The organism is Microbulbifer sp. MKSA007, assembly GCA_032615215.1.
Lineage (GTDB): Bacteria > Pseudomonadota > Gammaproteobacteria > Pseudomonadales > Cellvibrionaceae > Microbulbifer.
The window spans coordinates 4,125,515-4,183,185 of the sequence record CP128433.1; the positions used below are offsets into that span (position 1 = coordinate 4,125,515).

A 57,671-nucleotide genomic window follows, 5' to 3' on the forward strand; every position below is an offset into this window, starting at 1 on the left:
CAGGCGCGTAACCCCCATAAGATATCCGCTACTAGGCCTGGGAATAACTCTGATTATCCTCGGCTACACCGGTACGCTAATCGGCAACCTGATCAAGGCCGCTGTCAGTCGGCAACGGGAGTTTCTTGCCGATGCCTCCGCAGTACAATTTACTCGCAACAACCTCGGTATTGCCAACGCACTGAAAAAGATCGGTGGCCGCGATTTAGGCTCAGAACTCAGCAGCCCCAACGCAGCAGAGTTTAACCATATGTTGTTCGCGGTTGGGGTAAAACACTCGCTGCTCAGCCTTTTTGCCACTCACCCTCCACTACCGGTGCGTATAAAGAGGTTAGAACCCGCCTGGAACGGCCTATTCGCCAATACGGAAGAACAGGTAAAAAGTGAAGCCCAGACTGTAAAACCCAGTGAATTGCAAAATCCTCAGTTCGCCATGGCCGCTCCTACAACGCCTTTCCAGGCTGCTCTGGATGCGGTGGACAACAGCATTGCCAAACCAGATACACACCAAGTTGAGCTTGGGCATCAACTGCTGGGTTCTATTCCACCTCTGATCCAACAGGCTGCACACGAACCTTTTACCGCCCGGGCACTGGTTTACTACCTTCTTCTGCACAAGGATAAAACCGAGCGAGACAAACAGCTAAACCTCTTGGAGAAAATTGCCCACCCCGCTGTTATCCGCGAGATGAAAAAACTCACACCACATATGGAATCACTGCCGAGCAACGCCCGCCTCGCATTGATAGACCTATGTATCCCGGCCTTGCGTGCCCTAGTCCCTCAGCAGTACCAGATCTTTAAACGAAACCTTATCAAGCTTCTACACAGCGATGGGAAAGTTGAAGTTTGGGAGTGGGCCTTATACCGGGTATTAATGCACGCGCTCGACGGCGCTCCAGATCGACAGCGCCTCTCCCACAGCAAACATGCCAACAAAGATGCTTCACGATTTATCATTGCAGCCATCGCCCATGCGGGAAACAGCCAATACCTTCCAGCAAAACGTGCTTATGAGAAGGGACTCAGTGCTCTCAGGCTTGAAATAACCCCGCTACCCGGCATCGCTGATATCACCCTGCCACGACTGGACAAGGCCATTGCAATCGCCAGCCTTATACCGCCCCTGGAGAAACCCGACTTACTGAAAGCGATTGTGATCACCTTGAATCACAATGGGGTAATTAAAGCGGAGGAGATCGAACTGTTAAGGGCCGTCGCTGACAGCCTGGACTGCCCTATGCCACCGATTATCGATAAGTCTAGGTAGCCGCACAACGCCAGCACAAATGCTGGCGTTGTGAAGCCTTAATAGGCGTGGTGCTGATAAACCGGCCCGATGCCCACACTCCATAAAATGACGGAGCCAATAAGCACCGTAACCATCATTACCAGGGCAACGGTTAATACTGCACAGGCATACAGAAAAGCTCGATCCTTATTCATATTCATCAGGATCGGAATGCCGGCAAAGACCAGGTAAATAGAATACATCCCGGCAATGCCTACCGACGCCATCGTGAGCCAGGGGTGCGGATAAAGGACGACGATACTCGCCAGGAAGATTGGCGTAGTAATAAACACCGCAAGTGCCGTCCCTTCATAATGGCGCGTGGGCTCATCGCCCTCAACCCCGTAGGATCGCGCCATCCAGTTAATAAACTCTCCGAGGCAATAGACGCCAACCAGCAATGCAAAGTAAGTAACAACCGACAGAACAGCTGCACTTTCAGGTGTCAGCTTTGCTAGATGTCCCCCAACCTGAAAGCCTACCCGGGTAACCCCAAAGTAACCGGCCACAGTAGGAATCAACGCCAGAAGCGGCACATGAGTTACAAACACCTCAAAAAAGAATGGCGATCAGCGCGTATCGCTTTCCACTCTTTTTCCGGGTTGGTAAGAATACCTATTGTATGACTGAGTATCCGCACACCAAATCTCCCTTCCAATACCCTGCTTTGCAGTATCGGTGGCGCACAACAGATTGACCAATGCCAAAAGGGAATTAAGCGTCACTTTCAAATTTACTTGATTTATATCAGCTGTGGACCGACAGGCAATTTCGCCCGCTGCGCTTTGCTTTATAAAGCGCTTGATCAGCCGCTTTAAGGATATTCTCGGGTTTCTTTAGTTTTTTATTGCGGTGGGCAACGCCAATACTCACAGTAACTTTTACTGGCCTCCCTCCGCCCTTCCCCCTTAGTGAGGCCCCTGCGGCAAGACGCCCCGATGACCTTAGGCGCAGCGGGTAGCTTGAGATTTTCTCCCTGATTTTTTCCAATAAAGCTTCTTTCGCCTCGCGACTGCGGCCCGGAAGGTAAATAACAAACTCCTCGCCACCATAGCGAAACACGGCACCGTGAGAGTGGCGCGCGAGTTGAGCCGCAACCATTTGCAAAGCCTGATCACCCACTTGGTGCCCATAGCGATCATTCAGCCTCTTAAAATGATCGATATCAACCATGGCAAGGCTGTAATTCCATGTTGGCGTCAGCATCTGATAGCGGAAGGCCCGCCTGGAATGAAGCCCAGTCAGCTCATCGCGAAACGCCAATTCATAACTGGCCCCAAGCAGCGAAGCGACCAACAATATTCCCGCTACAGACCCGGTAAACTCGAGAGGAAAGCCCAACCAAACACTGCACAGCAGCAAAATAGAACAACTAAACAGACCCATAGCGGTGGGGCCAGGGTAGAGAAAAAGTAAGGCAAAAGCACCGAGAGCGGAGACACTGCCGATCAATTGTGGCAACGAAAATGCGTCGGGTAAAAACCCGGACAACCCCCTGGGCAAATTCTCGACCGGAAATGCCAGCCTCAGCGGCGCGCAGCAATCGTAGAGCAAGACAAAACCCACCCCCTCAGCCAGCAAAAACAGGCCCCACAGCAGCCCAAAAATACTGAAGACACTGCGATCACGACTGCAAGTAAAGAGAACAAGATTTACCGCTACCAGTGAGAGATATAGCGGGAGATCCCTGTCCAAGCTGGGGAGCAACTGGGAGTGAGCCGCGATGTATAGGGCCATGATAAGCAGCGCTGAAAGCGCAACCCGGCTTGAGCGAAAACCAAAACTGAGCAATGCTGCCATAGCCAATAGCAACACAGGCAGCTGCGGACTGTATAAGTGGGTCAGATCGATCCAGGGAAGATACTGCGCAACGAGAAGCACCAGAAGCATCCCTGGCAGCCAAATAAAGCGCAGCCATTGAAGGTACGGCGGCATGACATTCGCGGCAATAAAAGATAACGCGACATTATACGGACTTGGGACAAGCGTATACCCGGAACCGGGTCACAAAAGTGAAGGAAGGGAACTGGCAGGGCTTCAGAAATCTGCCCTACCAGCGAAAAGGAGCACTATTTAACGACACGCAGAGCCGGTTTTTTCACCGATTTTTTACCCAAACTGGTGGGTGGCGTCGGTTCGGGCGGCTCTGGAGTTTCCTCGGCCTCAAATACCATTCCCTGTCCGTTTTCCCGCGCGTAGATTCCGACCACAGACCCCACTGGAACTTGGATATCTGTCGGAACCCCGCCAAAACGGGCGTTAAACCTGATGGCGTAATTATCCATAGTCAGACTGGCAACCGCTGATTCCGAGATGTTCAGCACTATCTGACCATCGTCGTTCACATGTTGTTGCGGCACCAAAACACCGGGGAGGTGCGTATCAACCAGAATATAAGGAGTGCACCGGTTATCGGTTATCCACTCGTAAAACGCCCGCAGAATATAGGGACGATTGGATGTCATGGCCGGCTTGCTCACCAGTATTCCCTCAACGCATTTCCCGTTCGTATTCGGTCAGACTCTGCTGGAATGCCTCACGGGCAAACAGGCGGTCCATATAATCCAGCAACGGCTTAACCTGCTTGGTTTTCGGAAGACTGATTTCAAACTGCTCAAGGCGCCACAACAGCGGGGCCATGCAGCAATCCACCAGAGAAAACTCTTCATTAAAGAAGTACGGCAGGTCGGTAAACATCGGAGCGATACCAACCAGGTTGTCGCGCAGTTCTTTCCGAGCGGAGGCCGCGTCCTTACCACCGGCAAGGATCTTGTCCACCAGAGGACACCAATCGCGCTCGATACGATGCATGATCTGGCGGCTCTGCGCGCGGGCAACCGGGTAAACCGGCAGCAGCGGCGGATGCGGGAAACGCTCGTCCAGATACTCCATCATCACTTTGGTCTCGAACAGAACCAAGTCGCGATCTACCAGGGTTGGCAGGGAGTTGTAAGGATTGAGGTCAGCGAGTTCAGCTGGTTTATCATCGGCGTCCACATCGGTGATATCGACGGAAACCCCTTTCTCTGCAAGTACGATACGTACTCGGTGGCTATAGTGGCTGCGACCATCGGAGAAGAAGGTCATCGAGGAGCGCTTGTTGGTAGGCACACCCATGTTCAAACTACCTCAAACTTTAAGCCGGCTAGAGCCGACCTTTTATTCAAAATATAAAAGGGCAGTGAGTAAACCCACCACCCATTAGAGACAAACTAGCGACGGCTTTAGTGGTGCACGTCTTTCCAGTATTCGCGGTTCAGCAACCAGGCGAAGATAAAGAACACAAAAATAAACGCCAGCACATAGAAGCCAACACGTTTGCGATCTTCAGCCATCGGCTCAGCAATGTACTCCATAAAGTTGACGAGGTCATACATTGCCCCATCAAACTCTTCAGGTGTCATAGAACCCTTCACCTTGCCGACTTCCAGACTACCACAGGCAGCATCCATAATCGGGTTGCCGAGCTCATCGCGGACAACTTTACCGTGATCGCGCTTAGGGCCAGGGGCACATTCCTGCAAGCCTTGCAGTTCCATCAGAACGTGAGGCATGGCCACACTCGGGAAGACCTTGTTATTTACCCCGGTAGCACGACTGTCGTCCTTATAGAAGCTGCGGAGGTAAGTGTAGAGCCATTCCGGTGAGCGAGAACGAGCAACCAACGTCAGGTCCGGCGGCGCGGCGCCGAACCATACTTTGGAATCATCTGGACGCATGGAGATCGTCATCAGGTTACCGATCTTGTCGTCACCCAAAACCAGGTTCTCCATCATCAACTCAACCGGGATATCCAGGTCAGTGGCCACGCGCTCCCAACGGGAGTAATTGGCACTGTGACAACCCATGCAGTAGTTGACGAAGTACTTGGCACCGCGCTGCAGGGACGGCTTGTCCCGCAGATCGATATTGATGTGATCCAGCTCCACTTCAGATTCTGCACCTACCGCTTTAATCGGGATAAAGGTCAGCAGGCCGACAACGATAATACCGATAAACAGGATGCCGAAAGTTTTACCACCAGACGGGCTGGTTACACGCTCGGGCTCTGGGTAAACCTCATCGCGATTGGTAATCCAGGGCAGCAACGTAAAGAAGGCAGCTAGCAGCAGAGTTACAACCACCATGAAAGTATTCACGGAGTAATTAGCAACCGCCATCCACAGGAACAGCACGCCAAAGATGACACAAACAGCCCAGGAGCCAATGCCTTTCTTACTCTTCGGATTCGTCCAAACCGGCATGGTCAGGAAGAAGGCGAAGTAGAACAGGGTCGCTACCTGAGACAGGAAGTTACGATCCGGGGTCGGAGATTTAACACCCAGGTAGCCAAGGATAATAAATACTGCAGCAAACAGAAGCAGCAAGCCCTTCGGCAACCAACCCTTGTAGCGAATCGAGCGAACCGGGCTCTTGTCCAGCCAAGGCAGCACAAACAGCACAGCAATAGCGGCACCCATTGCTATCAAGCCAAGGAATTTCGCAGTAAGCGGACCGATATCCATGGTAACCGCACGCAGGATTGCGTAGAACGGCGTGAAGTACCAAACCGGAGCAATATGCGGCGGTGTCTTCAGCGGGTTCGCTTCTTCGAAGTTAGCGTACTCCAGGAAGAAGCCGCCCATTTCCGGGAAGAAGAACACAACAGTTGCGAAGATAAACAGGAATACCGCGATACCTACCAAATCGTGCACAGAGTAGTAAGGGTGGAAAGCAATACCGTCTTTAGGAATGCCGTTCTCGTCCTTGTTCTTCTTGATCTCGATACCGTCTGGGTTGTTGGAGCCAACCTCGTGCAACGCCAGGATATGCAGAACTACCAGCAATACCAATACCAGCGGCAGTGCAATAACGTGCAGGGAGAAGAAGCGGGTCAGGGTAATACCAGAAATCAGGTAGTCTCCGCGAATCCACTCAACCAGGCTATCGCCAATACCGGGAATTGCTCCAAACAGGGAAACAATTACCTGGGCACCCCAGTAGGACATCTGGCCCCAAGGCAGTACGTAACCCATAAAGGCTTCTGCCATCAGCACCAGGTAGATACACATACCGAAAATCCACACCAGCTCGCGGGGCGGCTTATAAGAGCCGTACATCAAACCGCGGAACATATGCAGGTACACCACCACGAAAAAGGCAGACGCACCTGTGGAGTGAAGATATCGTATCAACCAACCCCACTCTACATCTCGCATGATGTACTCAACCGAGGCAAACGCCTCCTCGGCGGAGGGGTTGTAGCTCATAACGAGCCAAATACCGGTCAACAGCTGGTTGACCAGGACCAATAAGGAGAAAACACCGAAGAAATACCACAGGTTAAAGTTTTTGGGCGCGTAGTACTTGCCCATGTGCTTATCCCAGGCCTGGTAAATGGGTAGCCTCTGATCTACCCAATCACCGAAATCTGCGAGCCATTTCATGCGGTGCCCTCCTGGTCTACGCCAATCACGATTACATCGTCGTTTTCATAGGAATAAGGCGGCACCTCCAAGTTGGTAGGCGCGGGAACACCGGTATAAACACGGCCAGCCATATCGTATTTGGAACCGTGACAGGGACAGAAGAAGCCACCCATCCACTCATCGCCACCCAGATCGGCAGCACCCACTTCCGGGCGGTACATAGGCGCGCAGCCAAGGTGCGTACACAGACCAACCAACACCAACAGCTTTGGCTTGATAGAGCGGTTTTCCGGATCTACATAAGCTGGCTGGATAGACTCCTCGGAGTTAGGGTCGCGCAGTAGAGGCTCCACTTTCTCCAGGTCTTGCAGTATTTCATCGGTACGGCGCACAACATAGACCGGCTTACCTCGCCACTCTACAGTGACCATTTGGCCCGGTTCAACTTTGCTAATGTTGTATTTAACCGGAGCGCCCGCAGCTTTCGCCTTGGCACTCGGCTTCCAGGAAGCGACGAAGGGAACGGCAACCCCCACCGCACCCGCGCCACCAACAACTGAGGTGGCAGCGGTTAGAAAACGGCGCCGTCCTACATTTACACCGTCATCACTCATGACGTAGTTCTCCCATCACAGCGACCCCGATAGCCCGGAGATTCGCTGGCCCAAACCCAAAAAGTCTTGAAAGAAGTCCCGCCCCGGCAGATTGCCCGCGCGAATAAACCCCACAAATCAAGCGGATACAAATCGGCGCAATGTTAAAGAAAATGCCAATTTGATACAAGGCAATGCTATGGGGAACGTCGGGAATCACGCGGCGAAACCGCGATAAATCCAGCAAAAGTCATAAGAGCGCTGGATAACCACAGATACGGGAATATAAAAAAGCCCGGCAAAAGCCGGGCCAAAAAGAAAGCTTAACGCTTGGAGAACTGCGGCTTCTTACGCGCTTTGCGCAGACCCACTTTCTTACGCTCAACCTCACGGGCGTCGCGGGTAACATAACCAGCGGCGCGCAGCGGTTGACGCAGCGCTTCGTCGTACTGCATCAGGGCACGGGTCAGGCCGTGACGGATAGCACCCGCCTGACCAAAGGAACCGCCACCTTTAACAGTGACAGTGATGTCGAATTTCTCGACCATTTCAACCTTTTCCAGCGGCTGACGCACGATCATGCGAGCCACTTCACGGCCGAAGTATTCGTCCAGAGTGCGACCGTTTACGGTGATCTTACCTTCGCCTGCTGTGAGGAATACACGAGCAGTAGAGGTCTTGCGGCGGCCGGTACCGTAGTATTGAGTAGTTGCCATCAGATTTATTCCCGTTTAGATCGCCAGTTCAATCGGCTGTTGAGCCACATGAGGATGTTCACTGCCGCTGTATACTTTCAGCTTCTTGAACATGGCACGACCCAAAGGACCTTTCGGCAGCATGCCTTTAACGGCGCTTTGAACGGTGCGCTCGGGCGCTTTTTCGATCAGCTTTTCGAAGCTGATGGATTTAAGACCACCAGGGTAGCCGGAGTGGCTGTGGTAGATCTTGTCTTTGGCCTTGTTACCGGTCACGCGAACCTTTTCTGCGTTGATTACAATGATGTAATCGCCAGTGTCCACGTGGGGCGTGTATTCAGGCTTGTGCTTGCCGCGCAGGCGGGTTGCGATCTCGGCAGCAATACGGCCGAGGGTCTTGTCCGCAGCGTCAACAATGTACCAGTCGCGTTTTACCGCCTCTGGCTTGGCACTGTAAGTCTTCATGTTATAAACACCTGTAATATGACCCCCAGAATTAGGGGCCGTCCCACAAAAGAGCGCGGATAGTACAAAAGGAGTGTATGCTTTTCAAGCGGAATTTACCCCGACTCGACAGACTTATTCGGGGCGATGGGGCCGCTCCAGATATTCGCGGGACTGCATCTCCAAAAGCCGACTCACCGTGCGCTCAAACTCAAACTTAAGATTCCGGCCGACGTACAACTCCTCAGCTGGAACCTCCGCAGAAATCACCAACTTCACGCACCGGTCGTAAAATTCATCCACCAGATTAATGAAGCGACGCGCCTGGGCATCCATACGCTCATCAAACTTGACCACCGACCCCAGAAGCACCGTATGGAACTCCCTGGCCAATTCGATATAGTCATTTTGCGATCGCGGCCCATCGCATAGATCCACAAAATCAAACCACGCAACATCATCCGCTACTTTCAAGGCTCGAATTGGGCGCCCCTCCACTTGCAGCTGAACCTCGCTACGAGCTTCGCAGCCGCTGACACTCAGCTGTGAAAAACTCTGCTCCAGACTGCTATCCGCCTCAGGTCCCAGTGGAGAATGATATAGCTCCAATATCTCCAGGGTGCGCAGCCGGTAATCGGTACCGCTATCGACATTAACCACTTTGGTGTACTTCTCCAGCAGATCGATGGCCGGAAGGAATCGTACCCTCTGCAACCCATCCTTATATAAGCCTTTGGGCACAATATTCGAGGTCGCCACTAGGGCCACCCCCGGCGGAACAGCGCATCCAACAGACCGGCCAATATCATGGCATCGGCAATATCTGAGACGAAAAACTCATCAAAGCAGAGCACCCGAGCGCGGCGGGCAATCTTATCCGCCACCTTCTCCAGCGGATTCTTCTCCCCTGCGTACTCCTTTAGATCCTGGTGAACTCGACGCATAAAGCGATGGAAATGGGTGCGCTGTTTTTCCGCGAACGGCAGGGACTCAAAAAACGCATCCATTAGGTAGGTTTTTCCGCGGCCTACCCCACCCCAAAAGTAGAGACCCTTCTCGGGCTCATTAGCGCGACTGCGAATGCGGGACAAAAAACTGATGATCGCACCGCGCTCAGACCGGGCCACCAGGCGCCGATGAAGATCCTGCAGCTCCTCAACTGCCTGACGCTGGGATTGATCCTCAACAAAGTCCGGACGCTGAAGATCACTCTCATAACGCTCAAGAGGGGAAGAAAATAGTGGTTTGGCGGGCAACATAGAGGAAAATTTCTTCGACTACTGAATAACTGGCGCGCACTCTATCAAATTCAACCAATCTACGCATAGACCGCGGAGAGACATGGTTGGCACCCTTTACAACAGTGCAACTACCCGAAATAGCCAGCCCTCCCCGCAAACTGGAACCAGGCACTAACCATTCTGTCGCAATTGACCGACAACATTAATTGTCAGCGTAATAATCGCGTATACTGGCCTCTCTATTATGAGGGGCAATAGCCACGAACGCGGGCTACCCAAAGTGCAGAAACCGGCTGGGCCAAGATTGGCAGCCTCATCTCCCCGCGAGGCGATCTGTACAATAAAAAAGCAAGTTGAGGAGGTAGTAAGTGCACTCTACATCGGTATTAATTCTAGTCGGCGTCCTCGGTATGACCCTGGGTGCATTCCTCGCATTCCTGGCTGTGCGCGGGCGTACCAGTGTGGAGCGCTCAGAGGAGCTGGAGCAAAGGCTACGTGAGGCCAACAACAAACTCGAAGACTTCCAGTTGCAGGTCAACGATCACTTCGACCAAACTTCACAACTTGTTCACAACCTCACCGAGAGCTATAAAGAGGTTCACGAATACCTGTCTAATAGCGCGCTGCGCTTATCCAGCCAGGATATTGGCCGCCAGATGCTAAAAGCCGGCAGTGGAAAATTAAAAGACAACGATGAGAAATTGCAGGATATAGAGCCGCCTCGCGACTGGGCCCCTAAGGAACCTGGCGCCAAAGGCACACTTGCTGAGGACTACGGGCTCGAAAAAGAGGCCCATGAGAGCAGCTAATAATTAATAAGCTGTACGAGATAATGAAACGCAGCTTTCCAAGAAATAGAAAAAGGCGGGTAATCACCCGCCTTTTTTATTCGGTACTTACAGGCTCTGATAGTAATCCATCAAAATCTGCGCCACTTCAGGGCGAGAAAACTCTGGGGGCGGCGCAATACCATCACCCAACATTTCACGCACTTTAGTACCTGAAAGCAGAATAAAGTCTTCTTTCGTGTGATCAGGAACATCACGCATCATTACCACCTTATTCAACTTTTTGGAATAAGCGGTGTGGTCGGCACGGAAAATCTCAATCTCAAGAGCGCCTTCGGGCACCTTTTCATCGAAGATTGTCTGAGCATCGAAAGCGCCGTAGTAATCACCAACGCCGGCGTGATCACGACCGACAATCAGGTGGCTACAGCCACAGTTCTGGCGGAATACCGCATGCAATACCGCTTCGCGCGGGCCAGCATACAGCATATCGAAGCCGTAGCCGGTCACCATCACAGTATTCGCCGGGAAGTACAGCTCTACCATCTTGCGAATGGAAGCATCGCGCACCGGAGCGGGGATATCACCAGGCTTCAGCTGGCCAAGCAGCATATGAATCAGTACACCATCGGCCTCTACCCCGTCGAGGGCCATCTTGCACAGCTCTTCGTGCGCGCGGTGCATCGGGTTGCGAGTCTGAAAGGCTACAACCTTATTCCAGCCACGCTCCTTGAATTCATTGCGAATCTCTACCGCAGTGCGGAAAGTATCCGGGAAGTCATTCTGGAAGTAGCTAAAGTTCAGCACTTCGATCGGGCCCGATACTAGAGTTCGACCCGCAGACTTAAAGGTTGCGACACCGGGGTGTTTCTCATCCAGAGTGCCAAAGACCTGCTCAGCCATGGTGTCCATTTGCTCTTCTGAAATGGTTTCGATCGCCTCAACATCCATCACGGCGAGAACCGGATTACCCTCAACATTCGGGTCACGCAGGGCAATACGGGAGGCACCCTCAATTTCACTAGCGTCTTTAACAACATTGACAACCGGCACCGGCCAGAACAGGCCATCTACTGTGCGCAAGGTTCCAGCAACACTCATGGCATCTGCCAGGTTCATATAGCCGTGCAACGGATTGAAGTATCCTGCCCCAAGCATTACCGCATTAGCGGCAGCTGCCGAACTGACCACGATTGACGGCAGGGACTCCGCTTCGTGCATCAACTGGTGATGCCTCTCACTGTCATATACAAAGCGTGGCTGAAGTTCAACGCTACCATGGGGGCGAACTAGGGACATTTAGGTCTCCAAAAACAGTAGTTACCGGTTAGTCTTAAAATTTCGATTGGCCATTATACGCATCTATCGTAAGCGACCAATGTCATTGCCATACAGGAGTTAGATTATACCCCCCAAGTTCCACTCCCTGAGCAACTCCAGGGTCTCAAAAACCAAGCAAGCAGACCCGGACACTGGGCAATCGCTATATAGTAGAGTGAGAAATACAAGCGCCCTCCAATTAGGCTCACAAACTGCCCCTCTGTCCAAGCCATTTTGTAGAGCCCCTATATGCTAATTGTTGTGCCGTGAACAACCACCCAGCCAAAAGAAACTATTTCCTCTAACAAAGTCCATGTGCAGCGATTCCGCCTGGAGACGTGTGTATAATCAGCGCAAAGAGGAGTCACGAGTGTCCCAAAACCGATTTTTACAAGATTGGATCCTACCAACCCTGGTAGGCCTTGCCATGGCTGCCCTGCTCTTGGTTATATTCCCACAACTGCGTGGTATCGCCCCTGAGGCCAATGGAAATAATACCCAAGGTCCGGTTTCCTATGCCCATGCCGTCAATGTGGCAGGCCCTGCTGTAGTCAATATCTACACCCGAATGGCCATGCCGCAGCGCCAGCACCCTTTGTTCAATGACCCCCTTTTTAGGCGCTTGTTCGACAACATGGATGTCCCGCAAAGACAGAGGATGCAATCCAATCTTGGCTCAGGTGTCATTGCCAGTGATAACGGTTATATCCTGACCAACCATCATGTGGTCGACCAGGCCGATGCCATTGTTATTCTTTTAGCTGATGGACGGGAAGCGCAAGCAAGGCTCGTCGGAAGCGATACAGATTTTGACTTGGCCGTCCTCAAAATTGACCTCGACGGCCTGACCTCCATTTCTGTTGGCGAGCCCGACAGGGCACAAGTGGGCGACGTCGTCCTAGCAATCGGCAACCCTTTTGGAGTTGGGCAAACTGTGACTCAAGGTATTATCAGTGCGAAAGGCCGCCACCTAGAAAACTCAGGTACCGGCAGCTACTTACAGAACTTTTTGCAGACAGATGCTGCGGTCAACCCTGGAAACTCTGGTGGCGCACTGGTTGACTCTCAAGGGCGCCTGCTCGGCATCAACACCTCAATTCTCAATCAATCCGGCTATTCAGGCGGAATCAGCTTCGCCATTCCCGCCAATATTGCCTTCAAAGTCATGCAAGATATTATCGCTTACGGACGGGTTGTACCCGGCTGGCTGGGCATTGAAGCTACTGGCATTAGCCCTCAAATGGCCAAGGAGTTCAATTTAAACTCTACTGGTGGCGTGTTAGTAACAGCTATTTACAACGAGGGCCCCGCGCATGTTGCAGGTCTTCAGCCAGGAGATGTCATCACACATATTGATGGCCTCCCTATCGGCGATGGCAAACAGGGAGAGGCCACTATGGCCACTCTGCGCCCCGGAGATACCATCTCAATAACCTTTATTAGAGAAGGCGCCTCCCATACGGTTAATGCCACAGTTTCAGAAGAGCCACAGACAAAAACAGCAATAGAATAAACTCTCAAGGAGGAGCCTCCATGCGCTCAATGGTTTTTGCTCTACTTTTTACAATAACTGTAACTCCCGCAATAGCGGAAGATAAAGAAGACTTACAAAAACTGCTGATTGATTTTATCAGCAAAGCTGCCTCTGATCCCCAGGCCCACCAACGCTTTTGGGCCGAGGACCTGGTATACACCAGCTCAAACGGAAAGCGCTTTGGCAAAAGCGAAATTATGCAAGGAATGCAAACACCTCCCACTGAACCAGTGACAACAAGCTATGCCGCCGAGGAAATTGACATTCGATTGTTAGGAGATGCCGCTATTGCTGCATTTAAACTATCGGCTAATGACAGCAGTAAAGGGGAACAAAGCTATTACCTCAACACCGGCATGTTTGTTAAACGAGACGGTGAGTGGCGCGCCCTAGCCTGGCAGGCTACCCGCATACCCCCTACAGAATAAGTGCACTATGTACACACCCCGCATAGAGGAATCTGTCGGGGTGTATTACTCAGAAATCCTTGACCCGAAAACCCGCAGAGCGGGCATGAGCTTCTAACCCCTCCCCGAGCGCAAGAGTATGCGCTACGCGCCCCAAGGTATCAGCGCCTTTTTCAGAACAGTAGATCACCGAACTGCGCTTCTGGAAGTCGTAAACTCCCAGCGGTGAGGAAAAACGGGCAGTGCCACTGGTAGGAAGGACATGATTGGGGCCAGCACAGTAGTCCCCCAATGCCTCTGCCGTATAGCGCCCGAGGAAAATGGCTCCGGCATTCCGGATCCCAGGAAGGTAAGCCTCAGGATTATCTACTGAAACTTCCAGGTGCTCCGGTGCAATCTGATTAGAGATTTCTATCGCCTTCTGTATGGACTCCACTTGGATCAACGCTCCACGATCAGCAAGGGAGCGGGAGGCAATTTCAGCTCGGGGCAACTCGACCAAAAGCCTTTGCAGCGAACTCTCAACCCGATCTAGATACTCAGCATCAGGGCACAACAGAATTGACTGCGCCTGCTCATCGTGTTCAGCCTGTGACAGCAGATCCATGGCAATCCAGTCGGGATCTGTTTGCCCATCGCAAATAACCAGAATTTCAGAAGGGCCCGCAATCATGTCGATAGCAACATGACCAAAAACAGCACGCTTGGCACTGGCCACAAAGATATTCCCCGGACCAACAATTTTATCCACCGCAGGAATAGACTCAGTACCATAGGCTAGTGCCGCTACTGCCTGGGCACCACCAATCGTAAACACCCGGTCCACCCCTGCTATTGCCGCTGCCGCCAACACCAGGTCGTTCAGCGCCCCTTTCGGAGCCGGCACCACCATATTTACGGCGTCAACCCCAGCAACTTTTGCAGGAATTGCATTCATAAGCACGGAAGAAGGGTAACTCGCCTTACCTCCAGGAACATAAATGCCGACACTTTGCATTGGGGTAATCTGCTGCCCAAGCACAGTCCCATCGGCCTCCGTATAGCGCCAGGACTCCTGTCTTTGATGCTCGTGGTAACGCCTCACTCTATTAGCAGCTTCCTCCAGGGCCTCGCGCTCCTCGGTACTTATACGACCTAGAGCCGCGGTAAGCTCAGCAGCCGGCAGAGCAAAGTCTTTCGCCCTTTCCAGGTGCCGATGATCAAAGCGGTTGGTGAACTCGATAACAGCCTTATCACCATGAGCGCGAACACGCTGCAATATTTCTGCAACGATACTTTCAACCTCTTGATTTGCCACTGCCTCCCAAGCCAATAACTGCTTCAATTGGCCATCGAAATCTCTATCGACCGTATTTAGCCGACGAATTACTTTGCTCGTCATAATGCTTCGGGTATCTATTTGGTTTGTGCTACAGCCGATGCCAACTTCTCAATCAAACTATTGATTGGCGCATATTTCATCTTCATGGCTGCCTTGTTGACGATCAATCGACTGCTGATTTGCGCAATAGTCTCTCGGGCTTCAAGGCCATTGGCCTTTAGCGTATTGCCACTATCTACAATATCGACAATCTCGTCGGCCAAATTCATTAGCGGAGCAAGCTCCATAGCCCCATACAGCTTAATAATGTCAACCTGACGGCCAATCGAGGCATAGTGCTTTTTGGCACTCTGTACAAACTTGGTAGCGACCTTAATTCGGCCACTGGGCAATTGCCCCCCCTTAACACCAGCGGTCATCAGGCGGCAGCGGGCAATGCCCAAATCGAGAGGCTCGTATATACCATCAGAACTATGCTCGAGTAGGGTGTCTTTCCCCGCCACACCAATATCTGCGGCTCCATGCTGCACATAAGTGGGCACATCCACTCCCCTCAGGAGGAGGAGATGCACCCCTTCGCGATTCGTCGGAAATATCAACTTTCGACTTTTAGTTAGGTCTTCAGCAGGCTCCAACCCTGCCGCCTTAAGAAGCGGTAGGGTCTCCTGAAGAATCCGCCCTTTTGTCAGTGCGATTGTAATTTGTGCAGTCATTTCGATTTACGCCAGTCCGTCATTGGCTCTTGGGATTAACTTCGTAGCAATCAGCCGGGAACACGCCGAATATTCGCGCCCAGCTGTCGGAGCTTCTCTTCAATACACTCGTAGCCGCGGTCAATATGGTAAATACGATCCACCATAGTAGTGCCCTCTGCCACCATACCAGCAATAACCAAGCTAGCTGACGCGCGCAGATCTGAAGCCATTACTGGAGCGCCCTTAAGCTTCTCCACCCCGGTAACAATTGCCGTATTGCCTTCCAGGGTGATATCTGCTCCCATTCGATTCAGCTCATGAACCTGGATTAAGCGGTTTTCAAAGATTGTCTCAACTACAGTCCCCTTTCCTTCGGCTACAGCATTCATTGCTGTGAACTGGGACTGCATATCTGTAGGGAAGGCTGGGTAAGGCGCTGTACGGAAGCTCACCGCTTTAGGGCGATTGCCTTTCATATCCAGCTCAATCCAATCGTCGCCACAACTGATATGAGCTCCAGCCTCTTCAAACTTAACCATAACCGCATCGAGGATATCGGCACGAGTATTGAGCAGGCGCACTTTGCCCCTCGCCGCTGCAGCTGCCGCAAGGAAGGTTCCAGTTTCAATACGGTCCGGCATAACAGTGAACTTGCAGGGGGTAAGCTTAGGTACACCGTGAACACGCAGGGTGTCAGTGCCAACCCCTTCAATCTGAGCCCCCATAGCAATAAGGAACTCTGCCAAATCGACGATTTCAGGCTCGCGAGCGGCGTTGTGCAGAGTCGTAGTTCCCTCTGCCAGTGCCGCTGCCATCAACAGGTTTTCAGTGCCGCCAACTGTCACTTTCTCCATGACAATATTGGCTCCCTTAAGACGACCATTGGAGCGCGCCCGAATGAAACCACCATCGATGGTTATCTCAGCACCCATCGCCTCAAGGCCCTTCAGGTGAATATCGACTGGGCGGCTACCAATTGCACAACCACCGGGAAAGGAGACATTCGCAACTCCATGCCTAGCCAGCAGGGGCCCAAGAACCAAGATTGAGGCCCGCATCGTCTTAACCAGCTCATAGGGAGCGGTCAGGTCATTGACTGAGCGAGGGTCAATTTCAACACCCAGCTTTTCATCAATAGTGACATCACACCCCATGCACCGGAGCAGGGTAATCATGGTGGTAATGTCGTTGAGATGCGGCAAATTATCGATTTGCACGGGCCCGTCAGCCAACAAAGCAGCAGCCAAAATCGGCAAGGCTGAATTCTTAGCACCAGAAATCCGCAGAGTCCCGGAAATTGGGCTGCCGCCCTCTATTATCAACTTATCCATTCAATTTCTTTCTAGATAGCCAACACCTCAGTGGCAATGGCAAGTTAACGACTGGCTTCTTCTGGAGTCAGAGTCTGCATTTGCACGGCATGCAAGGTGCCGTCGGCGATTTTTTCACCAAGAGCGGCATAGACAAGCTGTTGCTTTTTTAAACGACTCAGACCTTCAAAGGAACTGCTCACTACAGTGACCATCAGGTGACTACCTTCAAAAGCCACTTCAACAGTACTGTCGGGAATTTGCCCTTCAATTAGGGCCTTGATTTCGTCTGGTTGCATAGGAGGGACTTGCGATTGGTTAAAAACAGCACGCAAGTGTACTTGAATCAAGCGGAGTGCGCAGCTACGCACTCCAAAGTTCGCGGATCAACTCACTTTATTTGCGGCATCGTCTGCCGCTGACCAATTAGAAATCACCTTGTCGATGTCCCCATAAGTCTGCATTGACTGCGAGAACTGACTGCGGAAAGTCTTACCCAGGTTGACCCCATTCAGAATCACATTGATCAACTTCCACTGACCTGCCCGATTGCGCACCAAGGTATACGAAACTTTTGTTATACCCTCTTTACTGCGAACTTCCTGCAGTACATTTACACGATTACCTTGAGGTGTGGTGCCGGGATTGACCACTTTTACATCCAGGTCGCCAAAATTTGCCACGCCACGAGCAAATGTCGCTACAAGATCGCGACGAAAAGCATCCGTAAAGCGAGAGCGTTGATCGGCAGTCGCCTGCTTGGCATAGCGCCCCATTACACCACGAGCGATAAAGTCAAAATCAACAACCGGGGTTAGCACCCCTTCAACAGCACTGTAGTATCTTTGCGGGTCTGAATTTGCATACTGAGCATTGGTACGAATTACCCCCAAAAGCTCATCGGAAACCCCTTTAATCATTACATATGGATTTTGGGCCGCATTGGCTACAGGCACCACTGCAGAAGCAAAAACAACACAAAGCGCAAATCTAATCCACCGCGACAAACCGTTTCGGCCAATCCAAAATGATGCGTTCACAAATTATCTCCAGTTAGCAAATCATTCCTTGGACGCATATGACAGAATTTAGTGCCATAGCAATACCACATATCAACCTTCCCGCAGCCCAACTGAGAGTGTGTCGATCATCCATTGAGTGACATAGCTGACAGCGGAGACGGCAAACTATACCATGGCCGCACCCGGTAATGTGGCGGTGTACGAGCGTGTCATTTGACACATCTAAAATGCGCACTGGCTTTTTTCGCCGCCAGTAGCCCGCTAATATAGATTAGCACGACAGCAAAAAGTCGAGTCGCCTTTAAATACTGGACTCATATGACAAAAATTATCCACGCTGTCGCATAAGTAAATATCGAAACTGTCGCATAATTAGACAGTTTTACGGCAACTTTTAAAAAGCACTAGTAAGCGATTCGAGGCAGTTGATGACACAGGATCTAATTTTGGAAGCTGGGCGCCGCACCGTCCGCATGGAAGCCGATGCCGTAGCAGCACTGGAAAACAGAATAAACGAAGAATTCCAGCAAGCTTGTAAATTGATTATGCAATGTCGTGGCCGTACAATTGTTACCGGCATGGGCAAGTCAGGGCATATTGGCCGCAAGATAGCCGCCACCCTTGCCAGCACTGGCACACCAAGCTTTTTTGTTCACCCCGGCGAGGCGAGTCACGGCGATCTCGGTATGATCACACGAGATGACGTTGTTATAGCCATATCAAACTCTGGCTCCTCCGCTGAAGTCCTCACATTACTGCCGCTATTAAAACGCTTAGGTATTCCACTTATCAGCATGGCTGGCAAAACCGACTCTCCCCTCGCTCAGGCCGCAGAAGTTAATTTAGATATTTCTGTAGAAACAGAAGCTTGCCCCCTCAACCTTGCACCTACCTCTTCAACAACTGTCACTCTCGTGATGGGAGACGCCCTTGCGGTCGCTTTACTCGAGGCTCGCGGCTTTACCGCCGAAGACTTTGCCTTCTCTCACCCCGGTGGCGCACTCGGGCGCAGGCTTTTATTGAAAACAGAAGATGTAATGCATGTCGGTAACGAACTTCCGCAAGTAACGCCGGAGACATTACTTTCAAAAGCCCTACTTGAAATGACCAGCAAAGGCTTTGGTATAACCACCGTAGTGAACGATGAGGGAGAGCTGCTAGGAGTGTTCACCGATGGAGATTTGCGCAGGGTAATCGATCAAAAGATTGAGCTAGACAAAGCAATTATGGAAGAAGTTATGAGCCGCCGCCCCAAAACGGTCTCTACCGACACACTGGCAGCCGAGGCTCTACGAATTATGGAGGACTACAAGATTACCGCTCTAGTAGTAGAAGATGAAACGCATCACCCCCTTGGCGTACTTCACATGCACGACATTCTACGTGCCGGTGTTATCTGAAAAGTAAAATGAAGCGCACGGAATAAATCGTGCAACTTCAAATGAAAGACTTGTATTGGCACACGACAGTAAGTTTATAGGAATAACCCTAGTGATCCATGAACAACTACTAAACGACTCCCTTAGAAATGTACGCTGGCTTGTATTAGACGTAGATGGCGTCCTGACAGACGGCAAGCTTTATTTTGACAATAGCGGCAACGAACTCAAAACCTTTCACACCCTGGATGGGCATGGCATTAAAATGCTGCAAAACTCTGGTGTACGTGTAGCAATCATTACCGGCCGGCGCAGTAATGTTGTAGAGCGCCGAGCGCACGACCTGGGTATCAATAAATTGATTCAGGGCCGGGAGGACAAGTTTGCCGCACTACAGGAGTTACTTTCTGAAGAGTCATGCCGCCTGGAAGATATCGCCTATGTCGGGGATGATTATCCCGATCTACTGGTAATGACCAAGGTCGGATGCCCCATCGCACCACCTAATGCAGCCCCCTGTACGGGAGCGAGCCCTGTGGATCACAGAGGCCCGTGGCGGCGAGGGCGCTGTACGCGAAGTCTGCGACCGCATTATGATTGCACAAGGGACCTTTGACGCGGCGCTCGCCCCCTATATCGGAGAAAAATGATGCGCTCGTGGTTGCCTCTCATACTGGTCATTCTGCTTATAAGTGCCGGGCTCTGGTTTTCCGAGAGTCCGCCAGAACAGTTCTTAGGCAAAAGGCCCACTCCTCAGCAACAAAATCGGGCTGCGGACCTTGTTATCAAAGGGGCTGAAACTCGCCATTTTGACCAGGCAGGCAACCTAGCTTATCGAGTGGATGCAGAGCAAATCACCTATTTTCAATTTAAACGTCGGGATCGAGCCAACCTTAAAGAGCCGCGCATGCTGTTCTATACGGACGACCAGCCCAAGTGGGCAACTCGGTCCAAAAGGGGTGTGGCCTTCAATCGAGGAGAACGTATCGTACTTAGTGGCGACGTTCAAATTGATGAACTCCCTGGCCCGAATGGCATCCAATTGGAGACACAGCGAATCACAATCTTCCCTGACAGGGAATTCGCCGAGACCGACAAAGTTGTTACTATTAGCTCCGGCCCCAACCGCACTGAAGGAACGGGGATGCGCGCTTACCTGAAAGAAAACCGGATGGAAATTCTATCCGACGTGAAGAGCAGCTATGACACCCAATAACCGCTATCCCTCTATGCTTAAGACCTTCACTGCGATTACGCTGGCAGCTATTACCACCGTAGCACAGGCTTTACCTGACGATAGAACCCAAAGAATCTCTGTGGGCTCGGAATCTATGTCAGCCGACCGCGCCAATAATTTAGTGGTTTATAGTGACAATGTGGTCATCACGCAGGGCTCCCTCCAAATCAGGGCAGATCGCGTGGAAGTCTACTTTACCGCAAGCGATGAAATCAGCCGAGTCATTGCTGTGGGCCGCCCCGCGCACTTCCAACAAAAGATATTGGAGAGCGAAGAGCCTGTTAAAGCCCGTGCTGAGCGCATCGAGTATGTCATCAGCTCTGAAGAACTGCAGCTCACCGGGCAAGCTTATATCGATCGCGATGGCAACACCCTAACTGCGGAGAAAATCGACTACGATCTCGCAACTGAGCAAATGAGCGCTCGCAGCCAGCCTGGCCAAGGCAGAGTTGAGATGATCTGGAAACCTGAGAGCACCGAAGCCAGCGAGCCTGCTGAAGCTAATACCGACACAGACCAGTAGTTCATCCAAATTTCAATGCCTGTAAAACAGCGCTATTTACAATGATGTAATCCGCTGCCCCTCTCGGCCGCGGTTAGATTTCAGGACTCATTATGCCAACGCTACAAGCGTTACACCTCGCCAAACAATATAAGAAAAGAAAAGTTGTCCAAGATGTATCTGTCAGCGTGTCAAGCGGACAGGTCGTTGGCTTACTTGGCCCCAACGGAGCTGGGAAAACCACCTGCTTCTATATGATCGCTGGGCTGGTGCAGGCCGATGCCGGGCAAGTCCTGATCGATAACGAAGATATTACCCGCCTATCAATGCACGGGCGCGCCCGCAAAGGGATCGGTTACCTACCTCAGGAAGCCTCTGTTTTTCGACGCCTGTCTGTACGCGACAATATTCTCGCAATCCTCGAAACCCGAAAAGGGCTCAATCGTGCAGAGCGCGAAGAGCAAGCCCAGGAGTTGCTCGAAGAGTTCAACATCACACACATTAAAAACAGCCTAGGAATGGCCCTATCCGGCGGAGAGCGGCGCAGGGTGGAGATTGCACGAGCCCTGGCTACAGACCCAAGCTTTGTCTTGCTCGATGAACCCTTTGCTGGTGTAGACCCTATTTCAGTGAACGATATCAAACACATTATTCGCCACTTGCGGGACAGGGATATCGGCGTCTTGATCACAGATCACAACGTAAGGGAAACCCTGGATATCTGTGAAACTGCTTATATCGTTAGCGAGGGACATATTATTGCCTCAGGCACGCCCGATGATGTCCTCGCTAACCAGCAAGTGCGCGAAGTCTATTTGGGACACGAGTTCACCATTTAATGGCAAATGATGACAGGCGTAACTAAATAGGTAAAATTTCGAAAAACATATCATACTTCACATAGAAATCGACCTCCTGGCAGGCAATAGTCGGCATGCTTATTGCTTGTAATAGTTTGAGGGCCAAGGTAGTCTGCGCCATCTCGGGTTAATTTTGACGAACCCTTTGTCGCACTGGCCTGCAACTTTAAATTATGAAGCAGTCTCTCCAGCTCAAGCTCGGCGCACAGCTAACCATGACCCCCCAGTTGCAGCAGGCAATACGCCTCCTGCAGCTCTCCACACTAGATTTACAGCAAGAAGTCCAGGCAGCCCTCGACAGCAACCCAATGCTGGAAGCTGAGGGTGAAGACCCGGCTCAACAAGCAACAGCCAATAACGAGAGCAACGCACAACAAGAGCCTCCAGCCGCTGTAGGAGAGGATTTAAACCACGCAGCCGCTGAGGAAAAAGAGCTTGGTGATTCCGACTGGAACCAGGATATTCCAACAGAGCTGCCCGTTGATTCTCACTGGGACGACATTTACAGCAGCTACAGTGGCCCCACCGAGGGCGACGACCCCAATTTTGAGCGCAACTCTTCCACCGACACACTTCAAGACCACTTGCGCTGGCAATTAAACCTGACAGCACTTTCCAGTCACGATAAATGGATCGGCGAGCACCTTATTGACGCCATCAACCCAAACGGTCTTCTCAATACCACCGTTGATGACGTAGCCACCTCCCTTCAGCTCGAAGAAGATGAAGTAGTTGCAGTCCTTAAAGCTGTACAACAATTCGAACCAGCTGGCTGTGGGGCCAGAAACCTCCAAGAATGCCTTCTACTCCAGCTCAAGCAGCTACCAGCGGAAACTCCGTGGCTAAACGAAGCGCAGACCATTATTGAGCGCCACTTGGAATTACTTGGAAAAAGGGATTTCAGGCAACTCACCCGACGCACACGCCTCAACGAAGCCCAGCTCGGCGAAGTGATCCGCCTTATCCAGACACTAACCCCCAACCCAGGTGAGGAGTTCAGCGGGGAACAGCCCGCTTATGTCATTCCCGACATTATTGTGTCCCGCAAGGATCACCGCTGGCTGGTCGAACTCAATCCAGAAATCACTCCCAAGATCCGGATTAATGGCCACTACGCCTCCTTGGTAAAACGGGCGGACAACTCCCGGGAAAACAATTTCATGCGGGATCACTTGCAGGAGGCCCGCTGGTTCTTGAAGAGCCTGCAGAGCCGCCACGACACCCTGCTAAAGGTCGCTACGTCCATTGTGGATAAGCAGCAAGGCTTTTTTGAGGAAGGCCCAGAGGCAATGCGACCAATGGTTCTGGCAGATATTGCTGAAACCATTGGCATGCATGAATCCACCATATCCCGAGTGACCACTCAAAAATATATGCTGACTCCACGGGGAGTTTTCGAACTCAAATATTTCTTCTCAAGCCACGTCAGTACAGATTCCGGTGAGGATGCGTCATCCACCGCCATTCGAGCCCTGATTCGCAAGCTGATTGACACAGAAGTACCTCGAAAGCCGCTATCAGATAACAAGATCACTCAGGAGCTGGACAAGCAAGGCATCAAGGTTGCGCGCCGAACGGTAGCGAAATACCGCGAATCTATGGGTATCCCCTCCTCAAGTGAGAGAAAGAGGCTCATTTAAGTTACAACCCAAACACAGCCAATTAATCTGACCCCTAACCCACCTTCAGTCATACGCTACTGGCACCTTCCGCCCCCAACCTGCAACCAAAATCCAAAATTTGAGTGTATCCTTCCATTCTGGCCCACTTCCTAGTAGGGTTGCGACCCGATAGGGGGTGAGCGCCGGCTTGTGATGCACCTTTAAGGAGAAATCCATGCAGATCAATATTAGTGGCCACCACGTCGACGTTACCTCACCTATGCGCAGCTACTGCGAAAGCAAAATGGAGAAGCTGTCCAGACATTACGACAACATCACCAACGCGCAAGTAATTTTATCCGTCGAGAAACTGATCCAAAAAGCTGAGGCGACGGTACATATAAACGGTCACGACCTCTGTGCTGGATCCGAAGACAGAGATATGTACGCGGCAATTGATGCGCTCACCGATAAGCTGGACCGCCAACTGAAAAAACACAAAGAGAAGTTGCAGAACCATCGCTGAACTATGACACTGGAAGCATTACTCTCTCCCCGCCTTAGCCTTTGCCATCTGGCGGGGAGCAGCAAAAAAAGCTACTGCTCAATATTGCCCAGGCCATCGCCGAACAATATCCCCAACACGACTCCGATACAGTTTTTAACCAACTGATCGCCCGTGAGCGCCTTGGTTCCACCGGTATCGGCGATGGTGTTGCCATTCCCCATTGCAGGCTGCCCGGCTGTGATAGCCCCATTGGGGTTCTCTGTACCACCCAGCCCGCCATTGATTTTGACTCTGTCGACCGCCAGCCTGTCGATTTGCTATTTACTCTTCTGGTCCCCGAAGATGCTGAGCAGGAACATCTGGATACGCTAGCCGAAATCGCCGCTCTGTTTTCCAACAGCCAGGTTAGAGATAAGCTAAGGCAAGCACAAAGTAGTGATGAGCTATATGCCCTCGCTATTGATAGTACTGCAGCCGCCTAGAGGAGGTTTTGTTAGTAACTGAGTCTCAGAGCTGACATTCGCCTCATTGTTCAGGTAGTGCAACAAGCGAAATAATAAAGACTTGATCAAAGAAAAGGGCTCTCCATGCGCTTGGTGATAATTAGTGGACGCTCCGGCTCCGGAAAAAGTTCTGCACTGCAATTACTGGAAGATGTCGGCTTCAATTGTATCGACAACCTTCCCACCAGCCTGCTCCCGGAGCTGGTTAAGAGGGTCAAGGCACAACCGCCAAAAGAAAACACACCTCTGGCCCTGGGTGTCGATGCCCGCAACCTCTGGCAAGACATTAGACAGGCTCCCAGTGTTATTGAGTCCTTGCGCGAGGCAGGGGTTCAATGTGATGTTATCTATCTCGATGCCCGCGAGCCGGTTTTAGTACAGCGATTCAGTGAGACCAGACGAAAGCACCCTCTCAGCAATGATTGCACCCATTTGCTAGAAGCTCTCAATCAGGAAAAAGAGCTTCTCACCCCTATCTCAACCATCGCGGATATGGTTATTGATACCAGCACCCTGAGTTTGCACCAACTGCGCGAACTGATTAAAAATCGTGTTGTTGGTGAACAATCAAACAGCATGGCGATTCTTTTCCAGTCCTTTGGGTTCAAGTATGGGGTGCCTGTGGATTCAGACTTGATTTTTGACTTGCGCTGTCTACCCAACCCCTACTGGGAACCAGCTCTAAGAGAAAAAACCGGTAAGGATATCGAGGTCGCTGAATTCTTGCGCTCTCACCCAGAGACCGCAAAGATGGAGGCTGACATCACCAACTTTTTGGAAAACTGGCTACCCTCCTACCAGAAAAGTAATCGCAGCTACACCTGTGTCTCTATCGGCTGCACTGGGGGCCGACATCGATCAGTTTATATGGTTGAACAGCTGGTAAAGAAATTTTCTAAAGAGTTTGATAACGTCCAGATACGCCACAGGGAGCAACAAAAATAGATTTTTGTCGAGCAGCGCAATGCAGAAACACCAACTGACCATCATCAATAAACTCGGCTTGCACGCCCGCGCTGCAAGCAAGTTCGCGCAGACTTCCTCCAAGTTCTGCTCCAATATTAAAGTGCATTGCCAGGGTAAAGCCGTAGATGGAAAAAGTGTGATGGCCCTAATGTTACTAGCTGCAGGCAAAGGCACGGAGCTGGAACTGGAAATAGAGGGGACAGATGAAAGTGCCGCCCTGGAAGCTATCAGCACACTGATCTCCAATCGATTCGGCGAAGCTGAATAGAGGCCAGTATACTATTGCTACGAAAAGCTCACTCTAAACATTAAATCGCTAAGCTTTTACATCGCCTCCCAAATCCACCACTAGCAGTAAGGACTTGTTGTGCCCAGCTCTCCCCAAGCCGAAATCAAATTCCGCGCACAGAATCAGCTGGGTGAGCTGTATGCCGCGCTGGATAGCGGTACGGGACAAGAAGTCCGGCGCATGCTCAAGACCCTAACTCCCCAGAGTGTTGCGCAATTGCTGGAGAGCTCTCCACCGCGTATCCGCCAGGTACTTTGGAATTTGGTGGACAGGGAAATAGAGGGTGAGGTCCTACAGGAACTCACCGACGATGTGCGCAGCCAGATCCTCGCCACTATGGATACCGAGGAGATGGTAGAGGTGATGGAAGGCCTGGATGCCGACGACATCGCCGATATACTTCAGCAGCTGCCGGAGCGAGTTGTTGCCGAAGTGCTCTCATCGATGACGGAAACCGACCGTCTCCGGGTTGAAAGTGTTCTCGCCTATGATGAGAACACTGCTGGCGGTTTAATGGATACGGACACCATCTCTGTCCGCCCCAACCTGACTCTAGATGTGGTACTTCGCTACCTTAGGCGCCACGAACAACTACCGGAATCTACCGACAGCCTTTTTGTGATTAACCGGAGGGGCCAATATATCGGTCTCTTGCCACTATCCAAACTTCTCACCACAGACCCATCGGTGACAGTTCGCGAAGTGGTCAATACCGATGTGGAACCAATACCCGCAGATATGCCCGACACTGAAGTCGCGCGCTTGTTTGAGAAATATGATTGGATTACCGCACCGGTAGTCGATGAAGATAACCGCCTGCTGGGGCGAATCACTATTGACGATGTAGTAGATGTTATCCGAGAGGATGCAGATCACTCCCTGATGAGCCTTGCCGGCCTCGATGAGGAGGAAGACACCTTTGCCCCAGTAGGGCGCACTGCTCGGCGCCGGGCCGTTTGGCTGGGTATTAATCTGCTCACAGCTCTGCTTGCCTCCTGGGTGATCAGCTTGTTCCAAAATACCCTGGATAAGGTGGTAGCCCTAGCAGTCCTAATGCCCATCGTCGCCAGCATGGGGGGCGTGGCCGGTAGCCAAACGCTGACAGTGGTCATTCGCGGTATGGCCTTAGGCCAGATAGGACGCAGTAATTTGAGCTGGCTACTTTCCCGTGAACTGGGTTCGGCGGCACTCAATGCTCTTTTATGGGCGCTTGTGATGGGCTTGATAACCGCCATGTGGTTTGGCGATATATGGATTGCGGTCATTATCCTTGCCGCCATGATAATCAACCTATTAACCGCCGCACTCGCCGGAGCGATATTACCAGTAGCATTGCGTGCCATGAATATAGACCCGGCATTGGCCGGCGGGGTAGCGCTTACTACAGTCACCGATGTAGTAGGCTTTATGTCTTTTCTGGGCTTGGCCACTTGGTACTTTAGCTAAATCACCTCTGGACCAAGCCCCCTTATTTACCGAAAGCGAATCAAAGATGTACGAATACGACGATTACGATGACGACCTGCCGAAAAGTAAAACTCAGGTCAAAAAAGAAATGCACGAGCTGCAGGATCTCGGCAAGCAACTAACCGAGCTCTCCAAGGCCCAACTGGCTGAAGTCCCCATAGATGAGGACTTGCAGGAGGCTATTGCTACGCTACATCGGATCAAATCCAATGAAGCTCGCCGACGCCAGATGCAGTACATCGGCAAGTTGATGCGCAGTGCCGACCAAGAGGCGATAGAAACAGTGCTGAGCCGCTTTAAAGAGCGAGACCAACAACACCTGCGTTTCGATAAAATGGCTGAAGACTGGCGCAAACGACTACTGGAAGAAGGCAATAGTGCCCAGGGTGAGTTCTTTGACCAGCATCCCGGTGTCGACCATCAACAGCTGCGCCAACTGATTAGGGACTCCCATCGAGAAATCAAAAACAATAAGCCACCAACCAATCAACGAAAATTATTCCGCTATCTTCGCGACTTCTTTATCCAGGAAGCGGAATAAGGGCTCCGGGCGCTCCAGAGTTAACTGGCCGGCAGCGCCCGCAATCTAGACACCAGAAGTTATTGCGCTTTCTTATCCCCAGAAGCCGGCACAAAGTCCAGGGCGAGAGAATTTAGGCAGTAGCGTAAACCAGTGGGCTCCGGGCCATCTTTAAAAACATGCCCCAAGTGTTCCCCGCACTTTGATAACACCTCAGTCCGCTTCAAGCCCCAGCTGTAATCGTCCTTTAAGACAATATTTTGTGGGTAGGCAACATCCCAAAAGCTGGGCCAACCAGTACCCGATTCAAACTTCTGCTCAGAGCTGAAAACCGGTAAACGGCAACCCGCAGTGACATAAACCCCTTTCTCTTTGTTATTCAGAAGCTTGCCACTAAAAGCGGGCTCGGTACCTTTTTTCCAGAGAACCTTATAGCGATCCTCTGGCAGGATCTGCTTCCATACAGACTTAGGGATCTGATCGAGATCAGTCCCCTCTGCAATATGCTTTTCAGCTTGAGCCACCGTCATATTCTGGTCGCGCTGGTGGTCATCTGCCTCAGAACACGCCGAAAGGGTGACGGCTGTAAAAAGAAGGAGGGGCAATAATGAATGCAACGCCATCTAGAGTGCTCCTTTTACAGGGGATCATCACTAAGATTAGATGGCTATTGCACGCTGCCTCTGGATATTAAAACTCAAGCTGTAGGTGGGGACTTCTCTTCAGAACCGACCCCAACCTGTGTCTTGTTCCCCTCGTGGTCCAGAACCGCGCCCTCACGTTTGGCGCCATCCCCATCAAACAATTTCTCAAATCGCATTTGCGGGTCTGACCAACCGCCACTAATTCGGTAACTGACACTGGCGACCTTTTTAACCTGCTTTTTAAATGCCTTACTGATCAGGTAGACACCCGCAGCTGCAGGCAAACCACCGGCTAGGGCTGCAACCAAAGCCAGGTTGTTCCCAACTGGCAAAGTAGCCACCAACGTTAAATCCAGATCTTCGCGGACTAAATTAACCCGCCCCGCCATCTGTAGTTCACTGGTGGGTCCCTCTACCTGGATGGGTACAGCGATTAAAAGCTGACCATCGCCTTCAAAGACTACTTCGCCACGCACCCTATCAAAAGCCATACCACTCTTGTAAAGGTCAGTGAAATCAAGACGCAAACGTCGCGCCCAGGTATCAAAATTAAACAGTGACAATAGACGCAACACGGTAGAGCCTGTCGCACCGGTTGATCGCAGGAATCGGCCATCGCGAATATCAACCTTAAGCTCTCCGGAGAGAAGGCTTCCTTTCACCTGAGTCGGGGCCCCCTCCCACTTCAAAGCAGTTTCAAAGATCGCTGACTTACTCTCAATCAACGGCTCATGGCCCATCTTGCGCTGGATATCTGCAAGATCATCAGCCACCAATCGGCCGATAAATTGTGATGATTGCTGCCCCTCGGCATCCCTCATCCACACCAATTCTGCACCTAGCTCGCCATTGTGCTTGCCCTGTCCCTCAATGCGGAACCCTCTCACCGTGCCGTGGATATCACTCACCACCAAACGATCTGCAGCTGTCCTCAACTTAAATGACCAAGGCCCCAAGGCCTCTTCACCTATTTGAAGGTTATCAGTACTAAAATCGATTTGTGGCAAACTAGTAAAATCAAACTGCGCCAAAGGATCCGCTACTACCTCCTCCGCAAAGGGGTCTAAGGGAAAAGCTTCATCACTGACTTCCGCCGGTTTCTCTGGCTGAGGCAGACGCAAATGAGCCAGTTTGAGGCGTAACGGTGTACTGCCATCCAGTAAGCCGGTTAGATTTCCTGCAATCATTTCACTGTCAAGTTTGAGCTTCCAATCTGTCCCCACTCCCTCACCGATAACATGAATATGCTCAATTTCTGCAGAGCCCAACTGGAGCTTGTCTGTACTGAGATCCAGGCGTATCGGAAGTGGCTCACTGGCACTACCCGCAGCCTCTCCTGGATTTTCTGCATTACTTGCAACAGAACTGGCAGCGCTTGGCTTCGCTGGTTCAGGCAACTGGTAAACATCCAGCAGAGACTGCCAGCGAGGCAAGTCAACAGTGGAAATATCTCCAGTGACCGTCAACTCCCGTTTGGAGGGCAAATTTGCCTCAGCATTCAAGGCGATTGCAGCCCGATCTAACTCTCCATCAATCAGCCAGAATTGCCCCTGTAAATGTTCTCCATAGTCCAAGTGGAACAAGCTGCCCTGCTCTCCAATCGGCACTCGCAATACAAAATTGGTTTCTGTTTCCGCCGTCTTGCCAAGTGGGTCAGGTAGGTTTACAGCCACACCGGCCAGGTTGGAAGTGAGTTCAAATACTGCGGCGTAGGGGGTTTCCGCTGATTTTGCAGGAATGGTCACCAGGGCTTGATAATCCATTTCTCCTTCCAGCCACTGCAGTTCTGGCCGCGAACTCCAAGCGTGTACCGACTCAACCAATGCATTGCCGTCGATAACCACCTGGGTATCCCGCGCATCCCCCTCGCCAATATGTTGGATACGAGCAGTCAGCGGGCGGCCCCACAATTTGCCATTCAGCTGGGTCCCTTCAAGGCCTGTCGCACTATCGTATTTCACCAAACCATTCAACGCAGTCGCATCGAGGCGGAGCCCTTTCAGTTGAAGGTCACCGTGCTTCAGGTTGACTTCAACCTGTTGCTCGGGAACTACGGATGACTGTCCCAAGGGTAAAGTTAAGGATACAGCGCCATCCAAACTCCCAGTCAGGCTCCAATCATCAAAGGCACTTCCAAGGTGATCCCTGAGTGGTGATTCACGCAATAGTCGCAAACCATCGGCAGCCGGTCCAACCACCTCAGTTTGTACATCAAGGCGTGAGCCTCCACTCTTCTGAGGGGTTACCGCAACCAGAATATTTCCAGCATCCATATTCCAGAGCTTGGCTTTATCGGCATTGACCCGCACAATTTCATCATCGAGCAACAAACGGCCGTCCACATTCCTGACCTCAGGCCACTCACTGGCGTAGTCCAGGCTCGCATTTGAAAAATCGAGTGCCAACTGAATCGTTCTGCGCTTCTGGTGAGTCGCGAATGCTTTAAGGGTTTCTTCTTTACCCTCTTTGCTATAACTGCTGCCTCGATAGATAAAGGCCGCACTCTCAACGCGCCCTTGATTGTTCTTACCCAGGCCAGTTTTCAACCAGCTGCGCAAATCATCGCTAACCACAAATGGCACCAGCTCTTCCTGGGTAATAACCCCCGCATCTTTTATCGATAGGGAAAGCACCAGATCCACAGGTCGTGTTTGGGCGTGGAAGGGTAGTGACAGCATAAACTGACCACCGACCTGACCAAGTTCACTGCCAAGCATCAGCGGGCCCGACAATACGTTGACTTCGTTCAACGCCTTATCGACATCCCAGGCAATGGTGCCGCTGGCTTGATCGAATCCGAAAGCACTCTTATACAGACTGGGAAAGTGCGCCCCGAGGGGGGTACCGTCGAGTTCAACCCGGCCACTGGCGCCCTCAACCTGAAGATATCCACTCAACTGAGTAATTGCCGGGGCCCCTCGAAACGCCTCGACCGCAATATCTTCCAAGTTTGCGCTGATCTCTAACTGCCGGTCCGCGCCAGCTCGCAGACGCAGGCTGCGCAACCGACCTTGAGGTTTTAGTGCACGCAACCATTCATCTGCAGCCCCCTCAAGTAACGACAAGCGATTTAAGATACTGCTCCAACCAGCGAGATCGACCAGATCGGCCATCAGGGCTATACCCTCTTGGTCACTGTTAACCTGCAGGTTCAGCGACGGCATTTTCAAGCCCTGCCAATCGATTTCAATATCCTGCAGCGCTAATCGCCAGTGCTCTCCCGGCAACCAACGGCCCGACAAGTTGCCAGAAAAAGCGCGCAACGGAGCCAGTGTATGCTCTTCTATATCTTCTCCTGCCCTTTGCATATCGGTCAGGCTTTCTACTTGGGCCAAGTCCACCTGGCCCACTATGCGATACCCACTTACGGCATCACTATGCAACCACAAGCGGCCGTCTGCCCACTTCTTCCCCTGCCAGTGAAACCGGTCGGGTAACGGGGTGAGTTCGTGAAGCAAGCTGACAATGTCTTCATCCAGTAGCAACTCATTAAGCTGCATATAGCCGCGCAGTGAGAAGTGCTCTTTATCTTTGGGATTGCCCCGCCCCTCTAACACAACCCGTAGGGTCTCTTCATCAACCTGGCTACTCTCCCCTTCACGGGAAATAAAAGCCCGTGCAGTCAGTCGGTGAAAATCCCCGCTATTTTCCAGCTGGATTTCAGGCAAATTGATTTCTGCCAGCTGCTCATCGGGAAGGCGCACAGTGATCGCTGCATCACTGATTTGAATTTTGGGGCTCAACTGGAATAGGCGGGCCGGATCTGCCGCTTCGGGATTGGGTGCAGTGCTGCCTTCAAGCTTAAGCGGGGCATCGGGAAACCCCTGTAGATACCAGAGGCCATTTTCATCGCGGTTGAGCCCGGCCGAAAACTGATTCATTTGCAGGTCTTTCCAGACCAATTCCCGGTTCCAGAGACTGGAAAGTAGATCCAGCTGGAACAGGCCGTGCCCCATTTTCAGCTCACCGTGTTCCCCCAGACGCAGTCCATCCAGCTGCAATGCAACTTCAAGGGCCTCCCAACGCAGGGAAATACGATCCATCTGTACAGGAACGCCTAGCTGCTCACTAAGCCAATGACTAATCTGGGGACGATAGTTCTCTACCTGCGGGGACAGCAGTCGGCCTGTTTGCACGATGATTGCCAGTGCAATCACCAAACTTACCGACATTAACCAGAACTTTCTTGCAATCCAGCGTATTACAACCATCGCTATACCCTCACCACCAAACAGGCATGGACCGAGCGCTGACAATAAGCTCTCTTAGCTTGCTGGCGAGTGAATAATGGATTACACAAGAACAATGTCATATTGCTCCTGGTTGTAAATGGGCTCTACCTGGAACTGAATCGGCCGACCAATAAATTCTTCAAGATCGGCGACATTAGCCGACTCTTCATCCAGTAAAAGATCTATTACCACCTGACTGGCCAGTACCATAATTTTTTCACTATCGTAAGAGCGCGCCTCTCGAATAATCTCGCGGAAAATCTCGAAGCAAACTGTCTCCGCACTCTTTAAGGTGCCCCTACCACTGCAAACAGAGCAAGGCTCACATAAAATCTGCCCCAGTGACTCACGGGTGCGTTTGCGAGTCATTTCCACCAACCCCAGTTCGGAGACCCCGGTGATACTGGACTTGGCATGATCGCGCTCCAGGGTCTTTTCCAGGGTGCGCAAGACTTGTCGCTGGTGCTCGGGGTCTTTCATATCGATAAAATCAATAATGATAATCCCACCCAGATTCCTCAAACGCAGCTGGCGGGCAATCGCTGTAGCGGCCTCCAGGTTGGTCTTGAAGATAGTCTCTTCAAGATTTCGATGCCCAACAAAAGCACCCGTATTGACATCAATTGTACTCATCGCCTCTGTCTGCTCTACGATCAAGTAGCCGCCAGACTTCAAGGTGACTTTGTTGTGTAGTGCCCTTCTTATTTCTTCTTCAACACCGTATAAGTCAAACAGTGGGCGCTCACCGGGATAGTGTTCCAGGCGACCGGCAATTTCCGGCGCATATTTACCGGCAAATTCTGCCGCACGGCCGTGGGCCTCTCGGGAGTCTATACGAATCTTTTCGGTATAAGGGCGCGCAAGGTCACGCAATGCACGCATAAATAGTGGAAGGTCCTCATAGATAACCGAAGGCACTGGACGCTCCTTAATGCGCTCATCCAGCTCCCCCCATAATTTGTACAGAAAGGGGATATCTCTCAGCAGCTCTTCCTCACTCACCCCCTCGGCAACGGTACGCAAAATAAAGCCCCCATCGGCCGACAAACCATCTTCCGCGAGGCGTAGAGAAGCTGCTTCAACCAACTGGCGCAATCGCTCGCGTTCGTTCTCGTCTTCAATTCGATTAGAGATACCGATATGGCGCGTCTGCGGCATATACACCAGGTAACGTGCAGAAACCGACAGATGGGTAGTCAGCCGGGCACCTTTACTGCTGATAGGGTCCTTCACTACTTGCACGATCAGTGACTGCCCCTCTCTGACTAGCGCGCGGATATCCGCCACCTCGGCATCCCGCGCCTCCATGCCTTCTTCGTCGAGAGGTGCAATATCCGAGGCATGGATAAAGCCCGCACGCTCGAGGCCTATGTCGACAAAAGCGGCCTGCATTCCGGGCAGTACGCGAATCACCTTTCCCTTATAGATATTTCCTACAATCCCTCGCCGCGCACTCCGCTCCAGGTAGACCTCCTGGAGCACACCATTTTCTACCAGCGCAACCCGGGTTTCAGTCGGCGCAACATTAATTAACAGCTCTTCGCTCAAGATTGGCCCTCCTGCCAATAGGGAATGCCCGCATGATCCAGCATGGGGACTACAGCTTCCAATGGGAGCCCTACAACATTGCTGTAACTGCCACTAAAAGCTTCTACCAAGGCGGCACCAAAACCCTGAATACCGTAACCGCCAGCTTTATCGACAGGCTCTCCAGTACTCCAGTAATCCGCTATTTGAACTTTGGACAAGTGGCGGAACCTGACTCGAGTTTCCACTACTCGGCTAAACTGTCGATCCTGTGAACGCAAGCACACTGCAGTGAAAACAGAGTGCTCTACTCCCGATAGCGCCAGCATCATGGACTCAAAGTCAGCAAAATCTTGGGGTTTTTCCAGCAGCCTCTCACCTGCAATAACCACCGTATCCGCTCCCAAAGACCAGAGTCCCTGCGGGCTGTCAGCGGCTTGAAACCCGGCGACAGCCTTGTCGTGGGCCAAGCGTTCTATGTACTCAAGAGGGCTTTCAGCAGGTTGGCGTTGTTCTACAACAGCGGGGGACAATTGGGAGAAAGGCACCCCAATCTGGGCCAACAGTTCGGCGCGGCGCGGCGAACCAGAGGCCAAAAGAAGTCGATTTTCTGAAGCGCTTGTTGTCACTCTATTACATATTCCCTGTGGGTCAGCGGCTGATTATAGCGGCACTGTTCGAAAAATGATCGATTTTTTACACTGATTTACAGTGCCGACGAGACGGTCAACGAACGTGTAAACGCCCGGAAAGCCCCCTGAGCCACGGGGTCACCCAGGGCCAGAGCAGGGCTGTAGTCAGAGCGGGCCAAAGGAACGTCAGCCCGGGTACCGATTTACCTTCAAGGCCGTGCACCCAATTGCCCACCACTTGATGAATGCCCACCAGAACAAATACCCACAACAATTGCTGGGCCGGATTAAATGCCCGGGTGCGCTGGTAAGTCAGTAAGCTGAAATAGGCGAGTACCGATAGGGCCAGGGCATGGGTTCCCAAGCTCGCCCCCGTAGCCAAATCCTGGACAATACCGATCATCCAAGCGAACCCCACCCCGAAGGTCTGGGGCATTCGGGTAATCCAGAATATCACCAGCAAAGCCGGAAATGCCGGCCGAAACCAGAGCCACTGCTGTGGCAGGGGCATAACCGAGAGAAGCAGTGACAGCAGAATAGTGACCGCGATAAACCAGCGGTTATTCGCTTGCAACAGAATGTCCTCCACTGCCAATGACCGCCAATACAAAGCGGCTGCGATTCATCCGCCCCCTCGGCAACACTTCAGCCTCCGCAAAAGGTTTACCCGGGTCTCTCTGCACCGAGATAACCTCCCCGACCGGATAACCTGCGGGAAAGCGGCTACCCAAGCCGGAGCTGAGCAGCAAATCGCCCTCCCGAATATCACTGGTATTAGCAAGATGGCGTAACTTCAAGCGATACAGGTCACCTGTACCCTCGGCGACGGTGCGCATACTGTTGCGCAGAACCTGGACGGGAATGGCATGACTGGAATCAGTTATCAGCAGGATACGACTATAGGAGTCGCCAGCTTCAATCACCTGCCCCAGCAATCCACTGGCATCCATTACCGGGGTACCGATATCAATGCCGTCATCGCGGCCTTTGTCAATCAGCAGCACATGCTCCAAAGGGTCCGGGGTAACGCCAATTACCTGAGCCACCAATACTCGGTCATCGACCATTTCTGCTGAGTTCATCAGTTCTTTGAGCTGAGTGTTTTCCGCTTTTACGGCCGCCAATAGCTGGCTGCGCTGCTCCAGCAGTAAAACCTGGCGCTTGAGGCGGCTATTTTCCTCTTGCAGTTCTTCGCGCGAGCGAAACTGCTCATCGGCCCAATCGCCCACACGCTCGGGGGCTCCTGTAACCCAGTACAGTGGAGCAATAACTCCTGATAAGCGTTCTCTAACAGGCTGAAACCAATTGGTGTAATGATCGGAAACGATCAGCGAGATCGCGAGTATGATGAGAAAGCCCAGGCGGTATTCGGCAGAGGGACCGCGGGTAAATAGCGGTTTCACAGGCAACCCCCTCTTAACAGGTCAATCAAAGATGGTGAGAACAGTACAAGCCACAAAAGATGACTCGCATTTTTTTATTTCAAGGAGCTTGCGGATATAGCCACAAGCTCCCTAGCAGTTTTCATAATACCGATGTCTACTAGTTAGACATCAGGTAGAGACGGCTGCGATCCAACATATCCAGCGCTTTACCGCCCCCCGCGCCACACAGGTCAGCGGGTCATCGGCAACAATTACCGGTAAGCCCGATTCTTCCATCAACAGACGGTCTAGATCGCGTAACAGAGCACCACCACCAGTCAGCACCATACCGCGCTCAGCGATATCAGAAGCCAACTCGGGAGGGGATTGCTCCAGTGCACTTTTGACAGCCTGCACAATACCTGTCAGAGGCTCTTGCAGGGCTTCGAGAATTTCGTCGGAGTTCAAGGTAAAGCTGCGAGGCACGCCCTCGGCCAGATTGCGTCCGCGCACATCGATTTCGCGAACTTCACTGCCTGCATAAGCACAGCCAATTTCCTCTTTGATCCGTTCAGCAGTTGCATCACCAATCACACTGCCGTAGTTGCGACGCACGTAGTTGACGATAGCTTCATCAAAACGGTCACCGCCGATACGCACCGAATCGGAATAAACCACACCATTCAGGGAGATAATGGCGATCTCGGTAGTGCCCCCACCGATATCCACCACCATGGAGCCGCTCGCTTCCTCGACATTCAAGCCTGCGCCTATGGCAGCGGCCATGGGCTCTTCGATCAGTGACACTTCGCGAGCACCTGCACCCAGGGCCGACTCGCGAATCGCGCGGCGCTCCACTTCTGTTGACTGGCAGGGAACACACACCAGCACTCTCGGACTCGGGCGCATCCAGCTATTTTCATGCACTTTCTTGATAAAGTGCTGCAACATTTTCTCGGTCACTTGGAAGTCGGCGATAACACCGTCCTTCAGCGGGCGAATAGCGGTAATATTGCCAGGAGTCCGGCCGAGCATGCGTTTGGCTTCTACTCCGACAGCCTCAACGATTTTCTGGCCATTGTAGTGACGGATTGCGACGACAGAGGGTTCGTCGAGTACTACGCCGCGATCGCGAACGTAAATCAGCGTGTTGGCAGTTCCCAGGTCGATGGAGAGATCACTGGAAAACATACCCCGCAAACGTTTAAACATGGAATTCGATTACCTTGTACTAATTATCAGCCCCCAGGTCGGGCACTGCGGGCGCGGCTTCTTTTATGGATACAAATCCTAATTAGTCCGCAAAAATAATTCTGAGTTCCGAGCCGCATTTCGAATCGGATTCTACGCAAAATACCGGAGTCTCTCATCACTCGGCAGGATTCGGCAAACTCTAACAACCGCTAGGCATCAGGGCAAGGCTGAAGGGAGGTCATTTGAGGCCCACTATCCATTACTGCCGGAGCCGGTGAGAATATAACCCCAATGTGCTAAATTTGCCGGTTCTGCCCGCCGCAATTAATCCGGGCAGTTTTCGACTCGCAACTCAAGCTGGAGGAGTCCATCACCATGGCAGTGGATACGCAAACTGTAGAAAAACTGGCGGAACTGGCCCGTATCGCCATATCCAAAGAAACCATCGAAGAAGTCAGCAACCGCCTCGGCGATGTATTACAACTGGTCGACCAGCTGCAATCCACCAATACCGATGGTATCGCCCCGATGGCGCACCCACTGGACGAAGTCCAGGAGCTGCGCGCTGACGCAGTGACAGAGGCTGACAAGCGCAAAGACTTCCTAGAACTGGCTCCCCAAACCGAAGAAGGTCTCTACCTGGTTCCCAAAGTAATTGATTAGCCGGCCCAACACTGACGAAATTCACCTAAATACCCAGCCCTCAGCCCGTCTAGAGCCTTTAAGGGAATAATATGCATCAGCTTACTATCGCCGAGATCATCCATGGATTGCGGAGCAAAGAGTTCTCGAGTACAGAGCTAACCCGCCATTTACTCGGCCGCATCCAGCAACTGGACAGCAACTACAACAGTTTTATTACCGTCACCGAAGAGAGCGCCCTAGCGCAAGCCGCGGCTGCCGACCAACGCCTGGCCAACGGGGAGGCACCGGCACTGTGCGGTGTGCCCATCGCCCACAAAGATATTATTTGCACTAACGGCGTGCGCACCAGCTGTGCCTCAAAAATGCTGGATAATTTTATCCCTCCCTACGATGCCACGGTGGTAGATAACCTTAACGCTGCCGGAACCGTCTCCCTGGGCAAGACCAATATGGATGAATTCGCCATGGGCTCATCCAACGAAAGCAGCTTTTACGGCCCAGTAAAAAACCCTTGGAATACCCGCTGTGTGCCCGGCGGTTCCTCCGGTGGCTCAGCTGCGGCAGTTGCTGCACAACTGATACCCGGCGCCACAGCTACCGATACCGGCGGCTCTATTCGCCAGCCGGCGGCGTTGACAAACACCACCGGGCTGAAGCCCACCTACGGGCGTATTTCCCGCTATGGCATCGTGGCCTACGCCTCCAGCCTGGATCAGGCCGGCCCCATAGCCCGCAATGCGGAGGACGCTGCTTATTTGCTCTCCGCCATGGCCAGCCACGACCCGAAAGATTCCACCAGCCTGAAGCAGCAGCCCTCTGATTTTACCGCCGAACTGAATAACCCGATTGCCGGGCTGCGGATCGGAGTACCCCGGGAGTACTTTGGGGAAGGTCTCAACCCTGAAACCGCAAGCCGGGTTCAGGAGGCTTTGAGAGCATTTGAAAAGCTGGGGGCTCAACTGGTCGATATCAGCTTGCCACATACCGATTTAGCGATACCTGCTTACTATGTGATCGCCCCCGCTGAAGCCTCTGCCAACCTTTCTCGATTCGATGGGGTGCGCTATGGCTACCGCTGTGAAGAGCCCAAAGACCTGCGCGATCTCTATATGCGCTCCCGCGGTGAAGGCTTCGGCGAAGAGGTACAGCGTCGCATCCTGGTAGGCACCTACGCTCTGTCCGCCGGTTATTACGATGCTTATTACAACAAAGCCCAACAGGCCCGACGCCTGATCAAGCAGGACTTTGTCGAAGCATTCGAAAAAGTGGATGTGATTATGGGCCCCACGACCCCCTCCCCCGCTTTCGAGCTTGGCGCAAAGAGCGCTGACCCGGTAGCTATGTACTTGGAGGATATCTACACCATCGCCACCAACCTGGCCGGACTACCGGGCATGTCTGTACCCTGTGGCCTGGTGGACAATATGCCGGTGGGCCTGCAAATTACCGGCAATTACCTGGAAGAGGCGCGCATGCTCAATATCGCCCACCAATACCAACAGGTAACCGACTGGCACAAAGCCAGCGCCGTATAAGGAGATAAATTGTGGAATGGGAAATCGTTATCGGGTTGGAAATTCACGTCCAGCTCTCCACCCAGTCAAAACTCTTTTCCGGCGCTAGCATCCGCTTTGGCGCCGAGCCGAATACCCAGGCTTGCGCTGTGGACCTGGCTATGCCGGGCACCTTGCCGGTACCGAATGAAGAAGCATTTCGCTTTGCGGTAATGTTCGGCCTGGCGATGAACGCGGAGATCGGCAAGCGCTCCGTTTTTGAACGCAAGAATTACTTCTATCCCGACTTGCCCAAGGGCTATCAAACCACTCAATTGGAACAGCCGATTGTCGGCCCCGGCGAAGTGGAAATTCACCTGGAAGATGGCAGCAGTAAGAAAGTGCGTTTGCATCACGCTCACCTGGAGGAAGATGCCGGTAAATCCCTGCATGAAGATTTCCACGGGATGTCCGGTATCGACCTGAACCGCGCAGGTACGCCGCTGATCGAGATTGTCTCTGAACCGGACATGCGCAATGCCGCCGAGGCTGTGGCCTACCTGAAAAAAATTCACAGTATCGTAACCTACCTGGGCATTTCCGATGGTGATATGTCCCAGGGCTCACTGCGCTGTGATGCCAATGTATCCGTGCGCTTGAAAGGCGAAGAAAAACTCGGCACTCGTACAGAATTAAAAAACATCAACTCTTTCCGTTTTGTCGAGCGCGCAATTAAAGTCGAAGCTGAACGTCAGATCGACATCCTGGAAGACGGCGGCACCATTACCCAGGAAACCCGCCTCTACGACGCGGACAAAAATGAAACCCGCTCTATGCGCAGTAAAGAAGTGGCCAATGATTACCGCTACTTCCCCTGCCCGGACCTTCTGCCAGTTGTACTCACTGATGAATATGTCGAGCAACTGCGCAACATCCTGCCAGAACTGCCCGATGCAAAAGCAGCCCGCTTCCAAGCGGAATACCAGCTATCTGCTTATGATGCAGACCAGCTGACACAGGAGCGTGCCAGTGCAGACTATTTTGAAACTGTGAGTAAATCCTGCGGCGAATCCAAGCTTGCTGCCAACTGGATAAACGGTGAACTGGCAGCGCTGCTCAACCGTCGTGAACTTACTATTTCACAGTCCCCGATTTCTGCTGAACACTTGGCTGGCCTGATAGTTCGAATCAAAGACAGCACCATTTCCAGCAAAATCGCCAAACAGGTATTCGAGGCTATTGCCGACGGAGAGGGCAGTGCCGACGAAGTCATCGAAAAACGTGGTCTGAAACAGGTTTCGGATACCGGCGCTATCGAAAAAATGGTGGATGAAGTGATCGCTGCAAGCGATGCCCAAGTAGAAAACTACCGCAAGGCCGATGAATCAAAGCGCCCCAAAATGATGGGGTATTTCGTCGGGCAAATTATGAAAGCGTCCAAAGGGCAGGCAAACCCACAGATGATTAATAAAATCCTCAAGCAAAAATTGGACGCACTGCTTTAACCCTCAACATTTCAAGACCTGAGCCGGGCTTCGCCCGCCCCCTATTTATGTAGCAAGGATATAGTTTTGAGCCTGAAAAAAGACAAACAGAAAGTACTCGGAGAAGTTTTTGACGAGGAGCGTATTGCTGGATTCTTGATTGGTGAAGCCCCCGCAGGCGTAAACCGGGATTTTCACCTGCTCGAGCGCGCCTATCGAAGCATGAAAGCAGAGAGTTTTGCCACATTTGTTAAGTTGTTTCTCGCTGAAGGCATGGATCTGAACAGCCCTGGCCCCGATGGAAAAACCCTGCTGGCACGTATTGCCGAACACCGCCAGGGCGCAGAATATAGCGAGATTTTAAAAACCGCTGGCGCCAACTGAGAACTCTGGAAATTTAGGCATCGTACCAGCGAAAGGTGAGAGTATGACTTCAAATCCCGTTCACGGTATCGACGCATTGGTGCGCGGTATCCACTTGATTACCCGGCGTGAGTTACGCCCATTTATCCTGGTGCCATTACTAATAAATCTGGTGCTGTTTATTATTATCAGTAGCATAATGATTTCACAGCTCGGAGGGCTTACCGATTATATAAGTAGCCTGCTTTCCCACACGCCGGTAAATACGGAGAATATGCCCTGGTGGGAAGCCATTATGGCCAAGGGTGCAGCATGGACCGCCAGTGCTTTTCGCTGGCTCGCCTGGATCATTGCACTAATAGTGCTTTTCTTATTCTTCCTCGCCTACGGCTATTTATTTAGCGTTATCACCAACATTATTGCCGCCCCCTTTAATGGATTGCTCGCTGAGAAAGTAGAGGAATTGCTAACCGGTAAAGCTCCTCCTGCCGAACCGATAATGCAAATGGTATGGCGTACCCTGGGCCGGGAATTGCGCAAGCTGGGTTACTTTATATTTTGGGGTTTGATCGTATTTATAATTGCCACCATCACCAGCTGGACCATTATTATCCCCGCAGTGCTCACCGCAGTTTGGGGCGCTTGGTGTATGGCTATTCAATACGTTGACTACCCACTGGATAACCACCAGCGGCCATTCGATGAATTAAAAACGGTACTGCGCCGCCGTAAACTCACTAGCCTTACCTTTGGCGGGGCCGTGATGCTCGCAAAGATGGTACCAATTTTAAATATCTTTATTATGCCTGCGGCAGTTGCTGGCGGTACGGCTCTGTGGATTGAAAGATTGCGTATCGAGGGGGATCCGGGAACTCAAACTCCAGTACTTCAGTAACCTTACCAGTAAGATAGGAAGCCCTCTCGTACAGAGGGCTTTTTATTTTGACACTATCTTCCCGATGTTTTCTTCTTTTTCAGTGCGCGATACCAGGGCTGCTGATCCTTGGCAATATAAGCGCTAGCCGACAGGCAATTGGCCAAATCCTCAAGCTCCTGGGTAAGCACTTCACCTGAAAATTTTTTCCTTACCATCTGCTGGAGCTTGTCTGCCAACAATGCATCACGCAATCCCTCTGGCTTCTGGATACCTGCAGAAAGAATTTCAGGAATCCACTCAGACAGATCCCTAACCGTTATCCAATCGTTTCCCTGCTCAGGATAGCCAGAAAAATCAGTATCGAATGCCAGGCCGGAATCGTTATTAAGAAAAGTATTATTTAACAAATGGTTGGAATTTTTGAACCTCATAAAGAACTGCTTGGCATCCCTCCTTGAAGGCAGCAACTGAGTGTCATCCTCCAACATCATTGGCTTCAGCTTAATCAATTCAGATTCCGCCACCCCCAATTCCAGTAATTTATGGGTCAGCAAAAACTCCTTTCTACCTACCCCCTCATTCACTCTGCGAGCAGAAAGCTCCACTCCCCCGCCAAGCAAAGCGAGAAAGTCACTCACTATATCACCACCGTGTAAGGCTTCCCGACTGAAAAGCCTCACTCTGAGGGAATCAGCTCCAAATACATCCGCCCACAGTATTAACTTGTTAAAATAGTCGTAGTAAATTTCAATATCTTTACTGAAAGAAGGGAAAGCCCCTTCAGCGTGGCCAAGTAATTTACTCGAGGAACTCCTATTGGAAGCCGCTCCTCTAGCTCCTTGCTTCTTGAAAGATATTGCCTGTAGGTCTTGCCTGCGCAAGTAAACAATTACCACAATCTTATCGAAATACTTGCTACATACTCTCTGAATAAGCTCGATACTATCGCGCTGATACAGATAGGAAAGATGCTCAGCTGAAACTATCACTTGCTCATTGCGGCTCGCAGCAAGAAGCTCATCAAGTCGGGAATTTACCTGGAAATGGACGCGGCCTTTCTCTTTGCATACATCAATACACCCTGAAGAGTTCCCCTTTTTCCCAAGGGAAAGAAATTCAAAGCCTGCCTGGTCCAGAGCCTGTACTTGCTCCTTCATTGCCAATTGAAGGGAGCTGGAGCCGGTTTTATGGAAACCAATATGTAGATAAAGGATGCGCATCCGAATGTGAACTGTAATTTTTATTGAATGAAGGATGTCAATTTCAGGCCGCAAGTAGACTCCAGTATTACCGGTGTCATCTGAAGTTGCAGGGCCTTACTTCACGTAATAGGCCAAATTTGTTTAATCTTAGGACAGATTTGAAAGCTTGAATGAAATTAAAGCCTCTACTGGTACATTCGTCACAGTTTAAACCTTAACAAAGCAAAAGAGCGGTGAATAGCAGGAGGGGGAAAAAGCTTTCTCGAGCAGGTAGTAAGTGCTGTAAGGGCTAACCTCCTTACAGCACACAGGAGAATCAGTGCCGACGTGGACGACGATGACCACCAGAGCCACCGCGACGCCCATCGCGATCGCCGTGACTGCGCTGAACTTTCACCTTGGGCGGTTCAACCAAAAGCTCTTCTGGCGGCACTTCGCACTTGAGCTTGCCCCCGAGCAACTGCTCAATAGGTTCCAGGCGCATGGCATCATCTTCACAGGCGAAACTGATAGAGGTGCCCGTTTTACCCGCCCGACCAGTTCGGCCAATGCGGTGAACGTAATCCTCCGGCTCTTCAGGCAAGGTAAAATTCACCACATGGCTGATACCGTCGATATGAATACCACGCCCGGCGACATCAGTAGCTACCAGCACTTTAGTTTTGCCAGACTTAAAGTCATCAAGGGTGCGAACCCGCTTATTTTGTGCCACTTCACCGGACAGCAGGCCCGCAGAAATGCCGTGAGCAAGAAGCTGCTCGTGTAAGCGGCGGCATTGGTCGCGGCGGTTGGCAAATACAATCAGGCTATCCACCTCTTCCCGCTGCACAATGTTGTAAAGCAAGGTGTACTTTTCTTCGCTGGCGGACAGGTAGACATGCTGCTCTACGGTATCCGTGGCAACCCTCTCCGGCTCAATCTCCACAACTACCGGATCATCCGTCCACTGCTCCACCAGATCATCCACTTCGGGAGTAAATGTGGCGGAGAAGAACATAGTTTGGCGATGGGTTTTACGCGGCGTCTGACGAACAATACGGCGCACTTGGGGGATAAAGCCCATATCCAACATGCGATCCGCCTCATCGATCACCAGGACTTCCACCTGATCCAGGAAGCAATCCCGATTGCTGACAAAGTCCAGCAGGCGACCCGGCGTCGCCACCAGGATATCCACCAGCCGCTCATTCAGGTTTCTCTGCTGCTTGTCATAATCCATACCGCCCACCAGGGTATGAATTTCCAGCTCGGTGTGTTTACACAGTGCCTTGGCATCATCGGCAATCTGCATTACTAGCTCACGGGTCGGAGCGATAATCAGGGAGCGGGCTTCGCCGGCATAGCGCTCACCTTCAAACGGGTGCTTGAGCAGATCGTCAATCACTGTGATCAGGAAGGCCGCTGTCTTACCGGTACCGGTTTGTGCCTTACCCACCAGGTCGTGGCCATTGAGGGTGTGGGGAAGGGAACGACCCTGAATTGGCGAGCAATACTGGAAACCCAGGTCGTGGATAGCGCGCATCAGCTCATTGGGCAGTCCCAGGTCGTGGAAGCGGACCTTGCCCTCCTGTTCTGGAACTTGGAATTCATCCAGTGACCAAAGCGCAGCTGCCGGAGCTTTCGGTTTTCTGCTGCGCTGGCGCCCTTTCTGGGCGCCACGGCCGCCGCTCTTTCGCGACTTCCCCTCCGCCGGTGCGGACTTTGTGCGTCCCTTGGCAGCCTTACCAGAAGGTTCTTGCCCTTCTTTACGGCGCCCTGAGCTTTCTTCTCCCCGGCGGGAGCCCTTATCCTCTTTGGAGGAGGAACGGCGGAACAACTTTCCTATCAAGTGAAATACTCGCTCAAATGTTCAAATAATCGGCGAGTATACCATCTCTAGGTGGCACTCGGCCCGCTATAGTGACGGCACAGCCAGTAATCCACACTGAAAAACCGCCCTGCCCCACTACAAAATAGCGCTAGCAGCATAATGAAGTAGGTAGCAGCGAACTCAATACCATTTTTCAGGATGGTCACTCCTCCAGTTTCCACCAACCACTCATAGTTGCCGTGCTCCTTGAGCAAGCCGACAATCTTCTCTTTACGCACCGAGGCTTCGTCAATAAGGTCCTTGCGCCATTCCCAGGGCACACTCAGTGTTTTATCCGGTAACGCTGACCAACCGTTCTCCCAGTGGGCCGTAAATGCTGCCACTGCCATCACAAACATCAGGGGAATCGCTACCAACCGAGTCGCTACGCCCAGCAAGATGGCGATACCACCAAAGAATTCCACCAAGGCAGCTATCCACGCCATCAACATCGGCGCTGGAAGCCCCAAGCCCCAATCGGGATTGCCAAACCAGGCAGCGACATCTTCGATGTTATTCATCTTATTCATACCGGCCAGGATAAAAATTGGCGCCAAATAAATCCGTAGTAATAATGGCCCCAGCCAGTCTATTTTGCGTACATAATGTACAAAGCAGTTGTACCAACCGCTCAGGCTATTCATAGCTCCACTCATTTAGCTCACTCTCTTATCAGTGTCTTTGTTCACTTTAGTCGAGTGATATCGCCAACTCTTACACAGCCCTATCTCAGCGCCCCAGAAAGCACATCTATGCTTGCAGAACCCAAGTAACTTGAGAGCAACCTGGTGGGGAAAACTTACGTACTGGTCCACGGGCTATTTCATGGAGGCTGGTGCTGGAGCAGGGTCGCCAACCTCCTGCAGCGTAATGGGCATCGAGTATTCACCCCCACCCACAGTGGTCTGGGGGAGCGTAAACACCTACTCTCACCCTCCGTTGGCCTGGATACTTTTATCCAAGACCTGATCAATACAATCCTTTGGGAGGAGTTGCAGCAAGTCACCCTTGTGGGCCACAGCTTTGGGGGAATGGCCGCAACCGGTGCCGCCGACGCTCTACCCGAGCGGGTACACCGATTAATCTACCTGGATGGCGCTGTTCCTGAGCCGGGGCGTCCATTTAGTAGACAGCTCCCCAGCGGTATAGAGGAGCAGCGACTAAAACAAGCGCAGAATATTGACGGCACTCTGTGCATTATGCCGCCGCCACCAGAAGACCTGGGGATAACCCACCCCGATGATATTCGCTGGCTAAACCGCCGTATGACCCCACATCCCATCAAAACACTACTGGACCCGATTCATTTGCAACGCCCCCCAGAACAGGGCCCTCCATGCACTTTTATTCACTGTACCCAACCCGAGTACCCGCCAGCCATCTACAGTAGCCGCAAAGCAAAGCGGATAAGCGGGTGGGTTTATCGGGAGGCAGCAATAAACCACGACTGCATCATTAATAAGGCAGAAATTGTGGCCAAACTACTTGAGGAAAGTCCGTAATCAGCACTGGGCGCAGGCGCCGTTTGTACCGTAGAATGTCGGACCTTTTTGCAGTACCGCCCCGCCTTCCCCCGGCAGACTGAAAGCCTCTACGAATTTTGGCCCACCGCCCGTTTTCAGCTGTATTTGCGAAGGCCAGGGCCTGTTAACAATCCCCCGCAGGATTAATTTTTTGTCAAAATTAGCCCAGACCCCAGAACCCTCTATCGAGACCAGTAACAAGAGCTCAGGTTTTTCTTTGTTCAAGCTTTACCGAAATGCCACTAAAACCGAACTGTCGCACCTAACCACCTTGGGAGGCCCCCTGGTGGTCAGTAACCTGGCTGTGGTGAGCATGGGAGTTGTCGATACTCTGGTAGCAGGACGCGCTGGAGAAGTAAGTCTCGCCGGGCTCGCCTTGGGAGCCAGTATTTGGGCTGTTTGCGCAGTGACACTAATCGGCCTGCTCGCTGCTATCTCCCCGGTTGTTGCACACTTGCGCGGTGGTCGCGATGAAGCCGGCTGCGCCAGGCAATTACACCAGGCGCTGTGGATCGCACTGATCGGTGGCATTCTGGTGTTTTCCGCCCTGCTTGCGGTTCCTATCTGGAGTCACTGGATAGACACGGAAGAGCCGGTTCGCAAAGTGATGGAGGGCTATGTACTGGCCCTGACTGTCGGCACCCTGCCTTTTGCACTCGGCACGGCGTTGCGCGGTTACTGTGAGGGTATGGGACAAGTGCGCCCGGTAATGCGTATCTATATCACTGCCGCTATTTTAAATATTCCCCTGGATATTCTTTTGGTATTTGGTGCCGGCCCCATACCGGCAATGGGAGGAGCGGGATGTGGGTGGGCTACCGCAGCGGTCAGCTGCCTGATCGCACTGGCACTCTTCTGGCACGCGAACACTGATCCGGTCTACCACAAGCTAAAACTTAGGATGTTACCGCCTCGCCCCCACTGGTCAACCCTGCGCCACTTACTCGCAGTTGGCCTGCCAATTTGTGTGGGTGCGGCCAGTGAAGTTACTTTTTTTGCCAGTCTTACCATTTTGCTTGCCCCCTATGGCGCAGCCATTGTCGCCGCCCATCAGATCGGCATGAATGTGGGCTCAATTTTTTACTTGGTCGCACTCGCACTGGCCCAGGCCCTGAGTATCCGCACCGCCCAACTACTCGGTCAGGGACGGCCAAAGCGCGCGCGCTTCTGTGGCAAAGTGGGCATCAGTAGCGGGCTAATCTACGCACTGGGCACCGGTGTACTTTTGATTACCCTGCGCACCCTGTTTGTTCAGGCCTACACCAGCAATGAAGAAATTATCGCGGTGGCCACCAACCTGCTATTGCTGTGTGCCGCATTCCAGCTGGTGGATGTCACCCAGGCAATGACCTGGGGCGCACTGCGCGGATATAAGGACACCAGTGCGCCCATGTTTATACAGCTATTTTCCTACTGGCTGGTGGGGCTTTCTACCGCCTACTGGCTGGGAGAGAGCTTCTGGGGGGTATACGGTTATTGGACCGGTGTCTGTATCGGCTTGGGAACGGCTTCAATCCTGCTGGGAATTCGCTTTTGGCGAACCAGCCGCAAAGCCATCGAGCGAACCTACGGATACGCGTAATTCGGCGCGTATCACATTCTTCGGGAACGTATTGACTATACTGGCGCTCCAAAGTCCCAATCTGTGCCGGACACAAGGCTCTCCGGCACACCCAGATATATGAAGTTGACCGGAGTGCCGAATGATCCCGCGCCAATCCTCCCGAAGGACCCGACACCTGCTAAGCCTGGCTTTACTGCTTTCATCCACCCAGGCCCTGAGCGCCGATGACAGCACTGGCGAAGAGACAGAAGCGGTCCCCCAGGCTGCCAATATGCAGCTGGACCAACCGGTGATCACAGAGCTGGGGCCACCCACCAACGCTGCCCCTACTGAAGAGCAATCCCAGTCGACAGATGCTGGTTCTGAAGAAATTTCCCTGCCCCAAGCGGAAAATCTGGAGCTGGACCAACCTATTCAGGAACTGGATAAACCGGCAGCTCCCACCGAGACTGCTCCCACTGCCGATAAAGAAACTGAAACAGTTAAACCTCAACCCGAATTACCGGAGCCCGGCACCATTTCCCTGGTTCCGGGCGAGACGGCCAAGCCTCTGCGATTATTAGGCTCAGAGGTTCCCCCTGCGACCTCTACACGCCTGGCCTGGTCTCCCAGCCAACACTTTGAAGGGGTCTATAGCCCCACCGCTGTATTGGTGGTTAACGGCGCCAAGCCAGGGCCGGTTCTCTGCCTTACTGCGGCGGTGCACGGTGATGAGTTGAACGGTGTGGAAACTGTGCGGCGGGTTATGTACGACCTGGATGCAGACCATTTGAGCGGTGCGGTAATTGGCGTACCCATCGTCAATCTGCAAGGCTTCCATCGAGGCTCCCGCTACCTGACTGATCGACGCGACCTGAACCGGCACTTCCCCGGCGATCCCAATGGCTCTTCGGCTTCGCGAATTGCCAATTCATTTTTCCACGAAGTGATCAGCCACTGTAACGCCGTGGTGGACTTACATACGGGTTCTTTTTATCGCACCAACTTGCCACAGTTGCGCGGCGACTTAACCAATCCCAAGGTAGTGAAAATGACCCAGGGTTTTGGCTCCACTGTGGTGCTGCACAGCGCCGGAGCCAAGGGTACCCTGCGCCGCGCCGCTGTGGAGGCAGGTATCCCCACCGTCACTCTGGAAGCCGGAGCACCCATGGTGCTGGATGAGCTATCGGTAAGTCACAGTGTGAAAGGTATACGCACTCTGCTCAACCAGCTGGGTATGGTGAGTAAATTCCGCCTCTGGGGCGATCCCGAACCGGTTTACTACACCTCCACCTGGCAGCGGACATCGACTGGCGGGGTTATCTTTAGTGAAGTCCAGCTCGGCGAGTTTGTGCGTAAAGGCGACTTACTGGGAACAGTAACCAACCCTATTACCAATGTACGCACAGAAATTCGCTCCGAGCACAACGGCCGCATTCTCGGCATGGCATTAAACCAGGTCGTGCAACCGGGGTTTGCCGCCTACCATATCGGTATCCAGGCTCCCCAGGAACAAATCAGCCAGCCCCAGGAAGTAGTAGCGGAAGAATCGGTCGCTGACAAATCAGAGAGTAAAGTACCAGCCACCCCAGAAAACCGCCAGCCGCCGACAGAAGGTGAGGAGTAAATCCCCACCTATTAATCACTGACTTTATCGATCACCGTCACTTCGGGCATTGCCAAAGGTTCCGGTTGAAGGGTGATATGATCGATATCGAAGCGCTTGACCAGGGTTTCCCGCAAGCGCTCCAGTACGCTGGGCCAAGCCTGTAAGTCATCCACCACAATATGGGCCGACAGTGAAATAGTGCTGGAATCCAAGCGCCAAATATGGAGATCGTGCACAGAGCGCACCCCGGTTACCGCCGCCAGTGTCTCGCCCACAACCGGAAGGCTCAATTCCCTGGGTACCCGCTCCATCAATACATCGATCGCATCCCTGAGCAGTCGCACGCAGGAAACCAGGATTAACAGGCAAATAAGCAGTGAAAGCAGGGGGTCGATGGGTACCCAACCGGTAAAATAAATCACAGCTCCGGAAGCCAGTGCCGCGACAGAGCCCAGCATATCGCCCATCACATGCAAAAGCGCACCGCGAATATTGAGCGTGCGCTCGCCTTTTAATAAAACCCAGGCCGCCAGAATATTAATCAGCAACCCCATGGCTGCAATCAACATCACCGTACTGCCATGCACCGGCTGGGGATTGCGCAACCTATCAATGGCCATAAAAGAAATACCGACCACGATCAGAAGCATAATCAGGCCGTTGGTTACCGCAGCTAAGACCTCCGCTCGCCCCCAGCCAAACGACAATTCCCGATCAGCGGGTTTTTTCGCCAGTACTGCGGCAATAGCCCCCAGTGCCAAGGCAAAAGTATCGGTAAGCATATGGGCAGCATCGCCGAGCAATGCCAGGGAGCCAGATAGCCAACCACCTATGGCTTCAACTATGGAAAAACTGAGAGTGAGAACCAGTGCAATAATTAATGGGCGCAAAGCCCCATTGCCGGTTCGGTGGTGGACATGATCATGCATAGGCTCCCTCCTCAAATCCCTGTGGCAGCTCCGCAGGTATCACTATTTTTGCCCTAAGGTAATTCGCTCCCAACCGGAATAATCCCTGCGACTTGAAACTATATTCAATCCCGCCGCAGAAAAAATATCCCGCACGCTCTCGGCTTGCTGCCAACCGTGCTCCACCATTAGCCAGCCATCGTTTTCCAGGTAATCACTAGCGGTTGTGGCGATATGCTCAATATCTGCCAAACCCTGTCGCTCTGCCACCAACGCAGTGCGGGGCTCAAAGCGCACATCGCCCTGCACCAAGTGCGGGTCAGATGCATCGATATAGGGAGGGTTGCTGACGATCAGGGAAAACGGCTGTGGCTCCAAACTAGAAAACCAATCGCTCTGGATAACTTGCACATTTTGCAACTTGAGGGAGCGCCGGTTTTCCTCTGCCAGTGCTACCGCAGCGGGTGATTTCTCCGCTGCAATAATTTCCCATCCCGGTCGCTCCGACGCCAGAGCCAGTGCAATAGCACCAGTGCCAGTGCCCAGGTCCAGTGCTCGCAACCTGCCCTGGGGGAAAAACTCCAGCGCGGTCTCCACCAACAATTCAGTGTCCGGGCGGGGGATCAGAGTGGAGGAATCCACCTTTAGCGATAGGGACCAAAATTCGCGCTCACCGATAAGGTGTGCCACCGGCTCTCCCGCTTGCCGGCGCTGGAGCAACTGCTCATAGCGCACTTGCTCAGCTTCACTCAATTCGTATTCCGGCCAGGTATAGAGCCAGGTGCGCTCGCGCCCCAACACACTGCCGAGCAGAAGCTCTGCATCCAGGCGCGCGCTGTCGCTATCGGTTAATTGGGCGCAGCGTGCGATATTTTCCTTGACGCTGGTCATGGAGAAAAACCTATAAAAACGCCGCTCGAGGCGGCGTAAAAAATCTGGATTTATTGGGCCAGGGCTGCCAACTGATCGGCCTGGTATTCCGTGCGCAATGGCCCGATCACCTCCCCCAGAGACCCCTGCATAATCTCATCGAGTTTATAGAGAGTGAGGCCGATACGGTGATCGGTAACCCGGCCCTGGGGATAGTTGTAGGTACGGATTCGCTCAGAGCGATCACCGCTGCCCACCAGGCTGCGGCGGGCATCGGAAATTTCCTGGGCCGCCGCCGTTTCCTGCGCAGTATTGAGCTTCGCTTGCAACAGTGCCATCGCCTTGGCTTTGTTTTTGTGCTGGGAGCGCTCGTCCTGACACTCCACCACAATCCCCGTGGGAATATGGGTTAAGCGCACAGCGGAATCGGTTTTGTTAACGTGCTGACCACCGGCACCGGATGCACGGTAGGTATCCACACGCAAATCCGCTTTATTAATTTCAATCGCATCGCGCTCATCCGGCTCCGGCATCACCGCGACCGTACAAGCCGAAGTGTGAATACGACCCTGGGATTCTGTTTCAGGAACCCTTTGTACCCGGTGCGCACCGGACTCAAATTTTAATTTTGCGTAGACATCTTCACCGGCGACGCGAGTGATAATTTCCTTGTAACCGCCGTGCTCACCGAGATTTTCGCTGACAATTTCTATTCGCCATCCCTGCTTCTCCGCATAGCGAGAGTACATGCGGAACAGATCACCGGAGAAAATAGCTGCTTCATCACCACCGGTTCCTGCGCGAATTTCCAGAAAGACATTTTTTCTGTCGTTAGGATCGCGCGGCAACAGCAAAGTCTGTAGCTCTCGCTCCAGCGGCTCCACTTGACCTTCAGCCTCGCGCAGCTCTTCCTGAGCCATTTCGCGCATTTCCGGGTCATCTTCCCCCAGCATCTCCCGAGCCGCGACCATATCTTCCTGCAACTGTTTGTAAGCGCCGTAGCATTTAACCACTTCTTCCAGCTCAGAATACTCGCGGGAAAGATCGCGGAATTGATCCTGATCAGCAATTACGTCGGCGTCGCCCAACAGCGCAGATACTTCCTCATGGCGCTCAAGCAGGGTTTCCAGTTTATTCAGTAACGATTCTTTCATTGATGCTTTTTCTCTAAATCGATATCGGTGAGATCATCCAACCCAACGACCTCGCGAGCGATACGCAAACGCTCAATATCACCCTCCGCCGTAGCTTTTTTCAGACTGACGGTGGGTGCATGAATTAATTTATTGGTGAGAGAGCGAGCGAGCTGCTCCATCAGTCGACGAGGGTCCTCGCCTTTTTCCAGCTGCAAAAGTACCCGTTCAAGTTCGGAAGTGCTCACTTCCTGGGCTCGCTGCCGGTAGCTGCGAATACTATCCACAGCCTCCAAAGAGCGGCTCTCTTTGGTAAATTCAGCCGCTGCAGCATTTACGATTTCTTGAGCGGCCTCCGCCGCTTTCTCACGGGAGCGCTTGCCCTCATCGATAACCCCACGCAGATCGTCCACCGTATACAGATAAACATCATCCAGCTCGCCAACTTCCGATTCGATATCGCGGGGTACCGCAATATCCACCATAAACATGGGGCTGTGCCGACGCTTGCGCAGCGCCGATTCGACCGCTCCCTTACCCAGAATCGGCAGCTGGCTCGCGGTGGAACTGATAACGATATCCGCGCGTGCCAGATGCTCGGGGATATCCGCAAGCAGGATTGCCTCGGCACCAAAGCTCTCTGCGAGCAACTGGGCCCGGCTCAATGTGCGATTGGCAACAATGACCTGCTTGATTCCCTGATCGAGCAAATGGCGGGCAACCAGCTCCACGGTCTCTCCCGCACCGATCAACAGGGCAGTCTGCTTTTTCAGGTCGGTGAAGATACGCGAAGCCAGAGAAACAGCAGCGTAGGCAACAGAAACCGGGTTTTCACCGATTGCAGTTTCGGTGCGAACCTTCTTGGCGACGGTAAACACCCGCTGGAAAACCCGGTGCAGTTCACTGCCAACACTGCCGGATTCCCGCGCCACCGCATAGGCGGACTTGATCTGGCCGAGGATCTGCGGCTCACCCAACACCAGGGAATCGAGACCACAGGCAACGCGCATCATATGGCGTACCGCTTCTTCATCGCTGTACACATAGGCACAGCCCTTGAGCTGCTCCAGGGGCACTTGGTGGTATTCAGATAGCCATTGCAACAGGGCTTCTGACTCCACATTTCCGTATATTTCGGTGCGATTGCAGGTAGACAGGATGGCCAGCTCGCGGCACCCCAGTGCTTTTCGCGCATCTCCCAGTGCGCCGGGCATCACCTCGGGGGCAAAGGCCACCCGCTCGCGCACTTCGACCGACGCGCTATCGTGGTTGATACCCAGGGTAAGAATTGGCATAGACTTCCGTTAGCATTAAATCTTAAAAGGCGGAAACCGCACTGGGAGCGCATTTTCATAGGCAGCCGTCTCCCTTGCAAGCGCAAGAGGCAGTAAAATTGCCCGCCGATTTGGCAAGAGCCACTGCCCACCACCGTTCCAAACCCGATTCACGACTAGAATTATATGGCGATAATCGTTTAAAACACGTCAGTAATACCCCGCTTTCAGCGACAACGTAACGTATGGACACGATCTATGCTCCCACCTCGCGCACATCAGCTTCCAACCCGAATTTCCAGCCACCAGCTCAAGCTTGCCGCATTCCTTGCCGTATCCGTAATACTTGCTTCTTGTACCCAGCACCAGACGCCGGCAGCCCCCTCTACAGAAATCGCGAGCACAGCACTGGAGCCGAGCAACCTTAAGGGGAAGGAAACCACTGAGTCAGAAGGGCCGGAAGCTAAAACTTTCCCTATTGATACCTTTTACACCCTTCTGGTGGCCGAAGTCGCCGGTATCCGCGAACAGTACGATGTCGCACTGGCCAATTACTACCACCAGGCGGAGGTCACCAAAGATCCCGGGGTTGCCGCCCGCGCTACACGCATTGCCCGCTTTTTAAATGCCCGCCAGGCCGCCTTGGATTCAGCCAGGCTATGGGTAGAGCTTGAGCCACAAAACGCCGATGCACAGCTGGCCCTCACAGCCGAGCTGACTTTGTCCGGCGACTTACACACAGCCCTGATTCACGCCAGTAAAACCCTGGAACTCGGCGGCAACCCACCCATGCAATCTCTCGCAGCAACCGCTATTGGGCACGAGCAACTCACGGAACAAGCCAAGCGGGAGTTTGCCCGACTGGCAAAAGTCTATCCCCTCGATGACGAGGTCGTGCTCGCCTATGCCATGGTACTGCGCACCGAAAGGGAATTTGCCCGCGCCCTGTCCCTGGTGCGCCGCGTCCAAGAGCACCATCCAGACCAACTGGATGCACCACTGCTGGAAAGTCATCTATTGGTTGATCAGGGCAAGCGCAAGGAAGCCATTTCCCTTCTCGAGCGACTCGTCGGCATCCATCCTTCCGAGAGCCGCCTGCGCCTTCAGTACGCCCGCCTGTTGATTCGGGAGGACCTGGCCCTGGCACGCAAGCAGTTTGCCGAACTGGTTAAGCAGCGCCCTGAAGATGGCAACCTGATTTTGTCGTTGGCCCTAATTCAGTACGAGACCGAGCAAACTGACGAGGCCAAAGTCCTCTTTACCCAACTACTTGAATTACAGCAGCACGAATCCGCTGCTTATTTTTACCTGGGCAGCATTGCAGAAAAATCTGGGGATTTTTCCCATGCAATTAAATATTTCCGCGAAGTGGGGCCCGGTAGTGATTACGTAGAAGCCATTACTCGCGGTACGGAATTACTGGCGAGCCTCGGACAGTACAACACTAACCGGGAGTGGTTTTCTGAACTGAGAAAAAAACACCCCACTCAGGAAGAACATTTTTACCTGATGGAGGTCGAATTACTTCGCAAAAGTGGTGAAGCCAGTATGGCTTTACAGCGAGTAGACGAGGCATTACAAACCAACAGCACCAGCGGTCGCTTGATGTACACTCGCGCGCTGTTGCATGACCAACTCGGCAACGCACAACAATTCGAAAAGGACTTGAGAAACCTGCTGGAAAGAAATCCCGATAACGCCACAGTTCTCAACGCGCTCGGTTATAAACTGATTGAAGATAAATCCCGGCACACAGAAGCCTACCAATTGATTAGCCGCGCTTTGGAACTCGAGCCTGAGGACCCGGCAATAATCGACAGCATGGGGTGGATAGAGTACCGTCTCGGCAATCACGAAGCTGCGGAAAAGTATCTGCGGCAGGCGATGGAAAAGTTGCCCGACCACGAAATTGCCGCACACCTCGGTGAAGTACTCTGGGTTCAGGGAAACAGAGAAGCCGCCATGAAAATGTGGAGAAAAGGCCTTCTGCTGAATCCCCACAGCAAAATTATTCCGGCTGCCATGAAGCGCCTACAAATCAAAGAGTCACTGGAACAACATGCATCAGATAGCTGACAAGACAACCGCGCGAAGATTCTATCTGTTATTGCTGGCATGTCTGGCAATAATGATTTCCGCCTGTGCCGGACAAAAAACCAAACAGGAACCGGAGCCAGGTTCCCCCACTAAAAATCAAAATCCAACACCGCAAACAGTAGCTGAATTTACCCAGTGGAATCTCAAGGGCAAACTGGGTGTTCGCTCCCCCAAAGAAAACGGCAGTGCCAACCTGGCCTGGCTACAGGGCGGCGCGGAGAATTTTCGCCTTCATCTCAGCGGTCCGCTCGGAGCAGGCACCACCGTCATCACCGGCTCAGCCGGTGGCGTCAGTTTGGTGCGCGGTAGCGAGCCGCCAATTTATGCGCGCAATCCGGCACAGTTAACCCAGGAAGCACTGGGGTGGCCTCTGCCCGCCCGGGAGATGTTCTACTGGGTGCGCGGTCTTCCCGCGCCCGGCGCCAAGAGTGGTGAGCAGCGCAACACCCAGGGCCAACTGCAAAGCCTGCAACAATCCGGCTGGGCCTTGAGTTTTAGTGAGTATCGCAGCGAAGGCTCCTTTATGCTGCCAACCCGGATCAAAGCACAAACCAACAGTCCCACTGGCCCGGTATCCGTCACCCTGGTGATTAAAGACTGGGGTTTGTAGAAAGAGTTTTACATAACTCTGCCAATGCCCAAATCGCAGCATGCAGGTATTATGGCGATCCTGTAATTGATTGACTCCTTTTTGCCTCATGCTGCTAACCCTGCCCGCCCCAGCAAAACTCAACTTGATTCTGCGCATTCTCGGCCGTCGCCCGGATGGCTATCACGAGTTACAAACCCTGTTCCAACTTCTCGATTTCGGCGACTTATTGGAATTCAGTGAGCGCAGCGATGGCATTGTCAGTGTCGATGCCGGCCAGCTGGATGTAGCGGAAGAAGACAACCTGGTTTATCGCGCAGCCCAATTGCTGCGCAAACAAGCTGAGCCGGACCGACAAAATTCTCTCGGCGCCTCTATTCGGTTGATAAAGAAGTTGCCTCACGGCGGCGGCATCGGTGGAGGCAGTAGCGATGCCGCCACCACTTTGCTCGGGCTCAATCACTTATGGCAGTGCAATTTATCGATCGATAAATTGGCGAAGCTGGGGCGGCAATTGGGCGCGGATATTCCAGTTTTTGTGCGCGGACGCACCGCTTGGGCGGAAGGAATTGGTGAAAAATTAACCCCAACAACCACCGAGCAACGCTACTACCTGGTTGTCTCAACTGGTTGCGAAGTGAGCACTGCAAAAATTTTTCGCGATTCACGTTTGACAAGAGATTCAGTCGCAATTACATTAGCGGCCCTTCGCGAGGAG

Annotated in this window: 53 protein-coding genes and 3 pseudogenes (2 of these 56 running past the window's edge); 27 read left to right on the top strand and 29 right to left on the bottom strand. The window is 52.5% G+C overall.

From position 1 onward, the window contains the following. Positions 1–1,270, top strand: the 3' portion of a protein-coding gene (locus tag QT397_21260) for a M48 family metallopeptidase (protein WNZ55364.1). It extends 638 nt beyond the left edge of the window; only the last 1,270 of its 1,908 coding nucleotides appear in the window; its start codon lies beyond the left edge, outside the window; the stop codon is at positions 1,268–1,270. A 38-nt stretch (positions 1,271–1,308) separates the two neighbouring features. Here QT397_21260 and QT397_21265 read toward each other — a convergent pair whose 3' ends face one another. From QT397_21265 to zapE, 9 genes and pseudogenes are all read right to left on the bottom strand, one after another. Beyond that, complete coding sequence (locus QT397_21265; GenBank protein WNZ55365.1) at positions 1,309–1,827, bottom strand: Yip1 family protein; 519 nt, start codon at positions 1,825–1,827, stop codon at positions 1,309–1,311. Positions 1,828–2,038: 211 nt separating this feature from the next. Then, entirely contained in the window at positions 2,039–3,226 is a 1,188-nt protein-coding gene (locus QT397_21270; GenBank protein ID WNZ55366.1) for a GGDEF domain-containing protein, read from the bottom strand. A 134-nt stretch (positions 3,227–3,360) separates the two neighbouring features. Continuing rightward, positions 3,361–3,756 (bottom strand): ClpXP protease specificity-enhancing factor, encoded by a 396-nt coding sequence (locus QT397_21275; GenBank protein WNZ55367.1) that lies wholly within the window; start codon positions 3,754–3,756, stop codon positions 3,361–3,363. A 25-nt stretch (positions 3,757–3,781) separates the two neighbouring features. Then, positions 3,782–4,408: a glutathione S-transferase N-terminal domain-containing protein gene (locus QT397_21280; protein WNZ55368.1), complete on the bottom strand. Its 627-nt coding sequence runs from the start codon at positions 4,406–4,408 to the stop codon at positions 3,782–3,784. 107 nt (positions 4,409–4,515) lie between these two features. Further along, positions 4,516–6,717, bottom strand: coding sequence for a cytochrome b N-terminal domain-containing protein (locus tag QT397_21285; GenBank protein ID WNZ55369.1), 2,202 nt, complete (start codon positions 6,715–6,717; stop codon positions 4,516–4,518). Continuing rightward, positions 6,714–7,313, bottom strand: coding sequence for a ubiquinol-cytochrome c reductase iron-sulfur subunit (petA, locus tag QT397_21290; GenBank protein ID WNZ55370.1), 600 nt, complete (start codon positions 7,311–7,313; stop codon positions 6,714–6,716). The genes QT397_21285 and petA overlap by 4 nt, the downstream gene beginning before the upstream one ends. Positions 7,314–7,615: 302 nt before the next feature. Further along, a complete protein-coding gene (rpsI, locus tag QT397_21295; GenBank protein WNZ55371.1) occupies positions 7,616–8,008 on the bottom strand; it encodes a 30S ribosomal protein S9 in 393 nt (130 codons plus the stop codon). A gap of 15 nt (positions 8,009–8,023) precedes the next feature. Then, positions 8,024–8,452 carry a 50S ribosomal protein L13 gene (rplM, locus tag QT397_21300; protein ID WNZ55372.1) on the bottom strand — a complete coding sequence of 143 codons (429 nt, stop codon included), beginning with the start codon at positions 8,450–8,452 and terminating at the stop codon, positions 8,024–8,026. Between the two features lie 114 nt (positions 8,453–8,566). Next, positions 8,567–9,690: pseudogene (gene zapE, locus QT397_21305) on the bottom strand (cell division protein ZapE). Between the two features lie 350 nt (positions 9,691–10,040). On the opposite strand from zapE, the gene QT397_21310 reads away from it, so the two are divergent. Continuing rightward, entirely contained in the window at positions 10,041–10,481 is a 441-nt protein-coding gene (locus tag QT397_21310) for a DUF1043 family protein (GenBank protein ID WNZ55373.1), read from the top strand. An 87-nt stretch (positions 10,482–10,568) separates the two neighbouring features. Here QT397_21310 and sat read toward each other — a convergent pair whose 3' ends face one another. Continuing rightward, positions 10,569–11,759 carry a sulfate adenylyltransferase gene (sat, locus tag QT397_21315; protein WNZ55374.1) on the bottom strand — a complete coding sequence of 397 codons (1,191 nt, stop codon included), beginning with the start codon at positions 11,757–11,759 and terminating at the stop codon, positions 10,569–10,571. Between the two features lie 391 nt (positions 11,760–12,150). Between sat and QT397_21320 the strand changes: the two genes are divergently transcribed. Next, the gene (locus QT397_21320) at positions 12,151–13,293 is read left to right on the top strand and encodes a trypsin-like peptidase domain-containing protein (protein ID WNZ55375.1); all 1,143 of its coding nucleotides are present in this window, start codon (positions 12,151–12,153) and stop codon (positions 13,291–13,293) included. Between the two features lie 20 nt (positions 13,294–13,313). After that, positions 13,314–13,742 carry a nuclear transport factor 2 family protein gene (locus QT397_21325; protein WNZ55376.1) on the top strand — a complete coding sequence of 143 codons (429 nt, stop codon included), beginning with the start codon at positions 13,314–13,316 and terminating at the stop codon, positions 13,740–13,742. A 49-nt stretch (positions 13,743–13,791) separates the two neighbouring features. Here the strand turns inward: QT397_21325 and hisD are convergent, their stop codons facing one another. The 5 genes from hisD to QT397_21350 form a co-directional block, all read right to left on the bottom strand. After that, positions 13,792–15,102: a histidinol dehydrogenase gene (gene hisD / locus QT397_21330; protein ID WNZ55377.1), complete on the bottom strand. Its 1,311-nt coding sequence runs from the start codon at positions 15,100–15,102 to the stop codon at positions 13,792–13,794. Between the two features lie 14 nt (positions 15,103–15,116). Further along, positions 15,117–15,755 (bottom strand): ATP phosphoribosyltransferase, encoded by a 639-nt coding sequence (gene hisG, locus QT397_21335; protein ID WNZ55378.1) that lies wholly within the window; start codon positions 15,753–15,755, stop codon positions 15,117–15,119. A gap of 50 nt (positions 15,756–15,805) precedes the next feature. Further along, positions 15,806–17,068 carry a UDP-N-acetylglucosamine 1-carboxyvinyltransferase gene (gene murA, locus QT397_21340; protein WNZ55379.1) on the bottom strand — a complete coding sequence of 421 codons (1,263 nt, stop codon included), beginning with the start codon at positions 17,066–17,068 and terminating at the stop codon, positions 15,806–15,808. A 44-nt stretch (positions 17,069–17,112) separates the two neighbouring features. Then, complete coding sequence (locus QT397_21345) at positions 17,113–17,346, bottom strand: BolA/IbaG family iron-sulfur metabolism protein (protein WNZ55380.1); 234 nt, start codon at positions 17,344–17,346, stop codon at positions 17,113–17,115. 87 nt (positions 17,347–17,433) lie between these two features. Continuing rightward, entirely contained in the window at positions 17,434–18,087 is a 654-nt protein-coding gene (locus tag QT397_21350; protein ID WNZ55381.1) for an ABC transporter substrate-binding protein, read from the bottom strand. Positions 18,088–18,497: 410 nt separating this feature from the next. Here QT397_21350 and QT397_21355 point away from each other — a divergent pair, with 410 nt between their 5' ends. The 12 genes and pseudogenes from QT397_21355 (at position 18,498) to yjgA (ending at position 27,922) form a co-directional block, all read left to right on the top strand. Next, a complete protein-coding gene (locus QT397_21355; protein WNZ55382.1) occupies positions 18,498–19,469 on the top strand; it encodes a KpsF/GutQ family sugar-phosphate isomerase in 972 nt (323 codons plus the stop codon). Between the two features lie 91 nt (positions 19,470–19,560). Then, a pseudogene (locus QT397_21360) lies at positions 19,561–20,098 on the top strand (HAD-IIIA family hydrolase). Next, entirely contained in the window at positions 20,095–20,664 is a 570-nt protein-coding gene (lptC, locus tag QT397_21365) for an LPS export ABC transporter periplasmic protein LptC (protein WNZ55383.1), read from the top strand. Before QT397_21360 ends, lptC begins: the two are co-directional and overlap by 4 nt. After that, the gene (gene lptA, locus QT397_21370; GenBank protein ID WNZ55384.1) at positions 20,651–21,208 is read left to right on the top strand and encodes a lipopolysaccharide transport periplasmic protein LptA; all 558 of its coding nucleotides are present in this window, start codon (positions 20,651–20,653) and stop codon (positions 21,206–21,208) included. Before lptC ends, lptA begins: the two co-directional genes overlap by 14 nt. A gap of 92 nt (positions 21,209–21,300) precedes the next feature. Beyond that, positions 21,301–22,026 carry an LPS export ABC transporter ATP-binding protein gene (gene lptB / locus QT397_21375; protein WNZ55385.1) on the top strand — a complete coding sequence of 242 codons (726 nt, stop codon included), beginning with the start codon at positions 21,301–21,303 and terminating at the stop codon, positions 22,024–22,026. A gap of 194 nt (positions 22,027–22,220) precedes the next feature. Continuing rightward, positions 22,221–23,687, top strand: a complete 1,467-nt coding sequence (locus tag QT397_21380; GenBank protein WNZ55386.1) for an RNA polymerase factor sigma-54 — start codon at positions 22,221–22,223, stop codon at positions 23,685–23,687. Between the two features lie 196 nt (positions 23,688–23,883). Continuing rightward, a complete protein-coding gene (gene raiA, locus QT397_21385; GenBank protein WNZ55387.1) occupies positions 23,884–24,174 on the top strand; it encodes a ribosome-associated translation inhibitor RaiA in 291 nt (96 codons plus the stop codon). A gap of 41 nt (positions 24,175–24,215) precedes the next feature. Further along, positions 24,216–24,638 (top strand): PTS sugar transporter subunit IIA, encoded by a 423-nt coding sequence (locus QT397_21390; GenBank protein ID WNZ55388.1) that lies wholly within the window; start codon positions 24,216–24,218, stop codon positions 24,636–24,638. Positions 24,639–24,743: 105 nt separating this feature from the next. Beyond that, on the top strand, positions 24,744–25,604 hold the full coding sequence (rapZ, locus tag QT397_21395) for an RNase adapter RapZ (GenBank protein WNZ55389.1): 861 nt from the start codon (positions 24,744–24,746) through the stop codon (positions 25,602–25,604). Between the two features lie 19 nt (positions 25,605–25,623). Then, positions 25,624–25,893 (top strand): HPr family phosphocarrier protein, encoded by a 270-nt coding sequence (locus tag QT397_21400; protein ID WNZ55390.1) that lies wholly within the window; start codon positions 25,624–25,626, stop codon positions 25,891–25,893. Between the two features lie 99 nt (positions 25,894–25,992). Then, positions 25,993–27,360 (top strand): magnesium transporter, encoded by a 1,368-nt coding sequence (gene mgtE / locus QT397_21405; GenBank protein ID WNZ55391.1) that lies wholly within the window; start codon positions 25,993–25,995, stop codon positions 27,358–27,360. Between the two features lie 46 nt (positions 27,361–27,406). Next, entirely contained in the window at positions 27,407–27,922 is a 516-nt protein-coding gene (gene yjgA, locus QT397_21410; GenBank protein WNZ55392.1) for a ribosome biogenesis factor YjgA, read from the top strand. Positions 27,923–27,981: 59 nt separating this feature from the next. Here the strand turns inward: yjgA and msrB are convergent, their stop codons facing one another. The 7 genes and pseudogenes from msrB to QT397_21445 form a co-directional block, all read right to left on the bottom strand. Next, positions 27,982–28,524 carry a peptide-methionine (R)-S-oxide reductase MsrB gene (msrB, locus tag QT397_21415; protein ID WNZ55393.1) on the bottom strand — a complete coding sequence of 181 codons (543 nt, stop codon included), beginning with the start codon at positions 28,522–28,524 and terminating at the stop codon, positions 27,982–27,984. 74 nt (positions 28,525–28,598) lie between these two features. After that, positions 28,599–32,801, bottom strand: a complete 4,203-nt coding sequence (locus QT397_21420) for a YhdP family protein (protein WNZ55394.1) — start codon at positions 32,799–32,801, stop codon at positions 28,599–28,601. A gap of 36 nt (positions 32,802–32,837) precedes the next feature. After that, positions 32,838–34,325: a ribonuclease G gene (gene rng / locus QT397_21425; GenBank protein ID WNZ55395.1), complete on the bottom strand. Its 1,488-nt coding sequence runs from the start codon at positions 34,323–34,325 to the stop codon at positions 32,838–32,840. Continuing rightward, positions 34,322–34,933 (bottom strand): nucleoside triphosphate pyrophosphatase, encoded by a 612-nt coding sequence (locus QT397_21430; GenBank protein ID WNZ55396.1) that lies wholly within the window; start codon positions 34,931–34,933, stop codon positions 34,322–34,324. Before QT397_21430 ends, rng begins: the two co-directional genes overlap by 4 nt. 97 nt (positions 34,934–35,030) lie before the next feature. Then, positions 35,031–35,510, bottom strand: coding sequence for a rod shape-determining protein MreD (mreD, locus tag QT397_21435; protein ID WNZ55397.1), 480 nt, complete (start codon positions 35,508–35,510; stop codon positions 35,031–35,033). Beyond that, positions 35,497–36,339 (bottom strand): rod shape-determining protein MreC, encoded by an 843-nt coding sequence (mreC, locus tag QT397_21440; GenBank protein WNZ55398.1) that lies wholly within the window; start codon positions 36,337–36,339, stop codon positions 35,497–35,499. Before mreC ends, mreD begins: the two co-directional genes overlap by 14 nt. Positions 36,340–36,478: 139 nt before the next feature. Beyond that, positions 36,479–37,512 (bottom strand): annotated as a pseudogene (locus QT397_21445) (rod shape-determining protein). A 357-nt stretch (positions 37,513–37,869) separates the two neighbouring features. On the opposite strand from QT397_21445, the gene gatC reads away from it, so the two are divergent. The 5 genes from gatC to cysZ all read left to right on the top strand — a co-directional run bounded on the left by gatC (position 37,870) and on the right by cysZ (position 42,374). After that, complete coding sequence (gene gatC / locus QT397_21450; GenBank protein ID WNZ55399.1) at positions 37,870–38,157, top strand: Asp-tRNA(Asn)/Glu-tRNA(Gln) amidotransferase subunit GatC; 288 nt, start codon at positions 37,870–37,872, stop codon at positions 38,155–38,157. A 71-nt stretch (positions 38,158–38,228) separates the two neighbouring features. Further along, positions 38,229–39,674, top strand: a complete 1,446-nt coding sequence (gene gatA, locus QT397_21455; protein WNZ55400.1) for an Asp-tRNA(Asn)/Glu-tRNA(Gln) amidotransferase subunit GatA — start codon at positions 38,229–38,231, stop codon at positions 39,672–39,674. Between the two features lie 11 nt (positions 39,675–39,685). Continuing rightward, entirely contained in the window at positions 39,686–41,137 is a 1,452-nt protein-coding gene (gatB, locus tag QT397_21460) for an Asp-tRNA(Asn)/Glu-tRNA(Gln) amidotransferase subunit GatB (protein ID WNZ55401.1), read from the top strand. 66 nt (positions 41,138–41,203) lie between these two features. Further along, the gene (locus tag QT397_21465; protein WNZ55402.1) at positions 41,204–41,500 is read left to right on the top strand and encodes a PA4642 family protein; all 297 of its coding nucleotides are present in this window, start codon (positions 41,204–41,206) and stop codon (positions 41,498–41,500) included. 43 nt (positions 41,501–41,543) lie between these two features. Beyond that, positions 41,544–42,374: a sulfate transporter CysZ gene (gene cysZ, locus QT397_21470; GenBank protein ID WNZ55403.1), complete on the top strand. Its 831-nt coding sequence runs from the start codon at positions 41,544–41,546 to the stop codon at positions 42,372–42,374. Between the two features lie 53 nt (positions 42,375–42,427). Here cysZ and QT397_21475 read toward each other — a convergent pair whose 3' ends face one another. The 3 genes from QT397_21475 to QT397_21485 form a co-directional block, all read right to left on the bottom strand. Further along, a complete protein-coding gene (locus tag QT397_21475; protein ID WNZ55404.1) occupies positions 42,428–43,630 on the bottom strand; it encodes a hypothetical protein in 1,203 nt (400 codons plus the stop codon). A gap of 244 nt (positions 43,631–43,874) precedes the next feature. Further along, positions 43,875–45,386 (bottom strand): ATP-dependent RNA helicase RhlB, encoded by a 1,512-nt coding sequence (rhlB, locus tag QT397_21480; protein ID WNZ55405.1) that lies wholly within the window; start codon positions 45,384–45,386, stop codon positions 43,875–43,877. Between the two features lie 47 nt (positions 45,387–45,433). Then, a complete protein-coding gene (locus QT397_21485; GenBank protein ID WNZ55406.1) occupies positions 45,434–46,063 on the bottom strand; it encodes a DoxX family protein in 630 nt (209 codons plus the stop codon). A 132-nt stretch (positions 46,064–46,195) separates the two neighbouring features. On the opposite strand from QT397_21485, the gene QT397_21490 reads away from it, so the two are divergent. The 3 genes from QT397_21490 to QT397_21500 all read left to right on the top strand — a co-directional run bounded on the left by QT397_21490 (position 46,196) and on the right by QT397_21500 (position 50,100). Next, on the top strand, positions 46,196–46,909 hold the full coding sequence (locus QT397_21490) for an alpha/beta fold hydrolase (GenBank protein WNZ55407.1): 714 nt from the start codon (positions 46,196–46,198) through the stop codon (positions 46,907–46,909). A gap of 172 nt (positions 46,910–47,081) precedes the next feature. After that, positions 47,082–48,512 (top strand): MATE family efflux transporter, encoded by a 1,431-nt coding sequence (locus QT397_21495; GenBank protein WNZ55408.1) that lies wholly within the window; start codon positions 47,082–47,084, stop codon positions 48,510–48,512. A 121-nt stretch (positions 48,513–48,633) separates the two neighbouring features. Continuing rightward, positions 48,634–50,100 carry a succinylglutamate desuccinylase/aspartoacylase family protein gene (locus QT397_21500; protein WNZ55409.1) on the top strand — a complete coding sequence of 489 codons (1,467 nt, stop codon included), beginning with the start codon at positions 48,634–48,636 and terminating at the stop codon, positions 50,098–50,100. 11 nt (positions 50,101–50,111) lie between these two features. Here the strand turns inward: QT397_21500 and QT397_21505 are convergent, their stop codons facing one another. Genes QT397_21505 through hemA form a run of 4 tightly spaced genes read right to left on the bottom strand, consistent with a single transcriptional unit; the run spans position 50,112 to position 54,288 of the window. Beyond that, the gene (locus tag QT397_21505) at positions 50,112–51,011 is read right to left on the bottom strand and encodes a cation diffusion facilitator family transporter (protein WNZ55410.1); all 900 of its coding nucleotides are present in this window, start codon (positions 51,009–51,011) and stop codon (positions 50,112–50,114) included. Positions 51,012–51,053: 42 nt separating this feature from the next. Beyond that, a complete protein-coding gene (gene prmC, locus QT397_21510; protein ID WNZ55411.1) occupies positions 51,054–51,881 on the bottom strand; it encodes a peptide chain release factor N(5)-glutamine methyltransferase in 828 nt (275 codons plus the stop codon). A gap of 50 nt (positions 51,882–51,931) precedes the next feature. Then, positions 51,932–53,014: a peptide chain release factor 1 gene (prfA, locus tag QT397_21515; protein WNZ55412.1), complete on the bottom strand. Its 1,083-nt coding sequence runs from the start codon at positions 53,012–53,014 to the stop codon at positions 51,932–51,934. Next, positions 53,011–54,288, bottom strand: coding sequence for a glutamyl-tRNA reductase (gene hemA / locus QT397_21520; protein WNZ55413.1), 1,278 nt, complete (start codon positions 54,286–54,288; stop codon positions 53,011–53,013). The genes prfA and hemA overlap by 4 nt, the downstream gene beginning before the upstream one ends. Before the next feature lie 237 nt (positions 54,289–54,525). Between hemA and QT397_21525 the strand changes: the two genes are divergently transcribed. From QT397_21525 to ispE, 3 genes are all read left to right on the top strand, one after another. Continuing rightward, entirely contained in the window at positions 54,526–56,343 is a 1,818-nt protein-coding gene (locus tag QT397_21525; protein ID WNZ55414.1) for a tetratricopeptide repeat protein, read from the top strand. Continuing rightward, positions 56,327–56,974 carry a lipoprotein insertase outer membrane protein LolB gene (gene lolB / locus QT397_21530; GenBank protein WNZ55415.1) on the top strand — a complete coding sequence of 216 codons (648 nt, stop codon included), beginning with the start codon at positions 56,327–56,329 and terminating at the stop codon, positions 56,972–56,974. The genes QT397_21525 and lolB overlap by 17 nt, the downstream gene beginning before the upstream one ends. 88 nt (positions 56,975–57,062) lie before the next feature. After that, a protein-coding gene (ispE, locus tag QT397_21535) for a 4-(cytidine 5'-diphospho)-2-C-methyl-D-erythritol kinase (protein WNZ58575.1) crosses the window boundary here: on the top strand, positions 57,063–57,671 show its 5' portion. 297 nt of this gene lie beyond the right edge of the window; the window shows 609 of its 906 coding nt (coding positions 1–609); the start codon lies at positions 57,063–57,065; its stop codon lies beyond the right edge, outside the window.

Coding starts and splice junctions, on each gene's coding strand:
- QT397_21485 (WNZ55406.1), bottom strand. CDS start 46,063: ATGAGTGGAGCTATGAATAGCCTGAGCGGTTGGTACAACTGCTTTGTA.
- hisD (WNZ55377.1), bottom strand. CDS start 15,102: ATGACGAGCAAAGTAATTCGTCGGCTAAATACGGTCGATAGAGATTTC.
- cysZ (WNZ55403.1), top strand. CDS start 41,544: ATGACTTCAAATCCCGTTCACGGTATCGACGCATTGGTGCGCGGTATC.
- QT397_21355 (WNZ55382.1), top strand. CDS start 18,498: ATGACACAGGATCTAATTTTGGAAGCTGGGCGCCGCACCGTCCGCATG.
- QT397_21500 (WNZ55409.1), top strand. CDS start 48,634: ATGATCCCGCGCCAATCCTCCCGAAGGACCCGACACCTGCTAAGCCTG.
- QT397_21285 (WNZ55369.1), bottom strand. CDS start 6,717: ATGAAATGGCTCGCAGATTTCGGTGATTGGGTAGATCAGAGGCTACCC.
- rplM (WNZ55372.1), bottom strand. CDS start 8,452: ATGAAGACTTACAGTGCCAAGCCAGAGGCGGTAAAACGCGACTGGTAC.
- sat (WNZ55374.1), bottom strand. CDS start 11,759: ATGTCCCTAGTTCGCCCCCATGGTAGCGTTGAACTTCAGCCACGCTTT.
- lptC (WNZ55383.1), top strand. CDS start 20,095: ATGATGCGCTCGTGGTTGCCTCTCATACTGGTCATTCTGCTTATAAGT.
- QT397_21275 (WNZ55367.1), bottom strand. CDS start 3,756: ATGACATCCAATCGTCCCTATATTCTGCGGGCGTTTTACGAGTGGATA.
- gatC (WNZ55399.1), top strand. CDS start 37,870: ATGGCAGTGGATACGCAAACTGTAGAAAAACTGGCGGAACTGGCCCGT.
- raiA (WNZ55387.1), top strand. CDS start 23,884: ATGCAGATCAATATTAGTGGCCACCACGTCGACGTTACCTCACCTATG.
- prmC (WNZ55411.1), bottom strand. CDS start 51,881: ATGACCAGCGTCAAGGAAAATATCGCACGCTGCGCCCAATTAACCGAT.
- QT397_21345 (WNZ55380.1), bottom strand. CDS start 17,346: ATGCAACCAGACGAAATCAAGGCCCTAATTGAAGGGCAAATTCCCGAC.
- hemA (WNZ55413.1), bottom strand. CDS start 54,288: ATGCCAATTCTTACCCTGGGTATCAACCACGATAGCGCGTCGGTCGAA.
- rapZ (WNZ55389.1), top strand. CDS start 24,744: ATGCGCTTGGTGATAATTAGTGGACGCTCCGGCTCCGGAAAAAGTTCT.
- QT397_21505 (WNZ55410.1), bottom strand. CDS start 51,011: ATGCATGATCATGTCCACCACCGAACCGGCAATGGGGCTTTGCGCCCA.
- murA (WNZ55379.1), bottom strand. CDS start 17,068: ATGGATAAGTTGATAATAGAGGGCGGCAGCCCAATTTCCGGGACTCTG.
- lptA (WNZ55384.1), top strand. CDS start 20,651: ATGACACCCAATAACCGCTATCCCTCTATGCTTAAGACCTTCACTGCG.
- lolB (WNZ55415.1), top strand. CDS start 56,327: ATGCATCAGATAGCTGACAAGACAACCGCGCGAAGATTCTATCTGTTA.
- prfA (WNZ55412.1), bottom strand. CDS start 53,014: ATGAAAGAATCGTTACTGAATAAACTGGAAACCCTGCTTGAGCGCCAT.
- QT397_21525 (WNZ55414.1), top strand. CDS start 54,526: ATGCTCCCACCTCGCGCACATCAGCTTCCAACCCGAATTTCCAGCCAC.
- msrB (WNZ55393.1), bottom strand. CDS start 28,524: ATGGCGTTGCATTCATTATTGCCCCTCCTTCTTTTTACAGCCGTCACC.
- QT397_21280 (WNZ55368.1), bottom strand. CDS start 4,408: ATGGGTGTGCCTACCAACAAGCGCTCCTCGATGACCTTCTTCTCCGAT.
- petA (WNZ55370.1), bottom strand. CDS start 7,313: ATGAGTGATGACGGTGTAAATGTAGGACGGCGCCGTTTTCTAACCGCT.
- QT397_21325 (WNZ55376.1), top strand. CDS start 13,314: ATGCGCTCAATGGTTTTTGCTCTACTTTTTACAATAACTGTAACTCCC.
- QT397_21380 (WNZ55386.1), top strand. CDS start 22,221: ATGAAGCAGTCTCTCCAGCTCAAGCTCGGCGCACAGCTAACCATGACC.
- yjgA (WNZ55392.1), top strand. CDS start 27,407: ATGTACGAATACGACGATTACGATGACGACCTGCCGAAAAGTAAAACT.
- hisG (WNZ55378.1), bottom strand. CDS start 15,755: ATGACTGCACAAATTACAATCGCACTGACAAAAGGGCGGATTCTTCAG.
- QT397_21270 (WNZ55366.1), bottom strand. CDS start 3,226: ATGCCGCCGTACCTTCAATGGCTGCGCTTTATTTGGCTGCCAGGGATG.
- lptB (WNZ55385.1), top strand. CDS start 21,301: ATGCCAACGCTACAAGCGTTACACCTCGCCAAACAATATAAGAAAAGA.
- gatA (WNZ55400.1), top strand. CDS start 38,229: ATGCATCAGCTTACTATCGCCGAGATCATCCATGGATTGCGGAGCAAA.
- QT397_21400 (WNZ55390.1), top strand. CDS start 25,624: ATGCAGAAACACCAACTGACCATCATCAATAAACTCGGCTTGCACGCC.
- rpsI (WNZ55371.1), bottom strand. CDS start 8,008: ATGGCAACTACTCAATACTACGGTACCGGCCGCCGCAAGACCTCTACT.